We start from the raw sequence: 57,671 nt of genomic DNA on the forward strand, positions 1-57,671 counted from the left end.
ATAACAAAGTGATATTATATTACTACGGTAATATAATATATGACCGAGGTAATATGTTATAATTTGCCCGACAAAAGTCCTCATAAATTATATTTTACTAACCGTAGAGTGAACCGAAACAGGAAGATTAGCAAATACATAATAAGGAGAATACCATGTCAAAGCTATTTGAAAAAACTCAAATCGGAAGCATGAAACTTAAAAACCGTATCGTTATGGGACCTATGGGAACAACAGGGGAGTCAGATGGATCTTATTGTTCGGAAGGTATCCGCTATTTTGAAGAACGTGCAAAAGGCGGGACAGGTCTGATAATTACCGGAGCTAATGTTGTTACTACAAAATATGAGCCTCGTCCCTGTACAGAACTTAGTAATTTTCATCATGTGGAACGACTAAATATGTTAATTGAAAGATGTCACCATCATGGTGCTAAAGTCTGTGTTCAGATTTCACCAGGACTCGGACGTCAACAATTTACAGATCCATTTACACCGCCGTATTCAGCAAGTGAATGTACCGCATTTTGGTTTCCTAATTTGAGATGTAAACCATTTTCAAAAGAAGAGATTCTGGATATTGTAGAAAAGTTGGGTTATTCTGCCAGCCTTGCTAAAATGGCTGGAGCGGATGCAGTAGAATTACACGCTTACGGTGGTTATCTTTTAGATCAATTTCACTCAAAACAATGGAATACTCGTACTGACGAATATGGCGGAGAATTAAGAAATCGTATGAGATTCACTTTGGAATGTATAGCGGCTATTCGTAAAAACGTTGGTCCTAAATTTCCGATATTAGTTAAATTCACACCAGTTCACCGTGTTGAGGGAGGACGTGAATTAGACGAAGGGTTAGAAATGGCTAAAATACTGGAGGAGGCGAATGTTGATGCGCTGCATGTTGATGTCGGCTGTTATGAAGCTTGGCATAAAGCAATCTCTACGGTATATGAAAAAGAAGAACATCAAATGGATGTGGTTGAGGCTATAAAGAAAACCGTTTCTGTCCCTGTGCTTGGCCAAGGTAAAATGTTTGATCCGGAAAAAGCGGAAAGAGCAGTAGCGGAAGGCAAGACGGATTATATAGTATTGGGACATCAGATGTTAGCAGATCCATATTGGGCAGACAAAGTAAAGGCTGGCAATACTATGGATATCGTTCCTTGTATTGGTTGTAATGAGTGCTTACTTGCAGGATTTTCCGGTAAACATTATTACTGTGCTGTTAATCCTTTATGTTATGCGGAGGATGATTACCCTCTTCCCGATGTACATGGCATTAAGAAATCCGTGTTAGTAATTGGAGGTGGCCCTGGAGGAATGTCTGCGGCAATCGCAGCGGCCAGACGTGGTTTTGATGTGGAATTGTGGGAGAAAACATCCCGTTTAGGCGGAAACTTATGGGCAGCAGGTCTTCCTACCTTTAAGCATGACGTACTTAGATTAATTACTTATATGGAACGTCAGGTTTTAAAACTTGGTGTTAACGTAAAACTGAATAAAGAGGCTACCGCAGAAGCAGTATCCGCAGGCAGATATGATAAAGTGGTACTGGCAGCAGGTTCAACTCCTTTTATGCCTCCTATTGAGGGTATAGAAACGGCAGCTCCATCCGGTGATTACTTATTGGGTCATAAAAAACCGGGAAAGAAAGTAGTTGTTATCGGTGGAGGATTAGTGGGCTGTGAAACAGCTGCTTATATGAAAGAAACAGCAAAAGAAGTAACAATTGTTGAAATGCTTAGCGATATTTTAGCAATAGCAGACCATTGCTTAAATAATGATCAGGCATTAAGAACAATGATTAAAGAGAGAAATATTGGTGTTGTAGGCGGTGCCAAAGTTACAAAAATAACTCCAAACCGCGTTACCTATACGAAAGACGGACAGGAATTATCAATTGATTGTGATACCGTAATTATAGCAGCAGGTTATCGCCCAAATAACCAATTAGAAAGTGTGCTTGAAGGTATAGTGGATGATTTAACTGTTGTAGGAGATGCAGAAGCTCCAAGAAAAATCCTGACTGCGGTACATGAAGGATATCATACAATTCGAGTAATGAAATAATTTAATGTTCAAATTCTTAAACTAATTATTAAAAAGGTCAGTCAAAAAGTAATAAGATATCTGGAAATATCTATTTCTTTGGCTGGCCTTTTTGCTAATAAATTAACTAATTATTATTCAATATTTTGCTTATGCATTTAGTTGTAAATATGATAGCAACAATAACTACCCCTGCTATACAGACATATTTCACTATTTTAGTAACATCAATTTTAACAGACACGCCGCTCTCGGCTGGTTCCTGTATACTATTTTTACACATGTATCTTACCTCCTTTGCACTCTTAAGCACCTATTAATAACCAAGTTCTTCACCCACCAGGATGACTTTGATTCGGCCGGGGATTTTGGACTTTCTGGTTATAACGATTTCACAGCAAATGCAATCCTCCGATAAACAATTAGCGCATCTTCCCAGTTCTGCACAGGGAGTATGTAAGCCAAGTCTGACGACATTAGGAGGGGCAGCCATATTGCGGACCCGTTCAATACCAGTGTTAACATCCGTTACAATTTTATTCATACCTGCTATAATTATCACATTTTTGGGACCGGCAATCAGACAGGCTACCCGGTTACCGCCGGCATCGATATTAACTAACTGGCCATCTAATGTAATGGCATTAGAACTCATGAAAAAATAATCGGAAGTTACAATTTTACTGTACATTGCAGTTCTTTCTTCCGGGGTTTTAGCAGATGATCTGTCATATAATATGTAATCCGAAGCCTTTAGTTCCGGAATCAATCCGATTTCTTCGATCGTTTCAGAACCGCCCCAGGAAACAGAACATTCCGGAGTAAGGAATCGTTTCGCCATAATCACAGCATCTTCGGCATTTTCACAGTAATATCCTTCAATTCCCCTTAAATTAAATTTCTCGATTAAGCTGTCAGCAAGATTTTCATAATATTGTTTTTTAGGTGTCATATAACCCCTCCTTAATTATTGCAGATAGGATTTAAGTGTCATAATCGACACTTAAATCCTGAATATCTGAATATAGAATATTAAAAAGTATACCGCGGTTATTTTGCATTATATTTTCTGATAAAACATACTCCTACAGCCCCCGGGCCAGTATATGTTCCAATGGTTACACCGATTTGAAATACGGGATAGGTTATCTTACGTCCGATTAATCCTTCTAACTGGGACTGGACGAAATTGGTATCCTCCAGTGTTGTGGCATTGACAAGGCAGAAGTCATAATCCTCGTATTTTTCTCCGGTTTCCGTAAAATATTCTTCCGTCATATCCAATATCTTCTGAATCGCTTTCTTACGGCCCCTTACATTAGAGTATGGGATTAATTCAGCATCTTTTAACTGAATCATAGGTTTTAAATTCAGCATGGTTCCTGCAAGGGATGTTACCTTTCCAATTCTGCCTCCTTTTGCCAAATATTCCAAAGTATCTACCGTAAACATGATTCTGGCAGTAGGTTTAATCTCATTAATACGGTTTTCAGTTTCTTCCAGGGTATATCCTGCCTCTTTCATATATACAGCCTGCATTAAAACAATTCCCTGTCCGGCAGTGGCCTGGATGGAATCAATAATGGATATCTTTGCATCCGGGTATTTTTCGTTAAGAATCAGCTTTGCATTCACTGCTGATTGATAAGAACCGCTGAATTTTTGTGTTAAGCAGAGGCATAATATATCTTTATTCTCCAGGATAACCGGTTCAAAATAATTGATATAATCCTGAACACTGGGCAGGGATGTCTTGGGAAATACCTTCTGATTCATAAGCACATCGTAGAATTTTTGATTGGTAATTTCTGTATTTTCCTTAAAGTAATTCTCCTGGTCGAAAGTAACATAAAAGGGTACTAAGGTTATATTATGTATGCTAAGCAATTCTTCCGGTGTATCGCAAGATGAGTCGCTGAATATATGATAATCACGCATATTTCTCTCCTTGTAAATATATTTTCTAGTAAACATTATATCGAATTCCATTAAAAATGTACAGCAGAAAATGGGCTGGTGTGTGAAAGGGAGTGATGGAGAGAGCAGCGCATGGAGTATATTTTACAGGTTGGCATAGATGAGAGGTATTTCGTTCAAATAAGACAAATAAACTAATTTATTACAGTAATTTCCCAGTGCATGCCAAGTTTGAATATGATAGATACTTATAGTGAATAAAACAGGAGTAGACACAGCTAAGATTTAAATTAAATAAACCGTAACAATTCAGAAAGCCTGAGTTTATAATTTAATTTCTTCCTAAGAAATTTTGACACTGGCGCACTTCTTATGTTATGATTATTACTGCCACAAAAAAGTACATAATAAAAATAGAAATAACAATGTATTGAGAAATCATCTTCAACAATGTATTGAGAAATCACTTTCTAAATATTGAAGATGCTGTAATTACCAGTGGAAAATAATATTTATAATGTAACTGACCAGGCAGATGAATAGCAGTTTCATTTAAGAAAGTTGGATAGATACATGTCTAAAAGTTTATACATTTCGGAAAAACCCAGTGTGGCACAGGAATTTGCTAAAGCCTTAAAAGATGCTTTTAAGAAGCAGGACGGATATATGGAATCCGATCATTCCATTGTAACCTGGTGTGTAGGACATCTGGTTACAATGAGTTATCCGGAAAGCTACGATCCGGCATTAAAAAGATGGACACTTGAGACGTTGCCATTCCTGCCACGGGAATTTCGATATGAAGTTATACCGGCAGTTAACAAGCAGTTTAACATCGTAAAAACCCTGCTGAACCGCTCTGATGTGGATAAGATTTATGTCTGCACCGACTCCGGAAGAGAAGGAGAATATATCTACCGCCTTGTAGATCAAATGGCAAAAGTTCCTGTTATTAAAGAAAAACGCAGGGTATGGATTGATTCCCAGACGGAAGAAGAGATTTTAAGAGGAATTAAAGAAGCAAAATTACTGACAGAATATGATAATTTATCGGATGCCGCTTATTTGAGAGCAAAAGAGGATTATCTCATGGGTATTAATTTCTCCAGAATCCTTACTTTAAAGTATGGGCAGAACATTACAAACTACCTGGGAAACGGAAAACGGTCGGCCATCTCCGTCGGACGGGTTATGACCTGTGTACTGGGAATGGTAGTAAGAAGAGAGCGGGAGATCAGAGAATTTGTAAAAACTCCGTTTTATCGTGTACTCAATACTTTAGAATCATCGGGGAGAACTTTTGATGGGGAATTCAGGGCAATAGAAGGTTCTAAATATTTTGCTTCCCCCTTATTATATAAAGAAAATGGTTTTAAAGAAAGAAAAGATGCGGAAGGTTTAGTGGAAGTATTGCTGAACCGGGAACCCCGATTAACCGAACGGCAGGAAAACGGTAAAAATAGTTTTGTTGATACTATTTTGCCGGAGGAACAGATTACAGCTGAAATCGTCAGCATGGAAAAGAAAAAAGAAAATAAAAATCCACCGTTGTTATTTAATCTGGCCGAGCTTCAGAATGAGTGTTCCAAATTATTTAAAATCAGTCCCGATGAAACCCTTAAAATAACCCAGGAGTTATATGAAAAGAAACTTGTGACTTACCCCAGAACGGATGCCAGAGTTTTATCAACGGCAGTCAGCAAAGAGATACATAAAAATATCGGGGGGTTACGCGGTTACATACATGGCAAGGATTATGCCTCTGAGATATTAAGCAAAGGTACCTATAAAAATATAGCAAAAACCAGATATGTTAATGATAAACAGATAACGGACCATTATGCAATTATACCTACCGGACAGGGGTTAAATGCATTAAATTCACTCTCAGCTACCAGTTCTAAGGTATATGAGACGATTGTCAGAAGATTCTTAAGTATTTTTTATCCTCCTGCCGTATATCAGAAAATCAATCTGATAACGAAAATGAAAAGTGAATGTTTCTTTTCTTCCTTTAAAATATTAGTGGAAGAGGGATACCTTAAAGTAACGGAGAATTCTTTCAACCGGAAAAAAGCAACCACTGAGGGAAATAATAATTCTGCCAATCAGGATCTGAGAGATAACGGTTCCGGAAACGGCGAAGAGGAAGAATTTGATATGAGCTTTTTTGAGGTGATCAAGAACTTAAAGAAGGGAATGTTACTTCCGGTAAGGTCCATGATTATTAAAGAAGGTGAAACAGCACCGCCGAAACGTTATAATTCCGGTTCCATGATTTTAGCTATGGAAAATGCCGGACAATTAATCGAAGATGAAGAACTTAGAGCCCAAATTAAAGGCAGCGGTATCGGTACCAGTGCGACCCGTGCAGAAATATTAAATAAGTTGGTGAAGATTGATTATCTGAATCTGAATAAGAAAACCCAGATTATAACCCCGGCTCTCTTAGGTGAAATGGTATATGATGTTGTGAATTCATCTATTAAGTCTCTTTTGAATGCGGAATTAACCGCCAGCTGGGAAAAAGGGCTTACTATGGTAGCTGAGGGAACCATTACCAAGGAAGAATATATGGAGAAACTGGAAGGATTCGTCAGCCGTATGACCAACGGTGTAAAGGGATTAAATAACCAATATATTCTGAATAATTGCTTTAATGAAATTGTCGGAAATTATAAGAAGTAAGTAATTATTAGGTATTACAAATTATTACTAGGAAAGAATATAATGCCGCTAATGATTAAATGTGTTAATTTATGTCTTAGTGAATGAATATATCGTATAGTAATATATTACAAACAAACGGTATAATTACAGCAAGACAGAAAAATATAAATATGTAGGCAATAATTGCGTGGATAGGAGTGTTTTATGTACGAAGATATGGAAATTAAAAATAATTATGATTTAACACAGACAATTGCTGCATCCCTTATGGAAAGATTCAAATACCCCTGGGAAGTATTACCGGAGATAGGAAGTTACATACTGGAATTAGGTAAAAAGTTATCTGCCGATGAATATGATAAAGCAGGAGATAACGTTTGGATAGCCAAAACAGCTAAAGTAGCCCCAACCGCATCTATTAACGGACCTGTTATTATTGGGAAAGAAGCTGAAATTCGTCACTGTGCTTTTATAAGGGGCAATGTAATTGTTGGGGAGGGTGCTGTTGTTGGCAATTCTACTGAGCTGAAAAATACCATCCTTTTTAATAAAGTACAGGTACCCCATTATAACTACGTAGGGGATTCCGTTTTAGGTTATAAATCCCATATGGGAGCAGGCTCAATCACTTCTAATGTTAAATCGGATAAAACACTTGTAACCATAAAATACAACAGTGATAAAGTCGAAACCGGATTAAAAAAAGTAGGAGCTTTACTTGGAGATCATGTGGAAATCGGCTGTAACACCGTAATGAATCCGGGAACCGTAATAGGAAGAGGAGCCCATGTCTATCCTTTGTCCATGGTCAGAGGATTTGTACCTTCTAATAGTATCTATAAAAAACAGGGTGAAATAGTTGCAATGAATAAATAATTATTAAGTTAGAAAGTATTTAAATCAAACCAGCCGACCGACCGTTTGGTTTAAGATCAGTAGCTTAACATTAATATTGGAAAAACCAGGAAACGGTCAAGTCGTCTCCTGGTTTTTTTACATATTTAAATTTGTTTAGTGGAATATAATCTATAACCGGTAAATGGATTTGTTTCTGTCGGCTTTAATAGACCTGTGATTTTGAACAAAACATCACCTCACATTTGCCCAGTCACATGCAATCTCCAGAATGTTTACCAGCTCTGACAGACCTTCCTGGTCAACAGAATCAAATCTTGCGATAAATGGACTGTCAATATCCAGTACTCCAACAATTTGTCCATTATAATGAATAGGAATAACTATCTCGGAACGGGAAGCGCTGTCACAGGCGATATGTCCGGGAAATTCATGTACATCTTTCACTAACTGAATTGCATCTTTTTGGACAGCTGTTCCGCAGACTCCTTTTCCGATGGGAATGTGAACACAGGCGGTTTTTCCCTGGAAGGGTCCTAATAAAAGCTCATTGTTATGTAATAAATAAAAACCTACCCAGTTTATATCTGTCAGAGCGCCGTTTAATAGGGCGGAGGTATTACTGAGATTTGGTATTACATAAGGTTCATCCTCTAATAAAGATTTTAACTGTGCTAGGATGAGTTTATAACATTCTTTTTTATCTGTTGGATATATACTGTTTATTTCTTGCATTTTTAATTCTCCTTTTATAAAAAATAACAGGTAAGCATTTGCGAGAGGCTGCTGCAGACTCTTGTTGAAAAAAATAAAGCAGTTACTGCAGCAATCTCTTCTTCTAATCTTAAATTAGTATATCCTAAAAAGACGGATACTTCAACTATCTAAAACTATTCCCCTCCGCCAGACTGGAAACATACTGCCGCATTTCATTTTTAGAACGAACGCCGTGGCAATTATCAATGACCTCCTGTTTTTTCTGATCATCCAGGGAGGAAAAATAATCCATAGCTTCACTATTCTGTGCCAGAGCCATACCGAATCCTAAAGGAATACCATTTCCGTTAACATAATTTTTTTCCATAAATACCTCCATTTCTGTCATAAAAAAGAAATTATTTTGGTTTTGGGAAATAAATTTTATATAGTTACATAAATAGTATGGATAGTTCAAAAAAATTATGAAAACTAAAATATGAATTATTTTTTGCATAAATTCTTTTCATGATGGATAAAATAAACCAAGATATGTAAAAAGGAGATAAGTGTGAAGAAATGCGCCTATACGGCAGCATGACAGGATGGCTGAAAGAAAATATAATAGAAGAAAGGTATGCCACATTAGATTCTTTCAACCAGTGAAACTTGTTTCACATTTTATTGTGTGGCAGTAACGCATCTACCCGTAGATATGTTATATAAGGGTGTAAATTATGAAAAAATATATATGTTCGGTATGTGGTTATATTTATGATCCTGAAGAAGGCGATCCGGATAATGGAGTTGCAGCTGGAACACCGTTTGAAAATGTTCCGGAAGACTGGGTATGCCCGGTATGTGGTGTTGGTAAGGATGAATTTGAGGAATATAACGAATAGAAGATCAAAAATTAGTTTAAAATACCCTGTAAGCTGTGAAGAAAGATTGTAACAGTATACAGGGTATTCCTATTGTATCTGAAATTTCTTCGGAAACTTGCAATAGGGTATTGTAATTCAGATTCTTGGCGACATAAACCACTATTCTTCCTCTAATATTTTATTCAATTATTATTTTCAAAGTATAATTCCTCCACCAGTGAAATAATAGCTTTATTATTTTTCTTTTTCTATCATCATGATAAATATTATGGCTAAAATAATACAGCAAAACCATACGGCCTGTATGCCAAGGTATTTGCTGAACTCCATTCCTGCAATTGCACCAAGGATAAATAAGAAAATTACTGCATAATATTGCAGAAATTTATTTCTGGCTTCTATATCCTTAGTAAGGATATATTGATAAAGCTGTTCCGTACCGGATCGTAAATTTCCGGTACACATGGTTGAAGCGTAGGCTAAATGATTCATTCTTCTAAAACTTTCCACCTGAATCGAACACACAAAAGAAATCAAAATGTTGGCAAGCATATTCAAGCTGCCAAGTGGTAAAAATCCAACAATCAAAAGTACAAATATTTCTGCCAAAACAGTGATCTGACGCCAATGTAGTCTATTATTTTCTTTATAAACTTTCTCTATTATATTCGATAGAATGATACCAAAAATAAATGATAATATGGGAATCAGATAAGAAAGGGCATGTCCGATTTTTCCATCTGCTATGGCAAGGCCCAATAATACAATATTACCGGTTTGTGCATTAGCAAAAACTTTTCCCCTTAATACGTAGGTATATGCATCTAAAAATCCTCCGACCAGGGCTAACAGCAATCCGAGATAAAACGAGTCTGACATATGTTTTTGATTTATATTTTTCATAACAACAGCCTTTCATATGGATAATGTGAGTAGATTATTTAATAATACATGAGATTATGATATAGAAAATTGTATCACAACAGGTATATGAAAGTAATTGACAAAACGATGAGATATTTATCAGTTACCCCTGATTTTTATCCATAGATTATAATAAATTATCAAACCTATTGACCGAATCGGTTAAATATGCTATTTTAGTATTAACCGATTCGGTTAATACTGTTTGTGAGGTGGTCCGGTGGAGAAATTTTTAAGCTTATCCATAGAAAAACAAAATACTATTATTAATGCTGCCTTAACTTGCTTTGGCACTAACGGTTATAAAAAAGCATCAATAAGTGATATTGCAGCTGCTGCCGGTGTTTCAAAAGCTTTGATATTTCATTACTTTGGAACAAAAAAAGCTTTATATTTATATTTAATTCAATCGTGCGGCAATCTACTTATGAAAGAAATTAATGATAAGTTTGATAAAAATGTTACTGATTTTTTTGACAGAATAAAACTTTTAACTAATATTAAAATTTCGGTTATGAAAAAGCATCCGGCAATGCTTAGCTTTTTAAATGGTGTGTATTTTGAAAATGATGATGAAGTAAAAGACGAGATTAAAGCACTTCTGAAAAATGACAAGGGTGAGCACTTGGAAAGCAGAATTACATTTGACGGTATGAATACCTCAAAATTTAAGGAAGGTATTGATCCGGGGCTGATAATGAAAATAATTACATGGCTTACCGAAGGATATATAAGCAAATTGACGGGAAAAACTGAGATTGACTATGATGTCTTATCCAAAGAATTTGAGGAATGTATCAATCTATTTAAAAACAACTTTTATAAGGAAAAATATTTGTAAGGAAAATATTTATAAGGTTATAGTAAGCAGTATGACGGACCAATGAATACCATTTTGATTTGGCTTCAGCGGCCTTAAGGGTCAGATTTATTTTTAAATTGTATCAATTGTATGATTTATGGTTATTTGTTTCACAAATCCTATAGAATGTATAAAACTGGGAGGAGAATAGGTATGGACTCATATGTACTCGGTCTTCAGGAAATCGACAAGACAATGACCCGGCTGGTGGGAGGTAAAGGTGCTAACTTGGGGGAACTATCCGGAATCGGCGGAATAAGGGTACCGGAAGGTTTTTGTGTTACCACGGAAGCCTATAAGAAGCTCGTTGGACAAACACCGGAATTGAATGCTTTGCTGGAGCAGTTATCACTGTTAAAATCAGAGGACAGGGAAAGAATCAGCGAAATTAGCGGGAAGATACGAAATGTCATTGAATGTGCGGAAATTACAAAGGAGATTGATGAAGCGGTTACCCGCAAACTTATAAAACTGGGAGACAAAAATGCTTATGCTGTTCGTTCCAGTGCAACAGCAGAGGATCTGCCAACGGCTTCCTTTGCTGGGCAGCAGGATACGTATTTGAACATTATCGGAAAAGAAGACATATTAAAACACATCAGCAAGTGTTTCGCATCGCTTTTTACGGACCGGGCGGTGATTTACCGAATGCAGTACGGCTTCGACCACAATAAGGTCCATCTGTCGGTGGTCATTCAAAAAATGGTTTTTCCGGAAGCAGCCGGTATTATGTTTACCGCAGACCCCATCACATCGAATAGGAAAGTTGTGTCTATCGATGCCAGTTTCGGTCTGGGTGAAGCATTAGTTTCAGGTTTGGTAGATTCTGATATTTATAAAGTTCGGGAGGGAAAGATTGTCGATAAAAAAATATCAAAGAAAAAACTGGCTATCTATGCATTAAAAGAAGGCGGTACCAAGGAACAGCAGATTGAGCCGGAGAAACAGAATAAACAAACTCTGACGGATGAGCAGATTTTGCAGCTCGAGAAAACAGGCAGAAAGATTGAGGACTATTTTGGGTGCCCTCAGGACATCGAATGGTGCATATATAAAGGAGAATTTTATATTGTACAGAGCCGTCCCATTACTACGTTGTATCCTGTACCGAATATAAATGACGGGAAAAATCATGTCTATATGTCCATGGGACACCAACAGATGATGACAGATGTCATGAAGCCGTTAGGCATATCCTTCTTCCCTGTCTGGCTAAAGAAGATTACAAGCGGTCCCGTAGCCGTGGCCGGAGGAAGGATGTATTTGGATGTATCCTACGAGCTTGCTTCACCGATGGCATCTAAGATTTTTGTAAGCAGTGGTCTCGGTTCGGTAGACATCCTGATACAGAAAGCGCTCACCAATATCCTGAAAAGGAAGGATTATATCAAAACACTGGCCCGGGGAAAGACGTCAATGGGCCTAAGCGGCGGCACGATGGGGCAGGTGGCTTCCGGCTTCATACAAGCGAGAAAAATAGAACAGGAGAATGACGCCGGTCTCTTACACAAAATTTTTGCCAAGCATGAAACACAAGTTCGTGATCTGGAGCAAAGGATAAGCGGTAAAACGGGAACCGACCTGTTTGATTTTATTCTGCAGGATATGGACGAAGCTTATAAATCTATTGTTTTGGACAATTACGGTGTGGGAATTGTCGGCGTCTTTGCTCCCAACTGGATTAAGAAAAATATGAAGAAATGGCTGGATGAAGATGACGTTACTGATATCCTTACTCAATCCCTCGACAACAATGTCACTGCGGAAATGGGGCTTGAACTTTTGGATGTGGCGGATGTTGTCCGGCAGTATCCCGCTGTTATGGATTATTTCCGGCATGCCGGCGATGAAACCTTTTTTGAGGAGCTGGAGAAGCTTCAAGGGGGCAAGGCCGTCGGTGATTCCATACGGGATTACTTAAAAAAATATGGCGTACGCTGCCCGGGAGAAATCGATATTACAAGACCAAGATGGGCCGAAAAACCGACGATGCTGACACCCCTGATTCTTAATAATATCAAGAATTTCCAGCCGGGTTCCCATCAAATTATATTTGAACAAAAACGTTTGGAAGCAGAACGGAAGGAACAAGAGCTGATCAGCCGTTTGCAGCAACTGCCCGGTGGCAGCCAAAAGGCGGAAAAAGCAAGGAAGAAGATCAGTGTTATGCGTAATTTCATCGGTTTCAGGGAGTACCCTATGTATGCAATGATGCAACGTTTTTATGTTTATAAGCAAGCTTTGAAGAAAGAAGCCGCCCTGCTGGTGCAAAAAAGTGTGATTCAGGAACCGGAGGATATCTATTATCTGACCTTTGAGGAACTGCGGGAGGTTATCCGCACAAACCGGCTGGATTACAGTATCATCATAAAACGAAAGGCGGACTGCGAGGTCAATGGAAAATTGACGCCGCCCCGGGTCATGACATCCGATGGTGAGATTATTACCGGCGAGTATAATACCGGCGAAACACCTAAGGGCGCTTTGATTGGAATTGCTGTTTCATCAGGCGTCATTGAAGGCAGGGCGCGTATTGTTTTAAACCTGGAAGATGCCCACATTGAAGAGGGTGATATACTGGTTACAGCCTTTACTGATCCCAGCTGGACGCCGCTGTTCGTATCGGTTAAAGGCCTGGTTACGGAAGTAGGCGGAATGATGACCCATGGCGCTGTTGTTGCAAGGGAATACGGTCTTCCCGCAGTTGTGAGTGTTGAAAATGCCACTAAGCTGATCAAAGACGGACAAAAGATAAGAATAAACGGCACGAAAGGATATGTGGAAATCCTGGAATCGTGAAAATTGTTACTCTTGTAAATGAAGAGTTCGAATATATAAGAGAGGAGATTATTTATGACCAGAGCGTTTACCGAAATACTGATTCTTGTCATCAACGCCCTTAGTGCCGACACGCTGGCCTATATTGCAGGGGTCATCCAAAAAGTGATGAACCATATGGATGAGGCCGCTTTCCAAAATTTAACGAAGCAACTGCATAAGTCTATGCATAGGTCGCTCTATATGATTATAACAGCAGAATTACCAAAAATTGCTTTTATTCCTTATTTTATTATCTTCGGTTTCACCAATTGGTGGTTCACAGCAGGTGCTGTTGTCGCTGTCGCTGCCTCGTTGTTTGTCAGCAAACCTCTCATTTTGCCCACTTATAAAAAGATTTATGATTCTCTTGAAAGCAGCGATGTATCCGGACTGCGGGAATGGCGCCGGAAATTACAGGCCAGGAACAGATTTCGAGCGGTACTTCAGTTTGTATCCGTCATCCTTATGATAATTGGGCTGTACGGAGTATCTTAAAAAAATGAGACAATATGAGAATAAAATAGGTTATTAAAAGGACGTACTTGCTATTGCAGGTACGTCCTTTGCCACGAAAGGAGGTGTTTATGGGGATAGAGACCCTTATCGGTTTAGTATTTGTTTTAAATTGTCCACTTGTTCAATAATTTCTTCTTTTGCAGTGCTGTTAACGCGATTGTTAGACATAATTGGACAACCAATACCAATCCTATCGTTGTGTCTTCCATATTCTAAAGTTACTATCTTTGGAGAGCAAACGCTTAAAACATTTTTTAGTGTTCTATATCCCAACTCATTTATTTTTATATGGCACATTATATCATTATTACGTTCTGCCCAACCATTTATATGAATTTCATACGTATTATCTAAAGGTAATTGATATAAATATTTTTCAAAATTCTCTCCTTTTACTCTCGCAGAACAAAAAGCATGACTTATATCAAGAAGAAATTGGACATTAGTTTCTTTTATAATTGTAGAAATAAAATCAGGCTCAATACAAACACCAAACATATTACTGTCAACATTTTCAAAAGAGAGAAAATCCAAGTTGGGGAATTTTTCTTTTAAGTAATTAATATTTTTAATTATTATATTAAGATTTTGAATTCTGGATAAGGTTTTATCTATACCAGCAAGGTGGAGTGATATTCCTGGGGTTTCTGATATATGCAGTAATTTATTCACGATTTCAACATTCAAATCCTCTATAAACGTCACAGACCCAATATTATGTGGCGAAGGGTTTAATCCATGTAATAAAATAGGTTTTACTTCCTTGATATTTTCAACAAATTCACCAAACTCAGTCAAATCGCTTTTGTTTAACATACCCATCTGAAAAACCAATGATGGGAATTTAAAATAATCAATATCAATTTTACTTTCCCGAACAAGTTCCTCTGTTTCATGATAATAGTTACAAGCAAGCTTAATCATATTATAACCTCTTTATCTCTTTATAATTTTTGAAAGCGAGTAAATTCTATTTTTGTATTTATGGTCATTACACTGCGAAGCCATTCTCGAATGGCTTTACCTATCTTAAACAATAGGAACAATAAGCACAAAAAATAACTGCCCCTTGTTTAGCGGGCTCATTAGGCAGTTAGCTGAACATTGAGGTTAACCGCTTTGTGGGCGGTTACTCCTTTTCTTAACTTAAATATAGCACTTTTATTCATCAAAGTGAAGCGTATTATTCTTAATTTTTACAATACGCTGGTGGCACGTTGGGACATGGCATCAAGAGGATTTAATTGGTAATACATAATAAGACGATAACTGCTTTAAGCCCATATTATAAATTTTGTGTCAGATTTAAGAAATAAATTTCCAGAGATAGAAAGCGTAGTCCGTGAGGGAGAACCTGTTTATTTAACCAAAAACGGTTATGGAGCTATGGTTGTTATGAGCCTTGAGAAATATGCTGAACTAACAGATGATGTAGAAATCAAGTTGGATGAAGCAGATAAAGCCGCAGCTATGGATAAGACTCGATATTCTCATGATGAAGTTTTTTCAAGATTAAGGGAGAGAATCCCGAAAGTATTGAGCCATACCAATCTGCAAAAGACAGAAAACATCCATACTACCGCATATATGTGAAAAACTTAATAATTTACTACGTTATAATTGATAACGATTATGATGAGTCTAAAATAATTAAAGTTCGCCTTGTCCTGTATAGAAAGGGATAAAACAAAACTGGTATAATATTGCAATATGGGAGTAGGCAAAATGCCTGCTCCTTATTTCTAGGTTTCAAACATAGGATAGACAATAATTGGAATTCGATGTATTATTAATTAATATAATCAATCGTTTAAAAGTGGATTGGAAATAATTGATACGAAGGAGACAAGAATGGGAGAAATATGGGTTGCAACAAAGGCATTGATATTATATAACAAACGAGCATTAATAATTCAACGCTCAAATTATTGTGGAGTTGGTGAAAACGAATGGGAATTTGCTGGAGGCGGTTTAAAGTTTGGAGAAGATTTGCTAGATGGTCTTTCTCGTGAAATACTAGAAGAGGTCGGTTTGACTGTTCGGATAGATAGGCTTTTATATGCCATATCCAGATTAGTAAACCCACAACGGCAAATAATTGGATTGACATACCTTTGTTATGCCAACACTGACAAGGTTATTCTTTCAAATGAACATAGAAACTTTTTATGGGCAACACGTGAGCAGCTTGAAAAAATGTTAACTAAACCTATGTTGGATGACCTTACTATTAATTCAGTGTTGGAACAGCTTGACATAATATAATGTTGTTTACTTACCTATAAGCACTTGTGCGTACGATAAGTTTATCTTGTTAAAAAAATATGCCGATAAGGAGTTTCGTCTATGAATACAACCAAACATGTAACAAATAAGGGTCAAGCAACTACCGAAATACCAAATAAATTAATCAACGAAAAATCCCCTTACCTGTTACAGCACGCATACAACCCTGTGAACTGGTACCCCAGGGGTTCAACTGGTGGCAGTCAAGTTACTGCACCCAGATAAACTAATTTAATCTACTGAATTATAATAAGGTGTATAAGCAAAACAATTCAAACAACACGTCAAGAAGTTACTCTACTAATTTTGTAAAACTATATTAATCAACATTTATTTTGAGTCTCCACCTTTTAATATAGAAATAATAGAATTGGTCATATTTACTTATCGCTTACTATGTGATATGCTTTCATTAACAACAAATTGCAAACAAGCGATAATTGTATAAGTATTAGCTTTGAGGCAATCACTACATATTAAACATTTGTAAAATTTGAAAATTGAGTTTATGTTCTAAGCAAAAAAAGAAAGGGGTATAACTTTATGAGAACATATGTTATTCATGCATAGCAGAGGCTATTGCATAATAATTAACTATTAGAATTATGAAATAGCCTTTGCTCAAGCCTAAGATAAATTATTTTTAGGAGGAGCGCAATGAGCTATATAAAAGGCATTGATGTATTGCCACAGGAATTATTAGATTTAATTCAAAACTATGTTGATGGGGAATATATTTATATTCCCAGAAAAGAATGCAACAGAAAGTTTTGGGGGGAAACAACCAGAAGTAAAAGGGGAACTTCAATTAGAAACGCAGACATTTATAAGAAATATAAAGAGGGTGTATCTACAAAAGTTCTTTCTGAAATGTATTATTTATCTCAAAAAAGTATACAGAAAATTATTTTTGAAATGAAAAAAGTCAACGAATAACAAAATGCGTCATTAAGCATAAGCTTAAGTGGCGCATTTTTAATTCTGAAAAATGTTGTAGGTTGAACCATTGAGATGCCTGGTGATATCATATGGATGGAAGTTTAAGAAAGTGGTGAAGCCAATGGTAAAATAGCTAAATGATTCTCTAAATACTCTAAGCATATTATATGACAAAATTATATATTAAAAGGAGGTTCCAAAATGTGTACAAGTTTTGCAGTATACAGTCAAGAAAAAGCTATTTATGGTATGAATTTCGATACTGATGATATTGATTTAAAACTAAAAGTCAGTAGTTATAATGATAGGAACTTATTTTACTTTTCAGGCTTATTAGATAACAAATACAGGGATATCGCTGGTTTTAATAGTGAGGGTCTTTTTATCTGTACTCAAGCAGTAGAATATAGTCCAGGTTTTAAATCAAGTTGTAATGAAAATGATTGGTTTGCTTTTGATATTTTTGATGAGGCGCTAAAGAAAACAAGAAAAACATCTGAATTTTTTGAAATTCTTAATAAAAGAGTAATCTCGTATCCTAGAAATCCGTTATTCCCAGATTTAGGGCTACATACTATTATCGCTGATAAAAGTGGTGATGCATTTATTCTGGAAGAAGGAAATGATACAAATATAGTAAGTCCTATTCATAATGATTTTATTATTATGACTAATTTTCCAAATGGAGATTTTAAGGAAGCAAATTATAATAAAGTATATGGTATAGGTGCTGATAGATATATTTGTGCTTATGAATATATTCATAATAATATTCATAGCTTTGGAATAAATGAAGCCTTTGAAGTTTTAAGTAAAACTAGTCAGGAGGATACTCTGTGTTCAATAGTATATGAACCATTAAAAAATGAAATTTATATTAGTTTTAAAAAAGATTTAAGTAAAAAATGGAAAATTTCTATTATGGAAAAAACAATCCAATCATTGGATGGATTTTTAAGCAATAATAAAATTCAATTTACAAATGAAGAAATATTTGTGAAGGATCTTATTAGCTTGTATGAGTGAAAACCATTTAAATAAAGAAGATCAATTGGTAAGACAGACTTTTTAGGGTATTCAAGTAAGTGTAGGAAATAGCCGTCCATGGCGATTTTTTGAATAACAGGGGCATGGTCAATCGCCTAACAACATTTTCACTCTTCGGGCGTGCTCATGGGTATGCGTGCCAAACCGTCTCAGCGTACGCCGAAAAAGGGAAAGGCTCTGCCGGTCCGGTTCGTCAGCTTCATGCAAACAGGACGTTATAGGACATATCGTGTTGAATTTGTGTTTTTCGTGGCGTAAAATGATAGATAACTCTTTTGAAAACCGTTTTAAGTCAAGTGTCACGGGGACGTATGCTTAATGAGTTTCAAACTTTAATGAGTAATCCTCCATTGACTTGGGAAGAACAAAATGAACTATACAAGATGATAATTGAGTATATAGACTATAAGTATGTTGAGAATAGTTTGACGATTGAGATTAAGTTCAAATAAAAATTAGTGGCTATGTGGCTTACATAGTCACTTTTTGTTTGGGTATAATAAGGTTATATTTTTATTTAAGGAGGTGATGTCCTATGACAACTAGCAAGATACCCAATAGATTAATACATGAAAAAAGTCCTTATCTACTTCAACACGCTTATAATCCAGTTGACTGGTGGCCTTGGTGTGAACAGGCATTTACGAAAGCAAAAGCAGAAGATAAGCCTATTTTCTTATCTATTGGGTATTCCTAACGTTGGTTATAGAAATCTTGTTGCCACTGGTGCCATGTTATGGCACATGAATCTTTTGAAGATGAAGAAGTAGCAGAGTATTTGAATCGTAACTTTGTTGCAATTAAAGTAGATAAAGAAGAACGTCCGGATGTGGACAGTATTTATATGTCTGTCTGCCAGAATATGACCGGCAGCGGCGGGTGGCCGCTTAGCATATTTATGCTGCCGAATCAGAAGCCCTTTTTTGCAGGCACCTATTTTCCCAAGCGTGCAAAGCATCATATGCCGGGCTTACTGGATTTACTTAAGGCAGTTCAGGAAAAATGGGAAAATAACAGGGAAGACTTAATGAAAGCCAGTGAAGAGATAACGGATTCCTTAAAGCAGGAACTTAAACAGAAAGTAAGTGATAATCCGATAACAAAAGAATTGATAACGGATGCCGCTTACCATCTAATCCGTTATTTTGATAAGCAATATGGTGGATTTGGCAGGGCTCCTAAATTCCCCACACCCCATAACCTGATGTTTTTATTAAGAGTTGCCTATCATGAAAAAAACATGGAAGCCTTAAAAGTAGTAGAAAAAACACTGGACTCCATGTATCAGGGAGGAATTTTTGATCATATCGGATATGGATTTTCCAGATATTCAACGGATTCCATGTGGCTGGTACCTCACTTTGAAAAAATGCTATATGATAACGCTCTTTTAATTCTTACCTATTTCGAGGCTTATCAAATCACAAAAAAGGAGCATTACAGGCAGATAGCGGAAAAAACAATGGAGTACGTTTTAAGGGAGCTTACTTGTGAAGACGGTGGTTTTTATTGTGCTCAGGATGCGGACAGTGATGGTATTGAGGGGAAATATTATGTATTTACACCGGATGAAATCATAGATTTATTAGGTATAGAGGATGGAAATTATTTTAATGAGTATTTTGGTATAACGAAACAGGGCAACTTTGAGGGCAGCAGTATACCAAATCGGATACATGCTGTAAAACCTAAGGAAAAGAATCAAATTTCATCAAATAGTCCAATTGATTTTCCGGAGGAAGACAGAATATTGAAACTTAGAAAAACTGTCTTTAAGTATCGGTCTGGTAGAACAAAACTTCACAAAGATGATAAAATTCTCACGTCCTGGAATGGTATCATGATTGCGGCATTTGCCAAAGCTTATCAGATAACACAGGACGAGGGGTATTTACAAGCTGCAAAAAAAGCAGATCAATTTTTACAGGACCATTTATGTAAAGGAGATCAATTGTTTGTTCATTACCGCGATGGTATTGCCAGCGGAGAGGGACATATAGACGATTATTCCTTTTATAGTTTTGCCTTAACTGCTCTTTATGAAGCCACATTGGAGATTTCGTATTTAGAACGGGCAATCCGTTATACCACTGTATTGATCAAGAAATTTTTTGATTCCGTAAACGGCGGGTTTTATCTATATGCAGATGATGCGGAAGTTTTAATCCATCGTCCGAAAGAAATTTATGACGGGGCGATTCCATCCGGTAATTCGGTAGCAGCTTATGTATTATTAAAACTTGCCGCTTATACAGGTAATACGGAATTAATGGAGACTGCAGAAGCACAGATTAATTTCCTGGCAGGTGGAATTGCCGATTATCCCAGTGCCTACTGCTTTTCCTTAATGGCTATCATGCAGTTTGTTTATCCTGCCAGGGAATTAATATGTACCTTGCCAGATGCAGCCCATATTAATGAGGTAAGAAATATTTTTGCCAAACATTTTCTTCCCGATGTTACGGTTTTAGTTTTAACAAAACAAAATCAGGATCAGCTCGTAAGAATTGCGGAATATACAAAAGATTATGAGGTAAGTGATACCCCTGCTATTATCTGTGTGAAAACGGAACTTGTAAGACTCCGGTCCATGACAGTAAGGAATTGGAAAATCTACTGATTAATTAAATTTATTTCATAATAAGATTAAATTGGGCTTTTGTCGGGCGAATCATAATAAAATAGCAATAATTGGTTTATAATAAACACAGCCGTAGTGTTAAAAGCAGCTCCTTCATCCTGATTGTTGTGAAGAGAAGCTTTTGATGCTGTGGCTTTGTTATTTATGTAAACCATAAGGGAGTAACACTAGTATTTTTCGGAAGGAAACTTTTGACATGGAGGGTTTCATTTTATATAATAATGGAAGAAATTAAAGGGGAATAAAGGCTATGATTTTAAATAGAGAATTTTATCAAAGAGATGCAGTTGCAGTTGCTAAGGACCTTTTAGGCAAGGTTCTTGTTCATGAAACAAATGAGGGGATAACAAAAGGTCTCATTGTGGAGACGGAAGCCTATATGGGAACCAAAGATGCCGCTGCCCACTCCTATAAAAGTAATCCCTCCGGCAGAACCAATGTACAATATAAAGAAGGGGGATATGCTTACATTTATCTGATTTACGGTATGTATTACTGCATGAATATAGTAACAAATGAAATTAATATTCCTGAAGTGGTACTTCTGCGGGCATTAGAACCAGTTGATGGGATTGAATTAATGAAAAAGCGCCGTGGAACAGATAAAATGATAAACTTATGCAGCGGACCAGGAAAGCTTTGTGCAGCTATGGGAATTAATAAGGACAATTACGGCATGGATTTATGCAGTAATCAGTTGTATCTGGAGGAAGCTGCGGTTAAAAATCCAATTGAAGTCGTTGCTTCAAAAAGGATTAATATAGATTATGCCGGAGAAGCTAAGGATTATTTATGGAGGTTTACAATTAAAGATAATAAGTTCGTTTCGGTTAAAGTCAAATAAAAGCACCCATAAACTGGCATTACATTTTTGAGAATTTTTTTTAAAAACTATAGACTAATTTGTATTTTTATGAGAAAATAAGTGCGAGTGCGATGTTAAAATAATAACATACCGCTGACAAGTAATTATTTATGTACATTGAAAGGAGTCTAGACATGATTTATTCACATGAAGTAGAAACGATGTGTCCAGTTGCGCAGGGCGTAAACCATGGAGCAGCACCTATCCCGGAAGAAGCAAAATGGGTACAAGCAAAAGAAGTAAAGGATATTTCCGGTTTAACACATGGTGTTGGCTGGTGTGCACCGCAGCAAGGTGCTTGTAAATTAACATTAAATGTAAAAGATGGTATTATCCAAGAAGCATTGGTTGAAACAATCGGATGTTCCGGTATGACTCACTCTGCAGCTATGGCAGCAGAAATTCTTCCTGGAAGAACCGTTTTAGAAGCTTTAAATACAGACTTAGTTTGTGATGCTATCAATACAGCTATGAGAGAACTTTTCTTACAGATCGCATATGGTAGAACACAAAGTGCTTTTTCCGAAGAAGGCTTACCGATTGGTGCAGGTCTTGAAGATTTAGGAAAAGGTTTAAGAAGCCAGGTTGGTACAATGTACGGTACATTAAAGAAAGGTCCTCGTTATCTTGAAATGGCAGAGGGTTATGTAACCGGTCTTGCACTTGATGAAGAAGATTTAATCATTGGTTATCAGTATGTTAACCTTGGAAAAATGACTGACTTTATCAAAAAGGGTGATGACCCGGCTACTGCTTATGAGAAATCTAAGGGACAATACGGCCGTGTTGCTGATGCTGTTAAGATCATTGACCCTAGAAAAGAATAATAGAGGAGGATACATAAAATGGCTTTATTTGAATCATATGAAAGAAGAATAGACAAAATTAATGCAGTATTAAACAGCTATGGAATTGCTTCCATTGAAGAAGCTGAAAAGATTACAAAGTCAGCCGGACTTGATGTTTATAATCAAGTTAAAGGCATTCAGAATATTTGTTTTGAAAATGCATGTTGGGCTTATTTAGTAGGAGCTGCAATTGCAATTAAAAAAGACTGCAGAAAAGCTGCTGATGCCGCTGCTGCAATCGGAGAAGGCCTTCAGGCTTTCTGTATTCCCGGTTCTGTTGCTGACCAAAGAAAAGTTGGTTTAGGACATGGTAACTTAGGAAAGATGTTATTAGAAGAAGAAACAAAATGTTTCGCATTCTTAGCAGGTCACGAATCTTTCGCCGCTGCTGAAGGTGCTATCGGTATCGCTTTATCCGCTAACAAAGTTAGAAAAGAGCCATTAAGAGTAATCTTAAATGGTCTTGGTAAAGATGCTGCCCAGATCATCTCCAGAATCAATGGATTTACTTTCGTTGAAACTCAGATGGATTATTATACAGGAGAAGTTAAGGAAGTATTCCGTAAATCTTACTCCAAAGGTGACAGAGCAAAGGTTAACTGCTATGGCGCTAACGATGTAACAGAAGGTGTAGCTATCATGCATAGAGAAGGTGTTGACGTTTCCATCACCGGTAACTCCACCAATCCTACCAGATTCCAGCATCCGGTTGCAGGTACTTATAAAAAAGAATGTGTAGAACAAGGCAAGAAGTATTTCTCCGTAGCATCCGGTGGTGGTACAGGTAGAACACTTCATCCTGATAACATGGCAGCAGGTCCTGCTTCTTACGGTATGACCGATACTATGGGCAGAATGCACTCCGACGCTCAGTTTGCCGGATCATCTTCCGTTCCAGCTCACGTTGAAATGATGGGTCTTATTGGTATGGGTAACAATCCTATGGTCGGCGCTACCGTGGCTGTTGCAGTTGCGATCCAAGAGGCAGCTGACGCAGGGAAGTTCTAATTGTCCCTTTCAAATTAAATCTGGCCTGTTTCGATTTAAGACTGGTCGTGAATAAAGAAGTTTGTAGAAAAGCATGAAGAAAATGCATGGGTTTTACCCCTGCATTCTTACGTGCTTTTTCTTTTTTACATAAGAATACGATTGCAAGCTGTATATATAAAAAAACCCCATGCATTTGGTGGGCGCATAGGGTACATTTTGGGATGTTATACTGGGTATATAACTTACAGTATTCTAACATAATTTACCAGTAAAGGCAATGACAAATTTAACCAAAAAAATAGTGAGTTTATAAGAAAATATATAAACTTTATCAAAAATATGACAACTTAATCAAAAATACATAATAACTTTACAAAAATTAATTAAGAATTTTAAAAATATAGTAACTTATGAAATGAACATAAATAAATATCATTTAATTTGTCGTAATAATAAGGTATAACCTTTTTATTATTGATTCTGATCATATCTTCTTGCCTGCCCGGTATCATCAATTAAATAAATTTCCGAAAATAATTCCTTGGATTCTAAATCATCATAGATGACTCTTTGACCTGTTAGTAACCTATATGTGACATCCACACCTAATTCACCCATTTTAAATGGCTGTTGTGCGATGGTACCCTGCATCCGGCCTTCTTTGATAGCAGTTATGGCTGCCGGATCTCCGTCAAATCCTATAACCATAATCTGCCCCATTTTTCCTGCTTCCTCAACAGCCTGGGCTGCACCCAAAGCCATTCGGTCATTTTCAGCAAATACCACAGCTAAATCATTGCCATATGAATCTAAAATTCCTTTCATTGCTTCATAAGCCTGAGTTGTTTCGGAATTTGCTGTTACTTCTGCAACGACCTGATACCCGTTTTGAGTCATTATATCTTTAAAGCCTTCCCCTCGGCGTCGGGCGTGAATAGAAGTTTCCTCCACTTTAATAATAGCAGCATTCCTGCTTGGTAACGAACGTTCTCTAATTAATTCTAAGGCATACTCACCTGCTAAGGATCCTCCGGCAAAATTATCGGAAATGATAAATGCATCCACATCGGTTCCGCCGGTCCCAATGTCCACGACAACAACCGGGATTCCGGCTTCCCTTGCAGAATCAAAAATAACCGGCATTGCCTCCGGGTTAAACGGAGAGATAACAAGTGCATTAATGCCCTGGGCAATTAAATTATTAACCCCTGTTATCATTTCGACTGTGCTGCTTTTCTGGTCATGTGTTATTACCTTAATACCCAGCTCCTCTGCTTTGGCCAGAACCCCGTTCTGCATTGCATGAAAGAATTCATAGGAGCTGTTATATACGGACCAGCCAATCGTAAATTGATTTGTACTTACGGTAGACCGAACTGGCATTACTGTAGCCGCAGGATTTAAAGTTTGTCTGTTTTCAGTGTTTCTTGCATAGGATACAAAATATAACACCAATAGCAGAAATAAGATATATGATAAAAGATTCACAACCATTTTCATAAAAAAACTCCATTCAAATATTATATTAAAAAGATAATTACCGGTTCGGTAGTTTGCTATAAATTAAAATATGCGTTAATTTATACATGTATGATAATATCTTTGAAAATATGAATACATCTGTAAATTTTAATAGAGATTCATAATTTTTGACTACTTTCTGTTTGGGTTATTACATATTCCCCTATTGTTTAGTAAAGTATGAAATTCTAATAATATACATAAATTAACAAAATAATAAGAAACAATAATAAATAAGTACAAAAACAATAAAAAACAATTGACAATTAAATTGAAACATGATAAAATTAAAACAACTTAAAGAAAAGTATTTTTTATATTATGCAATAAACAGAGGGCAAATAACAAAATGCACGATGCGATGACGCAGATTATAAAAAATACTTTTTTTGTGCTATAAAGTGGTAATTTTTGTAACTTATTTTTTCAGGAAAAGGAGATTATTATGAAAAACTACAAAAAAATTTTGGCACTACTCCTTGCAGTCGTAATGATAGTATCACTTGCAGGATGTAACGGTAAAAGTACTTCCACTAAGGGAAGCAACGATGTTAAAACTGCTGATGAGGGGGCAGGCACAACAAAAGAAGCTGATACTGAGAAAGAAACGGGAGAACTGGTTACCGGAAGTACGAAAGGAGTATCGCCGGATAATGCTCTGGTGATCGCAGTGGAAACAAGCATCAGTTCCTTAGATCCCCACAATCTAAGTGATACCTTATCGATTTCTGCATCAAGAGCCATGTATGAGAATTTAGTTATGTTTGATGCGGATATGAACATTGTCGGACAATTGGCAGAAAGCTATGAAATTTCAGAAGATTCCCTTACATATACGTTCCATTTACGAAAAGGCGTTAAATTCCATGACGGTACGGATTTTAATGCAGCAGCTGTAAAAGCAAATTTTGACCGTATCATGAATAAAGATAATAACCTGCGTACAAGAAGCCGTTTTGTCTTAACGGAGGGTGACGTAGAGACAGACCGCATTGAAAGTATTGAAATACCGGATGATTATACGGTAGTGTTTCAATTATCGGCACCTTACAGTCCATTTATTAATAAACTAACTTTGGTTCCTGTAATCAGTCCGGCAGCAATAGAAAAATACGGCAATGACGGCTTGATAACCAATCCGGTTGGAACCGGCCCATATATTTTTAAAGAATGGGTGGAAGGTGACCATATGACGGCAACGAAAAATCAGGATTATTGGGGAACCAAACCGGGTGTTGATTCCGTAACGATTAAAGAAGTACCGGAAGCCGGTTCCCGTACGGCTATGCTCCAGACCGGCGAGGCAGATTTTATTTATCCTATGCCATCGGATCAGATTTCAGCAGCGGAAACGACCGGAGATATTACTGTTAATGCTACGACTTCCACAATTATGAGGTATGTAACATTAAATACCAATTTAAAAGAGTTAAGTGATGTTAAAGTACGTCAGGCTATGAATTATGCCATCGACCGTAACGCTTATGTTCAGCTTATGTATGCAGGTTACGGTGCACCGGCCACTTCCGTTATGGCTCCCTCTATTTCCTATTACAGTGAACAGCCAGTCTATGAATATAATCTGGATAAAGCAAAATCCTTACTGGCGGAAGCAGGTTATCCGGACGGATTTAAATTAACCCTTTGGGGAGATAACTCAACCCAGGAAGTCAAAGGTATGACCTTTATTAAACAGCAATTAGAGCAAATCGGAATTGAAGTGGAAGTAGTTCCAATGGAACCTGCAACTGTTTCAGATAAAATATATGTACCGTTAGAGGATGCTAAAATCAATATGTGGTATGTAAACTGGTCCCCTTCCTCCTGCGATGCCGACGGTGCGATGCGTGCTTTATTCTACAGCAAGATGTGCCCTCCAACCAGTGCAAATACGGCATATTATAACAATCCTGAAGTAGATAAGTTATTAGACCAGGGGATTTCATCCGCTGATCCAAAAGAATTAACCGATATTTATGCTAAAGCACAATCTGCCATTTGGAATGACGCACCTTGGTTATTCTTGGGTAATGATCAGAATATCTTTGCAAATAAGACCTATCTTTCCGGTGTAAGCGTAGCACCTGACGGAGCAATTAACTTTGCAAATGCAACCTTGGCTCAGTAAAAAGTAAACGAACAGTGGTGTTCCTTAAGAAAACTGTCATCTGCATCTGAATAAGATGGAATGAGACAGTTTTCTTCGTAAAAAGAACATCCGTTATAAAGTGGAGGAAAGTTCATGGGACGCTATTTCATTAAAAGGGTGCTGGGCGCGATACCGTTATTATTAGCTATTTCCTTTCTCATATTTATGTTTATACATTTAATCCCCGGAGATCCGGTAAGGCTTATTGTAGGGTATGAGGCCACACAGGATGAAGTAGAAGTGGTGCGGGATGCGCTTGGCTTAAATAAACCATTGCTGGTACAATACATAGACTACATGAAAGGATTATTTACCGGAGATTTAGGAAATTCCATTAAAAGCGGAATGTCGGTGGCAGAATTAATCGGACCTCGTTTTAAACCCACAATCACACTTACCATATGTGCCATGATATGGGCTGTTTTAATCGGTGTGCTCATTGGTATTCTGTCTGCGGTAAAGCGCGGCAAACTCTTGGATTATATTGGTATGGTTACGGCTATTTCCGGAATTTCCATACCCAGTTTCTGGTTAGGCCTTGTGTTAATCCAGATATTTTCCGTAAAACTTGGATGGCTGCCCACCGGAGGCCTTGATAGCTGGAAAGGATATATTCTGCCGTCTTTCACCATGGGAGCAGGCATTATGGCAATTTTAGCCCGGTTTACCAGGTCATCCATGTTAGAATCACTAAGGGAAGATTATGTAAGGACGGCCAGGGCAAAGGGATTACGGGAAATCCTTGTAATCGGAAGACATGCTTTTAAGAACTCTTTAATTCAGGTAGTTACCGTTGCAGGTTTACAAATCGGCGGATTGCTGGCAGGTTCCGTATTAATCGAAACCGTATTTTCCATTCCGGGTCTAGGAAGATTATTGGTTGATTCCATAGGTTACCGGGACTACAAAGTAGTGCAGGCTTTACTGTTATTTTTTGCGGTAGAATATATTTTTGTAAATCTGGTGGTTGATTTATTGTATGGTGTGCTCAACCCTAAAATACGTTATGATTAGGAGGTTCACTATGTCTGATAGTAAGAAAATAAAACCAAATACTAGCTTTGGGGAAGATGATATACTGCCAAAGCCGAAGAGCAAGATGAAAGAATTTATAAAGAAATTTAAAAAAAGAAAAACAGCGGTAGCTTCCTTAATTTTTATCCTGCTTCTTGCCGTAGCCGCTATGTTAGCACCTTTTATTGTGCCATATGATCCGGCCGCCGCTGATTACAATAATTTACTTAAGGCTCCCAGTGCCGGTCACTGGTGGGGAACGGATGAATTCGGACGTGATATCTTCAGCCGTCTTCTTATGGGAGCTCGTTTATCCTTATCCGTTGCATTAAGTGCAGTTGGAATCGGTGCTTTAATCGGGATTGTATTAGGATTATTAGCAGGATTTTATAATGGTATTATAGAAGCGGTTGTTATGCGCGGATCGGATATATTGTTTTCTTTTCCGGATATCTTACTGGCCATTGCTATTGTAGCCGTTATCGGACCGGGAGTTATTAATGTGGTAATTGCAGTAGCTGTCTTTACCGTTCCCTCCTTTGCCAGAATTATGAGAAGTGCCACATTAAGTGTAAAGGAAGCTCTCTATGTGGAAGTGGCCAGATCCGTCGGCTGTAAAAACGGACGAATCCTGTGGGTACATATTTTTCCGGGTACGATCCAGTCCATGATCGTAAACTTTACCATGCGTATCGGAACCGCTATTTTAGCGGCAGCCTCTTTAAGTTTTCTGGGCTTTGGCGCCAATGTCACCGAACCGGATTGGGGAGCTATGCTGTCACAGGGACGCAATTACTTGAATACGGCTCCCCATATTGTTTTGTTCCCGGGTATTTTGATATTTCTAACCGTCCTTGCATTTAATCTGTTGGGTGACGGATTAAGGGATACTTTGGATCCGAAAATGTATTAGGAGGAGTAAAAATGTCAGATGAGTTATTGAAAGTAAAAAATCTCCGTACGGAATTTAAACGTGATAAGACCATGGTAACAGCAGTAAATAACGTTTCTTTTACCATACGGAAAGGAGAAATTCTGGGCCTTGTGGGAGAATCCGGGTGCGGTAAATCCGTAACCTCTCTTTCCATCATGGGTTTGTTAATCGATACCCCAGGTAAAGTGACGGGCGGAGAGATTTTGTTGGAAGGCAGAGATTTATTGAAAAGCAGTGACAGTGAGATGCGTAAAATCAGAGGCAGTAAAATGAGTATGATATTCCAGGAACCGATGAGTTCCTTAAATCCCTCCATGAGAGTAGAAACCCAGCTGATCGAAGCAATCCGCCTGCATAAGCCTCTAAACCGTAAAGAAGCAAGATTATACAGTCTTGACATGTTAAAATCTGTTGGGATTCCTGATCCGGAGACTACATTAAGAAGCTATCCTCATCAATTATCGGGAGGTATGAGCCAGAGAGTGGTTATCGCCATGGCTATGTCCTGTGATCCAAAGCTATTAATTGCAGATGAACCCACAACGGCTTTAGATGTAACAATTCAGGCACAGATTCTTGACTTGATGCTCAGGATCAGAAAAGAGAAAAATACAGGAATTCTATTAATTACCCATGATTTAGGCGTTGTAGCGGAAATGTGTTCCAGAGTTATAGTAATGTATGCCGGGCGGATTGTGGAGGAAGCACCGGTGAAAGAACTATATGCAAATCCGAGACATCCTTATACAAAAGGGTTAATTGCATCGGTTCCCAAATTAGGTTCTAAGGTAAATACACTGCCCTCCATACCCGGAAATGTTCCGGATCTTTCCGTTATGCCAAAAGGATGCAAATTCGCACCCCGGTGTCAATCTGTTATGGACATTTGCAGAAAAAGTGAACCAGAGCTTAAAGCTATTGGCGGGGATATCACACAAAAATGCCGTTGTTTTTTACTAAATACACAGAATAAGGAGGAATCAAATTGATGAGTACTCCCTTGGTATCCGTTAAAAATGTAACAAAAACCTTCCAGGTATCAAAAGGTTTTTTTGCTAAGAAAAAATATGTTCACGCCGTTAATGATATAACTTTTACTATTATGCAGGGTGAAACCTTTTCCCTGGTAGGGGAATCCGGTTGCGGTAAATCCACCACAGGCCGGTTGCTTGATCGTTTGTTAACACCGGACCAGGGCGAAATCTGGTTTAATGGGAATGAAATATCGAAAATAAGTGAAAATGAAATGCGTCCTTTACGTAGAGATGTGCAGATGATTTTTCAGGACCCGTACGGATCCTTAAATCCCAGAATGCGAATCGGTGATTTAATAGCGGAACCATTATTGATTCATACTAACTTAAGTGCCGGTGAAAGACTTAAAAAAGTACAGGAACTTCTTGAAATTGTAGGGTTAAATGCCATGTATTATGAACGTTATCCCCACGAATTTTCCGGAGGACAAAGGCAGCGTATCGGTATTGCAAGAGCACTTACCGTCCGGCCCAAATTAGTGATAGCGGATGAACCGGTATCCGCTTTGGATGTATCCATTCAGGCGCAAATATTAAATCTTTTAAATGATCTGCAAAGGAATTTTAATCTTACTTACCTGTTTATTTCCCATGATTTAAGTGTGGTAGAGATGATATCGGACCGCATCGGGGTTATGTATCTGGGAACCATAGTAGAAACCGCATCCAAAGAAGAATTATATGAAAATCCAAGACATCCTTATACCAAAGCATTGTTATCCGCTGTACCTTTTCCGGACCCTGCCAGGGAGAAGAAACGTATCCTCTTACCCGGAGATCTGCCCAGCCCTGTAAATCCTCCCTCAGGCTGTTTGTTTCATACCCGTTGTCCTCACTGTACGGAATTTTGCAAGAGCCAGAAACCCGAAGTGAAGCTGGTTGGTGATAACCATGCGGTAAAATGCCATTATCCAGATTTGTATGAGATGAAATAAAGTTGAAATTAGAGCAAAAATGTAAATAGACTATAATATATGGCTGTAACACTTTGATCACAGAGGTAGTTATCGATACAAAAAAGTAATTTAAATATGTGTAAAAAAGTGGTAACATGTTATTATATGTCGTATTTGATGAAACGGATAAAATTAAGATATAAAGGTATATTTCTACGGTTACTGGGAAATGGATGTAATACTGTTTAGAAGTGGTTTAAAAGTTAAGTATAGAAAGAAAGTTGAGGCAGGTAAATGTTTACAGAGGAAAGATTAGATGCAATCCTACAATGTCTTCGTCAGGACGGAAAAGTCCGGGTTAAGAATTTAAGCGAACAATTTCAGGTAACGGAGGATTGTATCCGTAAAGATTTAAAAGTGCTGGAGAATGCAGGAAAGTTAAAAAGAACTTACGGAGGTGCAATTTTATCACAGGACTACCCGCTGGAGAGAGATGTAATTGACAGAAGAACCTATAACGAAGATAAAAAGATAATCATAGCAAAAAAAGCAGCCGAATTAATTAAGGATCATGAAACTATTTTTTTGGATATTTCCACAACTAATATAAAACTTGCTGAGATTCTTGTCGAAGCCAGAAAACGGCTGGTAGTGGTAAGTAATATGATAGATATTTTACAGATACTTGCTAAAAGTTCTACGATAACGCCAATCGGTACAGGGGGAACCATGTACCGGACGGTAAATGGTTTTATGGGTGCTGCTACGATTGAGGTAATTAAGCAATACAGTTTTGACCGGGCATTTATCGGAAGCTGTGGGGTGGATATGGTGGACTTATCCATTACAACCTTGGGAGTAGAAGATGGTCTGACAAAAAAGGCTGCATTACAAAGCAGCAGACATAAGTATATTGTCATGGAACGGGATAAATTTTATTTTAATGATTCTTATAAATTTGCACACTTTGATGATATAAACGGGATTATTACTGATGAAAATCCGGATCAATCCACTATGAACTTATTGGATTCTGCCGGTATAACTTTGTATTAGCGAAAATCCAGGTTAGTATTTAGAATAAATGAGAAAAAAGGGGTTTTTATGATTCGGATTGGTTGTGGCAATTCAGAAAATTATAAAGTAAATTTTTATTTTAAAGATGAATCAGATTTAAAAGAATTATCTGTTAATATAAGAGAAATATTTGGGGGAGAGTATCTTCAGTCGGTCTTTTTGGCAAAAGAGAATGGAACCATGTCATTGCTTATGGGACTTGGAACAGAAATTACCGACAGGCTCCAAATAAAAGAGTTATCCGCAAAAGCAGTTAAACAATTGAAATTATATAAGATTAAATCTTTTTCAATGGATATTGAAAAAATCATATCCGCTTATGGTATAGATTGCATTCGGGATATTACAGAGGGGCTTATGTTAGGGTGTTACGAACAAATTAAATTCCCTGAACATAAATGGGAGGAATTTGAAATCACTTTAACAGGAATTATAGAAAAAGAAACGGAAGCTGCCGAGTTTTTATTAAATGAAACTATTCCAGTAATCGAAGGTGTCCGGTTTGCAAGAGATATGGTTAATCTTCCGGGCAATCGGTTAAGACCTGCCGAATTTGCCAAAGAAATTAAAATTTTCCTTAATCATACTGGAGTTCAAGTGGAATTGTTTGATTTTGCAAAAATAAAGGAAATGGGCATGGGCGGATTAGCAGCAGTCGGTGAAAGCAGTGAATACCCGCCTTGTTTTTTGATATTACGTTATTTGGCAGACCCGAATAATAAAGAAATTACAGCATTAGTAGGGAAAGGCGTAACCTGTGACACCGGGGGATATTGCTTGAAACCGGCTGCTTCCATGCTTGGTATAAAAGGTGATATGGCAGGCGGTGCAGCTGTTACAGGTGCTATTTATGCCTTGGCCAGAAATAAAGTTAAAACAAATGTAATCGGTTTGATTCCAATTTGTGAGAACAGGATTTCTCCGGGAAGTCTGCTCCCAGGCGACGTAATTACTTCCTATTCCGGTAAAACCATTGAAGTAATTAATACGGATGCGGAGGGCAGGCTTATACTGGCTGATACCATTGCTTATGCGGCAGCGAATGAAAAGGTTACCAGAGTGCTTGATATTGCCACATTAACCGGAGCTGTGGTGAATATGTTGGGCTTCAGCGTGGCTGGTGTTGTTACGGATAGCCAGGAATTCTTTGAAGAATTCCGTTCGGCTTATAAAAGATCCGGTGAACGTTACTGGAGACTTCCGGTTTATCCGGAGCATGAAAAAATGATAAAAAGTAAAATTGCAGATATAAAAAATGTGGGTGAAAAATATTGCGGTACAATTACAGCAGGCCTATTCATTAAGGCATTTGCTAACGGGTTGCCATGGCTGCATATAGATATTGCCGGAACAGCATGGGTTGATTCACCCATTTTTGAATACCAGTCACAGGGTGCTACCGGTGCAGGAGTAACGTCCATTTATTACCTTTGCAATACAAATCGGTCAGGTGATCGAAAGGAGAAATAAAGAATGGTTAATTATACTCTGGAAGCATGTGTGGATTCGGTAGAATCTGCCCTTGGAGCCAGTAAAGGCGGAGCCAACAGGCTGGAATTATGCAGTAATTTAATTATAGGCGGAACGACGCCAAGTAAATGGTTATTAAGAGAAATACAAAAGTATACCGATATCAAAATCAATGTATTAATACGCCCCAGATTTGGCGATTTCTGTTATTCGGAATATGAGTTTAATATTATTAAAGAAGAAGTTCAAATGTTCAAAGAGTTAGGGGCAAATGGTGTTGCATTAGGAATTTTAAAACCGGATGGAACCTTGAATCTAAACCAGATGGAGATCTTAATCGGTTTATCCGGAAATATGGAAGTAACCCTGCATAGGGCATTTGACGTCTGTGTCAATCCCTATGATGCCCTGGAGCAGGCAAAGCGGCTTGGAATCCGCTCCATTCTTACATCTGGCCAGAAAAATACCTGTATGGAGGGAAGCAGCCTGATTAAAGAACTGATTGAAAAAAGTCAGGGCGAGATAGAAATTTTAGTGTGCGGCGGAGTGGATGCTTCGGTTATTAAAAAGATAGGTCCCAGCACAGGGGCAAAAGCGTTTCATATGTCCGGAAAAGTAAGTGCGGAAAGTATTATGGATTTTCGTAAAGAGGGAGTATGTATGGGACTTCCCTCCATTGATGAATATATCATTTGGAAAACAGATGAAAGAAAGATTCACGAGGCACGACTGGTTTTGGAAGATATATAATTGGAGTGGTGGATTTATGTTTTCAGAGAAAAGTATAAGAAGAATAGAAAATAAATTTTATCAATTGGTTCAGGAACTGCCATTTTTGCAGGAGGAAGTTGTAACCAGATTTAAGAATTACGAGAATGAAACTGTATTCGCTTTGAAATATTTGTATGCAGCCATGCCTTATAGTGACATAGCCAATAACTCTTTTGATACTTTTTTAGATTATGCCGAACATGGGATAAAAATATGGAGAAATGGACTATACAGCAACAAAATACCGGAAGATATATTCTTGAATTATGTCTTATACCACCGTGTTAATGAGGAAGAAATTTTACCCTGCCGTTCCTTTTTCTATGACAAATTAAAAGAACGAATTCGATATCTTACTATGAAAGAGGCTGTTTTGGAGGTTAACTACTGGTGTGCCGAGGAAGTAACTTATCAATCTACGGATGAAAGAACCAGAGCGCCAATTTCAGTATTTAACTGCGGATATGGCAGGTGCGGTGAGGAATCCACCTTTTGTGTCAGTGCTCTTCGCAGTATTGGTATTCCGGCCAGGCAGGTCTATGCACCCAGATGGTCTCACTGTGATGACAATCATGCCTGGGTAGAAGCATGGTGTGATGGCAGCTGGTATTTTATCGGTGCCTGCGAACCGGAAGAAATCTTAAACAAAGGCTGGTTTACCAATGCATCATCCAGGGCTATGCTGATTCATTCCAGATGGTTTGATTTTATAGAACAGGAAGATGAGGTCATCGGTAAAGAGGGAATGGTAACCTTACTAAATCAGTCGGAAAGATACGCACCGGTTCAGTCTGTAATGGTAAAAGTGACAGATGAAAAAGGAAAGCCGGTTAAGGGTGCTAAGGTTGAATTTCAAATTTTGAATTATTCCGAATTAACAGCCCTGGCCTCTCTTTGGACAGATAAAGCTGGTATTGTTAAACTTAAATTAGGACTGGGCAGCATCTTAATTCACGTAAGTAAGAATGATGTTTATAAAGAAGTTTTAATTAATACCAGAACCCAGGCAGAAGCTGCCGTTACCTTAAAGAAAGAAGTTTTAAAGGAAAACCGCTGGGAAGCATTTGATTTAATTGCTCCCACCGACAGCCCTGTTAATACCCATAAGCCTTCACTTGAACAAAAAGCTGCGGGAGTTATAAAGTTTCGTAAGGCTTCAGAAAAAAGAGTTAATAAAGTAAATAATCTTAAAAATAAAGAAATAGATAAATTTATAGATTATGACAATAATACAAGAGACTTACGAAAAAAAATGTTAGAGGACTTGACGGCAAAAGATATTACGGACTTAAAAGCTGAAATACTTGAAGAACATTTTCTGGCTGCCTTACCTTTTATAGACCGATATGATGAGAAAGTATTTATAAAATACCTGCTAAATCCAAGGATAAAAAATGAACCCATAACCAATTACCGCATTTATATCAATGGATACTTTTCTTTTGAGGAAAAAGAAGCTTATCGGAAACAGCCAACGCTTATCTGGGAGTGGATCAATAAGAAGATACAAAGCCGGCCGGAAAAGGAACATCCCAATGTGGTAACCTCACCGTCCGGTTGTCTAAAGTCAGGTTTTGGTTGTGAATTATCAAAAAATATATTATTTGTTGCAATTGCAAGAACAATTGGTATACCGGCCAGATTAAATCCCGAGGACAGTACCATGGAATATTGGGATAAGAGCCAATTTATTCCGGTTATAGATAATGGGGGAAAGTCATCCAATCTGTTACTGTTATGCAAAGATGAGAACATAACCTGGACCTATTATCAGAATTTTACCATTGCTAAGTATAATAAGGGGAGTTATACTACCCTGAAATTGGAGGGGGAAAATTTTTATAACGGACAATTAGGGCTTTCCCTGAAACCGGGAAGATACCGGATCATAACATCAAACCGCCTGCCAAACGGTAATATATGCGCCAATCAGTATATTTTTACACTTAAACCGGGAGCTGAGGAAAAAGCAGAACTAATCTTACGGAAAGCAAATCTTTCCGATATGCTTGGGAACATTATCATAAGTGATTTTCTGCTAACAAAGGAATCAGGAGAAACGGTGATGGGAAGTGAATTAACCAGTCATAAAAGACGGATTCTTATCTGGCTGGAAGATAATAAGGAACCTACGGAGCATATTTTAAATGAGCTGTTGGAGAGGTTTCGTGATTTTAATTCCTATGGGGATAGTTTGGTTTTTATCATCCGTAACAAAAGGTCTTTAGAAGTTCCTACCATAACGAAAGCCATAAATGTATTTCCTAAGGCAGAAATTTTATATGATGACTTTAACGAAAATATTCAGGTATTAGGAAGAAGATTATATGTTGACCCGGATAAACTGCCGCTTATCGCTGTTACGAATAAAGAATTAAACGTGATTTATGCAACCAGCGGTTATAACGTAGGAACCGGAGATTTGCTATTAAGATTTTTAAAGGAAGTATGAAACTGGGCAGAAAACATGCCTGCGGATTATATATGGTATCCTTCCCCTATGGAATACAAAAATAGAATGAAAAAAATTATTATAAATTTAATTTATGATAAGGAAATACATAATTATATCAGTTTTACGGAAACTAATACTGAGGTGATCATGTATGGACAAATCGAAAGCAGAAAAAAGACAGCAAAAAAAGGAAAATGAAAAGTTTAACAGCATTACCAATAAGGTTAAAGTAGAAAATCAGAACCAGACCCGTAATGTTGTTGATGAAGGCATCGGGCCGATTAACCAAAAAAGATAAAAGATGGCATCCTGTGGAAATATTTGTTCCAGGGATGCTGTTTTTATTATATAGGATGGATGAAAACAACTCCCGGCTTTTATTCTTTCCGCTATTGCTATCATTATTGTATCCCTTATAACAAAAGAACCATCAGTTGAAATCCAAAAAGAATTTGATATAGCAAAATCCTATAGGGATTAATCAATGAAAAACGTATCATGAACATTTTATAATAATTTAGGCTATTTGCTAATATAATTGCTGTAATAAATAAGTAAATGTTTCCAACCCATTGAATATTATGGTATAATAAACAAAATAATAGGTAATTGCGAAACTTACATATTGTATCTATATACCATGCAATTAATACAATTTCAGAGCTGAATTTTGCCCATAGGGCAACGGAAGCTCTGAAATTCCAATTGTATGGTATATTCAGAAAACGATATAGTTTCGCAATTGCCTAAAATAAAATAATGTTGAAAGGAAAATAGAATATCCTATGGGAATAAATCAATTTGGAGCTTTAAATTTTATGTTCACAATATTTCCGATTATATTTTTTCTCATGTCAATTTTGATAATTGGAATAACCGTATATAATATAAGCCGAAGAGTAAAACAGAATACCAGAAATAATAATTCTCCGGTTTTGACGGTGGAAGCGACCGTAACATCGAAAAGAACCGATGTTACCAGTCATCATCACAGTAATGTTTCGGACAATTCCATGGATCACTATAGTTCTTCAACCTGGTATTATACTACTTTTCAGGTGGAGAGCGGCGACCGTATGGAGCTTCAGGTAACTGGAACTGAGTATGGACTGCTTGCGGAAGGAGATGTCGGAAAACTGACTTTTCAAGGTACCAGATACTTAGGGTTCGTGAGAAAATAACCATAAATAACAAAAAAAATAAAACCAGTCAAAAACAACATTTCTCACAGAAAATGTTGTTTTTTTATAGATAAAAAGAAATAAAGCGCAACCGTTTGCTCATAAAATGGTTTATTTAGTCAATAAAAGCAACCATCTTTGTCATAAAACTAATAAAAATATAGTAAAAATGCTATATTAATATGCATTGACAACATAAAATGCAGATGATATGATATATAAGAACAACCGATTGCACAGAGTAAAGGGGGTACGAAATGGACGATGGCGATAAAATAAGAGCATCGAAAAATATTACGATTGGAGATATAGCTGAAGAATTGGGGTTATCAAAATCGACTATATCCAGAGCAATATCCGGTAAAGGCAGAATCAGTGAAGCAACCATGTTAAAAGTAAAAGAGTATATCAGGGTACATAATTATAAGCCCAACGTTATTGCAAAGGGTTTAGCCCAGAGTAAAACTTATAATATCGGAGTCATCCTGCCTGCTGATGCGAATCTTATTGAAATACCTTTTTTCCAAAGTTGTTTAATGGGCATTTGTGAGGAAACTGCAATACAGGATTACGATGTTGTGGTTACCACAGTTAAGGAAGATGATATTACTTTTCTAAAAAGGCTGATACATAATCAGAAGGTAGATGGTGTCATTTTAACAAGATCCCTGGTGAATGACGCTCCGGCTAAGTATCTGAAAGAGAACGATATACCCTTTGTGGTGATCGGGTCCTGCGAAGATAATGATATTGTTCAGATAGACAATAACCATCTGGAAGGCTGCCGTGAACTGACATCAATATTACTGATGTCCGGAAATCATTCATTGGCCTTATTGGCAGGAAACCAGAATCATATCGTAAACCGGAACCGATATGCAGGTTTTGTTAAAGCGTTTCATGATTCGAAGCTTAGTATGGATAACAGCATGGTATTCTTGGATATGAATAATAACGTATTAATAGACCGTGCGGTAAATCAGATTATGGAACGGCATATAGACTGTATTGTATGTTCCGATGACTTAATATGTTCCAGAGTACTGGCTAAGTTAAATGAAGACAATTATTCAGTTCCGGAAGATATAAAAGTTGCTTCTTTTTACAATAATGCACATTTGGAAAGTTATAACCCCCTGTCACATCACTTAGTATAAATCCGAAAGAATTAGGAATAAATGCAGCAAAGAAATTAATTGATATTATTTCCGGAGTTACAGGAATTCCAAAAACCTGGGTTAACTATGAGATCGTGTTAAAGAGGTCAACGAAGTAAAAATTTGTTTTCTGCTTTTTGACGGTAATTAAAAACTATATAATGTTTAGGAGGAGATCTATGAAGAAATTACTTTCTTACTTACTGGTCTTAGTTATGGTAACTGCTTTAACAGCCTGCAGTTCCGGTAAGGGCGCTAAAGAAACCGAAACAGCCGGTAATGCAGGCTCCACTAAAGATGAAAAGACAGCGGATACAGATGTCACCGCTTCCGGAGATAATAATACACTTACAGTTTGGTGCTGGGACCCTGCGTTTAATATTTATGCTATGCAGGAGGCAGAAAAAGTTTATCAAAAGACAAAACCGGATTTTAAATTAAATATTATTGAAACTCCCTGGGATGATGTTCAAACCAAGTTAACTACTGCTGCATCCTCAGGTGACTTATCGACCTTACCTGATATTTTTTTGATGCAGGATAATGCTTTCCAGAAAAACTATGCTAATTTCCCGGAAGTTTTTACGGATTTAACAGGGAAAGGGATTGCCTTTGACTCCTTTGCTCCGGCTAAAGTTGCTTATTCTGTTATAGATGGGAAAAATTATGGTGTTCCATTTGATAATGGTACCGGTATCAATTGTTTGAGAACGGATGTACTTGAACAGGCCGGATATACGATAGATGATTTTAAAGATATCACATGGGATAAATATACGGAACTTGGCAAGGACATACTTGCTAAAACAAAGAAACCTTTATTATCCGTTCAGGCAGGAAGCCCGGATTTAATTACGGAAATGCTTCAATCCTGCGGGCAGAGTTTATTTAAGGAAGACGGTTCCCCTAATATAGTTGGTAACCAGGCATTAATAGAAGCAATTAATGTATATACCACATTAGTAAAAGAGGGAATTTTAATTGAAGTCAATGACTGGGATCAATATATCGGTACATTTACCAATGGTACTGTAGCCGGTACAATCAACGGATGCTGGATTCTTGCTTCTATTCAGACAGCAGCCGACCAATCCGGCAAATGGGCTTTAACCAGCGTACCAAAATTAAATGATATTCCGGGTGCAACCAATTATACCAATAATGGTGGTTCCAGCTGGGCTATTTCTTCCAATTGCAAGAAAACAGACCTGGCAGTGGATTTCTTATCCAAAACCTTTGCAGGAAGCGTAGAGCTTTACGAAACCATACTTCCGTCCTCCGGTGCTCTGGCAACTTATCTTCCTGCCGGTGACAGTGATGTGTATGCCACGCCTTCCGAATTTTTCGGCGGACAGAAAATATATACGGATATTACAGAATTTGCAGGAAAAGTTCCAAGTAATAATACCGGTGTTTATTATTATGAAGCAAGAGACGCAGTAGGTACCGCAATTACCAATGTAGTAAACGGTGCTGACCTGGAATCTGAACTTAAGAATGCGGAAGATACCGTTAAATTCCAGATGGGACAATAAAATAAGGTGCTGCTGTAAAACTTAAGGAAAGGTGCCTGCAGGTTTAATCGGTATAGTATTATTTTGTTGAAATCTGCCACAAGTTCTTACAGCAGCCTCTTTTCTATGGAAATACTGGTTTATAGTTGAAGGAGGAGGCTTAATTTATGGACAACGGGAAGAAAAAGATAGGTTTGACCAAAAGAAGAAATTTGGTTGGCTGGATTTTTCTGATACCGGCAGTTTTATTGATTTGCTGGATGAGCTTTTTCCCAATGATAAGGGCACTGTTATTATCGTTTCGTACCGGTGTCGGTGTACATATGAAGCTTGCAGGTATGTATAATTACATAAGAATGCTGCAGGATAAGGTTTTTATCCAGGCATTATTTAATAACTTTTTCTATTTGATTATTCAGGTACCAATTATGCTGTTACTGGCACTTGGCCTGGCATCCATGTTAAATAACAAAGACTTAAAGTTCAAGAGTTTGTTTCGGACAGCGATTTTTCTACCCTGTGCAACTTCCTTGGTATCGTATGCTATTATCTTCCGGGCGTTGTTTGCTTTGGACGGTTTTATTAATACGATGCTGTTAAAGTTCGGAATCATTGATATTCCTATAAACTGGCTGGCGAATGCTGGTACTGCCAGAGCAGTTATTATTCTGGCATTAATCTGGAGATGGACCGGTTATAATATGGTGTTTTACCTTGCAGGACTTCAGAATATTGAATATAACATATATGAAGCCGCAAAGATAGATGGAGCCAGCCCATTTCAGCAATTCGGAAAAATAACTATTCCTTTGTTAAAACCTATGATACTGTTAACTGCCATTATGTCAACCAACGGAACCTTACAGTTATTTGATGAATCCGTAAACTTAACCAACGGAGGTCCGGCTAATTCCACAATTACCATGTCCCATTATATATATAAAATATCATTTGAATATTCACCTAATTTCGGATATGCAACAGCAATGTCTTTTTTAGTACTTATTTTAGTAGCGGTATTAGCTTTTATCCAAATGAAAGTAGGTGATAAGAGATGAGAAAGGTAAAAAGCTTTTTAAATTATTTCGTTTTAACGGTTGTATCCATTCTCTCGGTATTTCCCCTATATTGGATGGCCGTATCAGCCACGAATAAAAGTGTGGATGTAATCGGAGGCAAATTAATACCCGGGAACTATCTTTTAGAAAATTGGAAAAACCTGTTACAGGCACAGGACGTTGGAAGTGCACTGATTAATTCCTTTCGGAATTCCATAATTCTGACCCTGGTTAGTTTAATGATATGTTCCATAGCCGGTTATGGTTTTGAAATTTACCACGACAAGGCAAAAGATACGGTAATGTCCATATTACTCCTTGCCATGATGGTACCTTTCGTTGCTACGTTGATTCCGCTATTTCAGATGTTTTCCAAGATGGGTTTATTAAACAGTACGATAGGTTTCATACTTCCTACGATCTCTACTCCGTTTTTAATTATGTTGTTCCGCCAGAGTGCAAGATCCTTTCCTCATGATATCATCGAAGCAGCCAGAATAGATGGGCTTGGTGAACTGAAAATATTTCTACAGATGTTCATACCCACTATGCGCTCTACTTATGCGGCAGCCATGACCATTGTATTTATGAATGCCTGGAATAGTTATTTATGGCCAAAAGTAATTATGCTTTCCAATGAAAAAATAACAATGCCAATGATGGTGGCTAATATGCTGACCGGATATGTCATTGATTATGGCATGGTAATGTTAGGAGTATTGGTATGTACCATCCCTACTGTTATTGTTTTTTTCCTGCTCCAGAAGAGTTTTGCAGAAGGTATTACAGGAGCAGTAAAATAAAATATAGGTAATCACAAAACATAGATAATTGCGAAACTCACATATTGTATCTATATGCCATACAATTAATACAATTTCAGAGCTGAATTTTGCCAGGAGGGCAACTAAAGCTATGGAATTCGTATCAATTGTATGGTATATTCAAAAAACTATATAGTTTCGCAATTGCCTAAATTACAAAACAAAGTGATAGGAGACTAATAGGAAAATGACAGATTTTAGTTTTAACCCGAGATATTTAACTAAGGATAAGAAACCGTGGTTTCCGATTATGGGAGAAATGCATTATTCCAGATATCCTAAAAAATATTGGAGGGATTCCTTGTATAAGATGAAAGCCGGTGGTGTGGATATTGTTTCTACTTATGCCATATGGATTCATCATGAAGAAATTGAAGGGGTGTATGATTTTGAGGGTGATAAAGATTTAAGGACTTTTGCAAAAACCTGCAAAGAATGCGGACTATATATGATACTCCGCGTTGGACCATGGATTCATGGGGAAGTGCGAAACGGCGGATTCCCCGATTGGATATTAAAGAAAGGTTTTGAACCAAGAACCAATGACCCAGCTTATTTCCAAGAAGTAAGAAAATATTATTCCAAAATATATGAACAGGTGGAAGGCCTTCTATTAAAAGATGGAGGGTCAATCATCGGACTGCAGATTGAAAATGAATATGGTCATTGCGGCGGCTTAGACGGAGAAGCAGGGGAATTACACATGTCCACCCTGCATCAGATGGTAAAGGAGATTGGATTCGATGTACCTCTTTATACTGCCACGGGATGGGGCGGAGCAGTTACCGGCGGACTTCTTCCGGTTATGGGCGGTTACCCTGAAGCACCCTGGGATCAGAGACTGACGGAAATTGAACCAAGCGGGAATTATATCTTTACCCATGAGAGAAACGATCATAATATAGGCAGTGATTATGGGTTTGGTACGGGGATTACTTATGACCTGGATAAATTCCCTTACCTTACGGCAGAACTTGGCGGTGGTATGCAGGTTACCCATCACAGACGGCCGGTGGCCTATGCATCGGATATCGGCGCGATATCCCTGGTAAAATTAGGAAGCGGGGTTAATTTATTAGGTTATTATATGTATCACGGCGGTACGAATCCCAAGGGTAATTTAACCACATTGCAGGAGACCAGAGCCACGGGTTATCCCAATGATCTTCCAGAGTTTAATTATGACTTCAGGGCTCCCATCGGGGAATACGGCCAGATAACGGAAACATTCAAAGAACTTAAGCTCTTTGCCATGTTTATTAGGGATTTCGGGAGTGAATTGTGTGAGATGAATGCGGATATACCGAAGAGTAATCCATTATATCCGGGTAATTTCACAGATCTAAGAACTTCCGTACGCCATAATGGCAGAAGCGGTTATATCTTTGTAAACAACTACCAGAGAAGATATCCGGTGAAAAATCACACCGGCGTTAACTTAAAGGTAGATTTAGAAAATGAAAGTCTTCATTTTCCATCCATTGATATTAAGGATAAGGATTATTTTTTCTTTCCTTTTAATATGAAAATCGGGAATGCCGTACTAAAAACAGCACTGGCAACCCCGCTTTGTATCCTGGATAATGAGACAAAGGTCTATATTTACTATAGTAACCACCATCCGCAATATAATATTACCGGAGATTTAGGTGATAATAAAATAGTTACCATAAGCAGGGAAGATGCCAAGAATGCCTGGAAAGTTAACCTGGATAAGGAATATCTGATTATAAGTAATTCTGCGGTTATAAAGACAGAGAAAGAAATCGAAATAATCGGAAGAGGAGACGCAGTAATAAAAGTATACCCTGCATTTACTCCGGTAAATTATCAAACTACTTACCCGGCAAACTACCTGACAGAATGCCTTATCCGGAATGGGTTTGAGTACATTGGAAGGGATGGGGATTTTACCGTATATAAGAAGAAAATAAAACACTTGGACGTGAATGTCAGATATGAGTGTGTGGCCGACTTATCAGATAAGAAAGTCTATGAAATTAATTTGGACTATGCGGGTCAAAATTTAGCGGATTGTTATTTACAAATATCTTATGCGGGGATAGCGCCCGATTATATCGGGATGAGGAATGTATTGCCGACCAATTCTATTATGGGAAAACATGGGAAATTGGACTGAAGCGTTTTGATTTTCCCGATAAATTACGGCTTGAAGTGTATCCTCTAGAAGAAGAGGCACCGGTTTTCCTGGAGAAATGGCCTGTTATGGAAAACGGTAAAGCCTGCAGGGTTTCCGGTATAAAAGCGGAAATTGAATATGTAACAACAGTTAAATAATTTATATTAGGATTGGAGTGTCAAAAACCATAATATAAATTGGCTTTTGGCCTTTTAGGTCTATAACTGCTGAAAAATTTAAATCTATCATAATTGAAAGAATAGATTTTAGATTTTGCAGCAGTTTCTTTTTTTGCTGAAATATGACACTATTTTCAGTAATTTACATATTATTGTAGATAGGATATCTTATAAAAATACACAATCTTGTATTTTCTTTATTTCCTCTTTTCATTTGCCGAATTTCTTGCTATGATATAAAAAAGTTAAAACAGAAGCAAATATAAGGAGAATTCCATGAAGATACAGGAATATTTAAAACAACATAAATTAATTATTGACGGTGCTATGGGGACTTATTTTGCAAGACTTGAAAATAATGAAAATGCAGTTTCAGAATATGCTAACCTGGCTGATCCCGCAAAAATACTCAAAATCCACCGAAATTATATTGATGCAGGGGCTGTAATGATTCGGACTAATTCCTTTGCAGCCAATCAGCAGGTATTAAATATCAGACCAGCACAACAGGCAGAGCTAATCACTGCATCTTATCTCCTTGCCAAACAGGCGGTTGCAGAGTCGGGGAGAGAAGTTTATATAGCCTGTGATATTGGGCCGATTCCGGAATACAGCGGAAGAACAGAAGAAGATTTATTTGAGGAATATAAGCTGATATGCGATACTTTCCTAAAAGAAAAACCTGAGATCATATTATTTGAAACCTTTTCTGATTTTAATTATATCAAGAAATTAGTTCCTTATATAAAAGAAAAGGCACCGGAGACATTTATAATAACGAATTTTTTAATCAATAAAAATGGTTATACAACGAAAGGTATCAGTGCCAGAACATTATTAGAAGAAATAGCAGGAACAAAGGAAATAGATGCAGGCGGTTTTAACTGCGGCATTGGTTCCGGACATATGTACCATATCTTAAAAAAACTGAATTTCCCAGCGAATAAATTTATTGTTGCAGCTCCAAATGCTGGTTATCCGGAGCAATTTCAGAACCGCATGATATTTATGGATAATGAAGTTTATTTTGAAGAAAACATGCAGAGAATTATAGAGCTTGGTGTAGATATCATTGGTGGCTGCTGCGGCACAACACCGGGTTATATAAAAAAAATAACAGAGAAGATAGACTTACAGGAAAGTAATAGGGGAATCCGTATCAACCTATCTGTAAAAACTGAAAAACTGACTGAACTGCGTTCTAACGATTTCTTTCGGTTACTGGAATCCGGTAAAAAGGTAATTGCAGTTGAACTGGATCCGCCTTTTGATGCAAAAGATGATCAGATTATAACCTGCGCTCATAAATTAAGGGAAGCAGGTGTTGATATGATTACCATGGCTGATTCTCCCATGGGAAGAAGCCGTGTGGATTCTATTCTGATGAGTATAAAGCTTATGAGGGAAACAGGTATGTCTGTAATGCCTCATGTATGCTGCAGGGATAAAAATATGATTGCAATGCGTTCCGGACTTTTGGGAGCATATGCCAATGGAATAAGAAATGTATTAATTGTAACCGGTGATCCCATACCCAGCGAAAACCGGCAGTCCACTACGGGTGTTTTTGATTATAATTCCATTCAATTAATGGAGTATGTTAAAGAAATGAATCGGGAACATTTTAGTGAAGAACCCATATATTATGGCGGTGCCTTAAATTACGGCAGAGGTCCGCTTGAGAAAATAATTGAGAGAATGGAGAAGAAAATAGAAGCAGGCGCCAGGTATTTTCTTACTCAGCCTATTTTTACCGATGAAGATATAGAAAGGGTTAAATATATTAAGAGTAAAATAAACACCAAAATACTATGTGGTATTATGCCATTAGTCAGTTACAGGAATGCCAATTTTATTAAAAATGAAATTTCAGGTATTCATGTTCCGGATTGGGTTATAGAACGCTATACTCCTGAGATGACAAGGGAAGAAGCAGAATGGACCGGAGCCAAAATCGCCGGTGAAATTATTGAAAGATTAAATCCTTTTGCGGATGGATATTATTTTATGCTTCCTTTCAACCGGGTCAGCCTTATGGATAAGATAAAAATAAATTAAAATACGGAGGTAGTAAATTTAACGATAGGGGAAGTGATAGTTTGTTAGCCAGTGTTAAGAGAATAGTAGTGGAAGAAAATCGTAGAATGATTGCTGTCAGTGATATACATGGGAACCTGCCTGGTCTGAAAAAGCTTCTTAACAAAGTGAGCTTCAGTAAGGATGATTACTTATTTATTGTAGGTGATATGATTGAAAAAGGTCCCCAAAGCTTAAATACCCTTAGATTTATTATGGAACTGTGCAAAACTCACAATGTATTTCCGGTTAAAGGGAATTGCGATTCCGTTGCCGTGGAAATATATCATGACAAAGTGCATAAAGAATTATTAAATTATATGTTACGGAGAAAAAAATGTCTTCTCAATGAAATGTGTGAAACTCTATCCATCAAAGTATCCAGGAAATCGGATATGAAAAAGATAAAGGAAGCACTTAGCCAGAATTTCAGTGAGGAATTAAACTGGATAGCAAGTTTGCCTGATATCATCGATACTCAGAAATTTACGTTTGTCCATGCGGGTTTGACTTCGAAAGAACTGGATAAGCAAAAGGCAGAAAAGGTGCAAAGTACCGATGCATTTCTAAATCAGGGAGTATACCTGGATAAATATTGTATTGTAGGCCATTGGCCTGTGGTTTTATATTCGGAAGCGATACCGGACTGTAATCCGATTATTGATAAAAAACATAAAATAATCAGTATTGACGGAGGAAATGTAGTCAAAAGAAACGGACAGCTTAATGCTTTTATTATTCCGCATATACATTCCGAAGAATTTTCCTATCTTTCTTTTGATGATATAAGAAAAGGTATTATTATAAGTTTGAAAGAGGGGAATAACAACTTTTGGAAAAGCCCCATATCAAAAGAAAATCAAATTCCAGATTTACAGGAAAAGCAAAATTCCATGCTGATTCACTGGATAGATAATAAGATTAATGTATTAGAAAAAGAAGAAGAATTTTCTTACTGTGAACATAATTCCACAAAATACCGGATGTGGATTTTAAATAAATACATTTACAAAGAAAAAGATGGTTATTACTGTGAAGACTCTACGGATTATCAATTACCCGTAAAGACAGGGGAAATGGTTTCCGTCATAGAAATAACGAAGAAAGGTTACCTGATTAAACAAAATGGTATTACCGGTTGGGTTTGTGGTAATATAAAATTATTGTAAGTAAATAAATAAAGTACCAATAGGAAGTGAGGTCAAACTATGACTAAAAAAGAATTTGCTGATTTAATTAGTAAAAAAATCGTCCTCCTTGACGGGGCAATGGGAAGTAATATGCAAAAAAGCGGGATGCCCTCCGGAGTTTGCCCGGAAAAGTGGATTCTGGAACACGGCAATGTCTTAGTAAACCTGCAGAAAGCTTATATTGAAGCAGGTTCGGATATCCTGTATGCACCTACGTTTACCAGTAACCGGATTAAACTTAAGGAATATGGCCTGGCAGGCGAAATTGAACGAATCAACCGGGAATTGGTTAAATTATCCAAACAGGCGGTAAGAGATGCTCGACTTAAGGGTAACAAAAGGAAAATTTATATTGCCGGAGACCTGACCATGACAGGGGAACAGTTATCTCCTATTGGTACATTGGATTTTGAAGAGTTAGTGGATGTTTATAAAGAACAGATTTCATATCTAATAAAGGAAGGTGTGGATTTATTCGTCATAGAAACCATGATGAGCCTGCAGGAATGCAGAGCAGCAGTATTGGCAGTTAAAGAAACCTGTGAATTGCCCATTATGGTTACCTTAACGTTTAATGACAATATGCACACCTTCTACGGAACCGATCCGGTAACTGCAATAGTAGTTCTGCAGAATATGGGTGTGGATGCGGTAGGTGTTAACTGTTCTACAGGCCCTGAAAAAATGTGTCAGGTAGTAGCAGCCATGAAAGAATATGCAAACGTCCCTATTATTGCCAAACCCAATGCCGGTCTGCCGGTTTTGATTGAAAATGAAACCGTATTCAGTCTGGGACCGGAGGATTTTGCAGCTCAGGCTAAAAAATTAGTGGATGCCGGGGCCAGCCTGGTGGGAGGCTGCTGTGGTACAACCCCGGAACATATAAAACTTTTAAAAGAAGAGATTGATACGAAAAAGCCCCATATCATAAACCAAATAAAAAGACGGACCTTAACAACGGAACGTAAGACACTTGATATTGATTTAGACGGACGTTTCATGATAATCGGTGAGCGAATTAATCCTACAGGTAAAAAGGCTCTGCAGGCTGAGTTAAGGAACGGAGAATTGGATACCGTTCTTGGCATGGCGGAAGAACAGGTGGAAAATGGTGCGGACATCTTAGATATTAATATGGGTATGAACGGTATAAACGAGAAAGAGATGATGGTGAATGTGGTAAGAGAGGTGACCATGGCCGCGGATGTACCTCTTAGCATTGACTCCAGTCATATTCGTGTAATCGAAGCAGCACTTCGTATTTATCCCGGCAGGGCATTAATTAATTCCATATCCTTAGAAAAAGAAAAATTTGAGAAGCTAATTCCAATAGCAAAAAAGTACGGAGCAATGTTTATTCTTCTTCCATTATCCGATAAAGGACTGCCTAAGGATATTAACGAAAAAAAAGAAATAATTCAGACCATATTAAAAGAAGCAAAACGGCAAGGACTAACGGAAGAAGATATTATTGTGGACGGTCTTGTGAATACGGTTGGAGCCAATAAAGATGCTGCCATCCAGACACTAGAGACGATACATTATTGTAAAGAGGAGTTAGGGCTGGCTACGGTAGTAGGTTTATCCAACATTTCTTTCGGATTGCCTGAAAGACAGTTTATTAACAGTACTTTTTTAGCTTTTGCTATACAGACAGGACTAACCATGGCGATTGCCAATCCTTCTCAGGACTTATTGGTTAATACGGCATTTGCAGCCGATTTGTTAAAAGGAAAAGAAGAGGCAGATATCCGGTATATTAACAGGGTTACGAAAAATCCCGTCGTAATCAAAAGCGTAAATGATCAGGGCAGGAAATCGGTATCAGAAGCTCCTGCCGATGTAGCGAATCAATTCACTTATACTGATAAAAATTCAGACAGTGAAAAAGAAATATCCGGTCACGGTACCTGCTGTAATCTAGCAGATAATAAAGCACAGGTTGAAACACAGGAATCCAACCAGACTAATCAGGCTGTATATGAAGGAGTAATAAAGGGAAACAAAAGAAATATGGTACAGTTGGTTACCCAGTCTTTGGAAGAGGGCAATAACCCCTCCTTTATATTGGATAACTTATTGATTCCGGCTATTAATGAAGTAGGGCAGTTGTTTGATAAACAGATTTATTTTCTGCCTCAGTTAATCTCTTCTGCGGAAGCTATGAAATCGGCGATAGACTTTTTAGAGCCAAAGCTTAAGAAAGACGGTAATGAGAAAAAATTAGGCACGATAGTAATCGCAACCGTGGCAGGAGACGTACATGATATCGGCAAGAATTTAGTAGTTCTAATGTTAAAAAATTATGGTTTTCAGGTTGTTGATCTTGGTAAGGATGTTCCATCCGATAAGATAATCAATACTGCTATGGAAACGAAAGCAGATATAATCGCTCTGTCTGCTTTAATGACAACAACCATGCTGGAAATGAAAGAAGTGATACGGCTTAGAAATGAATCCGGTTTAAGTGCAAAAGTCATCATCGGAGGTGCTGTAATTACTCAAAGTTATGCAGATGAAATCGGTGCCGACGGTTATGCTAAGGATGCGGGTGAAACGGTTGTATTAGCAAAGAAATTATTGGGAATCTTATAATAAAAAATACGGGTTTCGTTAAAAAGTCTGTCTAAGTTCATTAGGCAGGCTTTTTTTCTGATAGGATTGGGGTGTCAAAATCCAATTTTAACCTGCTTGTTATGTAATAGGTTATGACATTCATAAAATTTTTATAAATAAAAACTTACAAAATACTTAAGTTTTTTTTATGCATCTTGACATATTAAAAAAAAAACTTATAATGATTGTTAACCTACTCAACTATTAAACAGGTTAATTAATTTGTTTTTTGAAAGGAGCTAGCTGTAAATAAAGTTCATACTCATAACACAAAAGATATGCTAAAGTACAAAAGTTATGTATAAGGAGGTTATAATGGAAAAAAATATTACTCATGAATTCATAATGGTTATGAATAAATTACGTAAATTGACACATAAACATCATTCTAAGGATATGGTGCATCAGGGTGAGTTTATGATGTTAGGTGCCATTCATGGCTGTATGGAAGAAAATAGAGCAAATCAAAAAAATGATCCGGGGGTTAAAGTAAGTGAATTAAGTGATAAGATTCATTCTACAAAACCGGCTACATCCAAAATGTTAAATGCTTTAGAAGAAAAAGGGTATATAGAGAGAATCTCAGATAAAAAAGACAGGAGAGTAGTTTATATCCGGCTGTCTGCGGCCGGTGAAAAGATAATAAAAGAATCTCTTCACAGAATGCATATTTTTGCAGAATGCACTATAAAGAGAATGGGCGAAGAAGATGCAAAAGACTTTATCCGTCTCCTCAATAAATTCTATGATGCAGTGTATGAGGAAATGAAAGATATGAAAAGAGATAAAGAGGATTGCGAAAAAGAATAAGAACATAAGAATGAGATAGATTGGAAAGGAGTTAGCATGCTTAAAATTGCAAAATTACTGAAAACATCAATAGGACCAATTATTATAGTTGTTGCATTATTAGCATTACAGGCATTTTGTGACTTATCCCTGCCTGCTTATACATCCGATATTGTGGATATCGGCATACAACAGGGAGGTATAAAAAATGCGGTGCCGACTGTAATCCGTGAAAGTGAGATGAATAACCTTTTATTCACTATGGATGCGGACAGCAAGAAAACGGTTGAGGCTTCCTATGATTTAATATCAAAGGATACCGTATCTGATCAGGAATATCAGAACTATCTGAACAAATATCCGGTATTAGCAGACGAAGCTTTATATAAATTAAATAAAGATTATGATATAGAGAAGGATTTAAGCAGTATAATGTCAAGAGCGTTTTTATTGGTAAGCACCTTAAACAGTGATTCTGAGCAGGTGAAAGCATTAAAACAGCAGCTCAGTGCACAACTTCCGGCTGAAATGGCTGATTTTGGTTTAATGGAAATGCTTACAAAAATGCCCGAGGAACAATCCAAACAAATTCTTTCCTCCATTGATGAAAAGATATCTGCCATGCCGGAAACCATAATAAACCAGGGTGCCATCTCTGCAGTAAAGGCAGAATATAAAGCTATTGGAATTGATACCGGCAAATTACAGACTAATTATATTTTCCTTGCCGGTGCTAAGATGCTTGGTTTGGCTTTACTGGCTATGATATCAACCATATTGGTAGGCTTTTTGGCTTCCAGGATTGCTGCGGGTTTAGGCAGGGATTTAAGAGGCAGAGTATTTAAGAAAGTTGTCAGTTTTTCCAATACTGAATTTGATAAATTTTCTACCGCTTCCCTCATAACCAGAAGTACGAATGATATTCAGCAAATTCAAATGACCTTAGTGTTTTTGATCCGAATTGTAATTTATTCACCCATATTAGCTATCGGCGGTATTATAAAAGTTTTAAATACCAACGTTTCCATGACGTGGATCATTGCATTAGCAGTTTTTCTGATTTTATGCCTGGTTGGAACATTGTTTGCAGTCGCTATGCCAAAATTTAAATTAATGCAGAAATTAATTGACAGATTGAATTTGGTAACCCGTGAAATTTTAACCGGATTGTCAGTAATCCGAGCATTTAATAAAGAAAAACTGGAAGAAAAAAGATTTGACCTTGCCAATCAGGATTTAACAAAAACCAGTTTATTCGTAAACCGTGTTATGACTTTTATGATGCCGATTATGATGTTTATTATGAATGGTATTACCGTGTTAATTATCTGGAACGGTGGTAAAGGAATCGATCAGGGAACGATGCAGGTTGGTGATCTAATGGCATTTATCCAATACACCATGCAGATTATCATGTCGTTCTTAATGCTTTCCATGATCTCCATCATGCTGCCAAGATCATCTGTATCAGCATCCCGTATTATGGAAGTAATAGATACGGATTTAACGATACACGATCCGGCTAAAGCGGAGCAGTTTGTATCGGATAAAAAAGGATATGTAGAATTTGATCATGTGTCTTTCCGTTATCCCAAAGCAGAGGATGATGTTTTATCCGATATAACTTTTACTGCGAAACCCGGTGAGACTACGGCTATTATAGGTAGTACAGGAAGTGGTAAATCAACATTAGTACAACTGATTCCAAGATTTTTTGATGTGACGGAAGGCAGCGTCAAAGTTGACGGTACAGATATCAGACAGGTTAACCAGCATCAATTAAGAGATAAATTAGGTTACGTACCGCAAAAAGGTGTTCTTTTTTCAGGAACGATTGATTCCAATTTAAGATATGGCAAACAGGATGCTACGGTGGACGAAATTAACCGTTCGGCCAGAATAGCACAGGCTCTTGATTTTATTGAAGAGAAACCGGAAAAATATGAAACTGCAATTTCACAGGGCGGAGGAAATGTATCCGGAGGTCAGAAACAGAGATTATCCATTGCAAGAGCCATTGCCAAAGACCCTGAAATCTATATATTTGACGACAGCTTTTCGGCCTTGGATTATAAAACAGATGTTGCACTTAGAAAAGCATTAAAAACTGAAATCAGTAACAGTACGGTAATTATCGTCGCACAAAGAATCAGTACAATAATACATGCAGATCAGATACTGGTATTAGACGAAGGAAAAATAGTTGGTAAAGGGACTCATAAAGAATTACTGAAAGACTGTGAAGTTTATAAACAGATCGCTTCATCCCAGTTGTCAAAGGAGGAATTAGCATATGAGTAATGAAAATAATAAAAATCCGGACAAAAAAGGTTCCATGGGCCGCGGACCCATGGGAGGCGGACCCATGGGTGCTGCAGGTGAGAAAGCAAAGGATTTTAAAGGATCCATTAAGAAACTGGCAATATTTATGAGCCGTTATAAAATAGGGTTTTTATTTGTGGTTATATTTGCTATCGGCAGTACAATATTTGGTATCGTTGGCCCTAAAATACTTGGTAACGTAACGACGGATTTATTTGAAGGTTTAATGAATAAAATTAATGGAACTGGTGGTATTAATTTTAACAGTATCGGAAGAACTCTTATAATTTTATTAAGTTTGTATGTAATCAGTATGTTGTTTTCATTTATACAGGGATTTATCATGACTGGTATATCCCAGAAAGTAACATATCAGTTCAGAAAAGAAATTTCTGAAAAAATTAACCGTATGCCAATGAATTATTTTGAGACCAAGACTCATGGTGAAGTACTTTCCAGGGTAACCAATGATGTGGATACATTAAGTCAGAGTTTAAATCAGAGTATTACACAAATCATTACATCAGTTACCATGATAATCGGTATTTTGTATATGATGTTGACCATTAGTTTGACCATGACTTTGGTTGCCGTTCTTACGCTGCCTTTATCAGCAGGGCTTATCGGTTTTATTATTAAAAAATCACAGATATACTTTATGCAGCAGCAGGAATATTTAGGTCATGTAAACGGTCAGGTGGAAGAAGTTTATGGCGGTCACAATATAGTTAAAGCTTTTAATGGCGAAAAAAAGGTAATTGAAGATTTTGATAAAGCAAATAATACACTTTATCATTCCGCCTGGAAGTCCCAGTTCCTCTCCGGAATGATGCATCCTATTATGGCTTTTGTCGGTAATATCGGTTATGTGGCAGTTGCCATACTTGGTGGATATCTGGTAGTAAAAGACCGGATTAAAGTTGGTGATATTCAATCTTTTATCCAATATGTAAGAAGTTTTAACCAGCCGATTGCACAGATTGCGCAGGTTTCAGCCCAAATACAGCAGACGGCTGCTGCTGCGGAACGTGTTTTTGAATTTTTGGAAGAAGAAGAGGAAGATCAGGTAGCTGTAAATCCGGTACAGACGGAGAATATAAGCAGCAATGTTGAATTCAAACATGTTAAATTCGGTTATAATCCGGATAAGATTATTATAAAAGATTTTTCCGCACAGATTAAACCGGGTCAGAAAATTGCCATCGTAGGTCCTACCGGTGCCGGTAAAACCACAATGGTTAAGCTATTAATGCGTTTTTATGATGTGAATGAGGGAGAAATTTTAATTGCTGGCCACAATATCAAAAATTTTAACCGTGGTGAATTAAGACAGCTGTTTGGTATGGTTTTACAGGATACCTGGTTATTTAACGGTACAATAATGGAAAATATCCGTTACGGTAAAAGCGATGCTACGGATGAAGAAGTCATAGCAGCTGCGAAAGCCGCACATGCCCATCATTTTATATCCACTCTACCGGATGGCTATAATATGGTTTTAAATGAAGAAGCAAGCAATGTATCCCAAGGTCAGAAGCAGTTATTAACCATAGCCAGAGCTATTTTGGCAGATCCTAAGATTCTGATATTGGATGAAGCGACCAGTTCCGTTGATACCAGAACTGAAGTAAGAATCCAGAAAGCAATGGATAACCTTATGAAAGGCAGAACCAGTTTTGTTATTGCACACAGGCTCTCAACCATTCGTGATGCAGATTTGATTCTGGTTATGAAAGACGGTGATATTGTAGAACAGGGTAATCATGAAGAACTCCTTGAAAAAGATGGATTTTATGCAAGCCTTTATAATTCCCAATTTGAACAGACAGCTTAATAAGTATCGGTACTTAGGTTGTGGCAGAATCACTTATCTGCCACGACCTTATGTACCGCTATGTGGCAACCGAGTGAAAACGTGTCTTTTGTTGGATAATAATCACACGCTATTTTGATACCCTAAAATGTGATAAACATCTCTAACCGGAAGAAACATGCTTTGCAAGTTTCTTCGGTTCGCGTGCGCGTTCGAATTATTGCAAGCAAGCTTGCTAATTCTCACTTTGCTTTCGCGGAAATGAAAAAGGGCGCCGCATTTAGTGCGGCAGCGCCATTTTTTACTATAATGTAATTAAACTATTAAGGGGAGAGTAGGAAGGCTGTTAAATTTTTATATCACTAAAAATTCAACCTTAAAGCAGCAGATAAAATGCCAGACTTATGATACCTGATCCTAACATTACATAGATGGGATTCATTTTATATTTTTTTAAAATAAACAGGCTGATTCCAAATAAAATAACAGATAACACATTAACATCAGCAGGATTTAAGGTGATTCCTTCATCACCCCAGAATGTCAGGGATAAGATGGACAATCCGGCAGAAGCAATCAGTGCGGTAACAGCAGGATGTAACCCTTTTAATATTCCCTGTACCAGATAAATATTTTTATATTTCTTATATAAAACTGCCAAAAATACAACAATTATAGTGGATGGCAGCACACATCCGAGGGTAGCCATAAATGCTCCGAATAGACCGCCTACCCGCATTCCGACAAACGTGGAAGCATTAATAGCTATCGGTCCCGGAGTCATACCTGAAATGGTTATTAAATCCGTATATTCACTCATAGTCAGCCATTTGTTTATATCTACAACCTGATTCTGTATTAAAGGTAAAGAGGCATAACCTCCGCCAATACTAAATAACCCTATCTGAAAAAAACTGATTAATAATTTTATATATAACAATCTTTATACTCCGTTCTTTTGCTTATTTTTCTTTATCTTTCTGTGATATAAAACCGACAGAGCACCGATTGCCCCGCAGGTAAGAATGATGTATATAACATTAATATTAAAAAAGTAAGCCGCAAAAAATGCTGCAAACATGACAATAACAGATATTATCTCTTTTTCTTTCAGTATACTGCTTCCCATAGATAGTATTACATCTGTAATAACAGCGGCAATTCCAGCCTGCATCCCCTTTAATATGGCATTGATGTAAAGGTTATCACGGAATGCAATATAAAAGGAAGATATTATTGATAAGATTATAAAGGGAGGTAAAACGGTGCCTAAGACAGTTGTGAGAACACCGGGAAGGCCTGCCATACGATATCCCATCAGGATGGAGGCATTTACAGCTATGGGTCCGGGAGATGATTGAGCTATTGCAGTTAAATCTAACATTTCCTTTTCTTCTAGCCACTTCAGCTCCTCTACAAATTTTTTCCTCATTAAAGGTACGATTACGTAACCGCCTCCAAAGGTAAATGCACTCAAAGTAAAAGTTGAGAAAAATAGTTTACGGTAAATGAACCATTTTTTATCCATATATATACCTAAAATACCCCAGAGGATATTGCCACAAAAAAAGTCATTGGTAACTTTTTGGCATACCTTTCTTCGTTATTTTAAAACAGAAACGTTTCAATTATTTTTATTATTCCCTATCCCATATAAATTTTACATCTTGTTAACCGATA

Annotated in this window: 47 protein-coding genes and 1 pseudogene; 38 read left to right on the top strand and 10 right to left on the bottom strand. The window is 37.4% G+C overall.

Going from position 1 to position 57,671, the window contains the following annotated elements; genetic code table 11:
- Window positions 1-155: 155 nt before the first annotated feature.
- A complete protein-coding gene (locus Ana3638_RS11270; RefSeq protein ID WP_161838112.1) occupies window positions 156-2,072 on the top strand; it encodes an NAD(P)/FAD-dependent oxidoreductase in 1,917 nt (638 codons plus the stop codon).
- Window positions 2,073-2,178: 106 nt separating this feature from the next.
- On the opposite strand, the gene Ana3638_RS11275 is transcribed toward Ana3638_RS11270, so the two are convergent.
- From Ana3638_RS11275 to Ana3638_RS11285, 3 genes are all read right to left on the bottom strand, one after another.
- Window positions 2,179-2,334, bottom strand: coding sequence for a hypothetical protein (locus Ana3638_RS11275; protein ID WP_161838113.1), 156 nt, complete (start codon window positions 2,332-2,334; stop codon window positions 2,179-2,181).
- Between the two features lie 33 nt (window positions 2,335-2,367).
- Window positions 2,368-3,003, bottom strand: coding sequence for a lactate utilization protein (locus tag Ana3638_RS11280; protein WP_161838114.1), 636 nt, complete (start codon window positions 3,001-3,003; stop codon window positions 2,368-2,370).
- A 98-nt stretch (window positions 3,004-3,101) separates the two neighbouring features.
- Window positions 3,102-3,989, bottom strand: a complete 888-nt coding sequence (locus Ana3638_RS11285; protein WP_161838115.1) for a DegV family protein — start codon at window positions 3,987-3,989, stop codon at window positions 3,102-3,104.
- A 552-nt stretch (window positions 3,990-4,541) separates the two neighbouring features.
- Between Ana3638_RS11285 and Ana3638_RS11290 the strand changes: the two genes are divergently transcribed.
- Window positions 4,542-6,656, top strand: a complete 2,115-nt coding sequence (locus Ana3638_RS11290; protein WP_161838116.1) for a DNA topoisomerase — start codon at window positions 4,542-4,544, stop codon at window positions 6,654-6,656.
- 186 nt (window positions 6,657-6,842) lie between these two features.
- Window positions 6,843-7,514, top strand: a complete 672-nt coding sequence (locus tag Ana3638_RS11295) for an acyltransferase (protein ID WP_161838117.1) — start codon at window positions 6,843-6,845, stop codon at window positions 7,512-7,514.
- 213 nt (window positions 7,515-7,727) lie between these two features.
- Here the strand turns inward: Ana3638_RS11295 and Ana3638_RS11300 are convergent, their stop codons facing one another.
- Window positions 7,728-8,228, bottom strand: coding sequence for a GAF domain-containing protein (locus Ana3638_RS11300; RefSeq protein ID WP_161838118.1), 501 nt, complete (start codon window positions 8,226-8,228; stop codon window positions 7,728-7,730).
- Window positions 8,229-8,373: 145 nt separating this feature from the next.
- Entirely contained in the window at window positions 8,374-8,577 is a 204-nt protein-coding gene (locus tag Ana3638_RS11305) for a hypothetical protein (RefSeq protein ID WP_161838119.1), read from the bottom strand.
- A 349-nt stretch (window positions 8,578-8,926) separates the two neighbouring features.
- On the opposite strand from Ana3638_RS11305, the gene rd reads away from it, so the two are divergent.
- Window positions 8,927-9,091 (top strand): rubredoxin, encoded by a 165-nt coding sequence (rd, locus tag Ana3638_RS11310; protein ID WP_161838120.1) that lies wholly within the window; start codon window positions 8,927-8,929, stop codon window positions 9,089-9,091.
- Window positions 9,092-9,307: 216 nt separating this feature from the next.
- On the opposite strand, the gene Ana3638_RS11315 is transcribed toward rd, so the two are convergent.
- Window positions 9,308-9,976 (bottom strand): YoaK family protein, encoded by a 669-nt coding sequence (locus tag Ana3638_RS11315; RefSeq protein WP_161838121.1) that lies wholly within the window; start codon window positions 9,974-9,976, stop codon window positions 9,308-9,310.
- 241 nt (window positions 9,977-10,217) lie between these two features.
- On the opposite strand from Ana3638_RS11315, the gene Ana3638_RS11320 reads away from it, so the two are divergent.
- From Ana3638_RS11320 to Ana3638_RS11330, 3 genes are all read left to right on the top strand, one after another.
- Window positions 10,218-10,838 carry a TetR/AcrR family transcriptional regulator gene (locus Ana3638_RS11320; protein WP_161838122.1) on the top strand — a complete coding sequence of 207 codons (621 nt, stop codon included), beginning with the start codon at window positions 10,218-10,220 and terminating at the stop codon, window positions 10,836-10,838.
- 174 nt (window positions 10,839-11,012) lie between these two features.
- Window positions 11,013-13,658, top strand: coding sequence for a phosphoenolpyruvate synthase (gene ppsA / locus Ana3638_RS11325; RefSeq protein WP_161838123.1), 2,646 nt, complete (start codon window positions 11,013-11,015; stop codon window positions 13,656-13,658).
- A gap of 54 nt (window positions 13,659-13,712) precedes the next feature.
- A complete protein-coding gene (locus Ana3638_RS11330) occupies window positions 13,713-14,174 on the top strand; it encodes a hypothetical protein (RefSeq protein ID WP_161838124.1) in 462 nt (153 codons plus the stop codon).
- A 105-nt stretch (window positions 14,175-14,279) separates the two neighbouring features.
- On the opposite strand, the gene Ana3638_RS11335 is transcribed toward Ana3638_RS11330, so the two are convergent.
- Window positions 14,280-15,119 carry a multinuclear nonheme iron-dependent oxidase gene (locus Ana3638_RS11335; protein WP_161838125.1) on the bottom strand — a complete coding sequence of 280 codons (840 nt, stop codon included), beginning with the start codon at window positions 15,117-15,119 and terminating at the stop codon, window positions 14,280-14,282.
- A gap of 360 nt (window positions 15,120-15,479) precedes the next feature.
- Here Ana3638_RS11335 and Ana3638_RS11340 point away from each other — a divergent pair, with 360 nt between their 5' ends.
- From Ana3638_RS11340 to Ana3638_RS11385, 9 genes and pseudogenes are all read left to right on the top strand, one after another.
- Entirely contained in the window at window positions 15,480-15,788 is a 309-nt protein-coding gene (locus tag Ana3638_RS11340; RefSeq protein WP_161840528.1) for a type II toxin-antitoxin system prevent-host-death family antitoxin, read from the top strand.
- A 258-nt stretch (window positions 15,789-16,046) separates the two neighbouring features.
- Window positions 16,047-16,460, top strand: coding sequence for an NUDIX domain-containing protein (locus Ana3638_RS11345; protein ID WP_161838126.1), 414 nt, complete (start codon window positions 16,047-16,049; stop codon window positions 16,458-16,460).
- Between the two features lie 81 nt (window positions 16,461-16,541).
- Window positions 16,542-16,706, top strand: a complete 165-nt coding sequence (locus Ana3638_RS26770; RefSeq protein WP_161838127.1) for a DUF255 domain-containing protein — start codon at window positions 16,542-16,544, stop codon at window positions 16,704-16,706.
- A 432-nt stretch (window positions 16,707-17,138) separates the two neighbouring features.
- On the top strand, window positions 17,139-17,417 hold the full coding sequence (locus tag Ana3638_RS11355) for a CD3324 family protein (RefSeq protein WP_161838128.1): 279 nt from the start codon (window positions 17,139-17,141) through the stop codon (window positions 17,415-17,417).
- 204 nt (window positions 17,418-17,621) lie between these two features.
- Window positions 17,622-18,446 (top strand): linear amide C-N hydrolase, encoded by an 825-nt coding sequence (locus Ana3638_RS11360; protein ID WP_161838129.1) that lies wholly within the window; start codon window positions 17,622-17,624, stop codon window positions 18,444-18,446.
- Between the two features lie 556 nt (window positions 18,447-19,002).
- Window positions 19,003-21,087: pseudogene (locus Ana3638_RS11370) on the top strand (thioredoxin domain-containing protein).
- 271 nt (window positions 21,088-21,358) lie between these two features.
- Complete coding sequence (locus Ana3638_RS11375; protein WP_161838130.1) at window positions 21,359-21,952, top strand: DNA-3-methyladenine glycosylase; 594 nt, start codon at window positions 21,359-21,361, stop codon at window positions 21,950-21,952.
- A 155-nt stretch (window positions 21,953-22,107) separates the two neighbouring features.
- Entirely contained in the window at window positions 22,108-22,800 is a 693-nt protein-coding gene (locus tag Ana3638_RS11380) for an iron-sulfur cluster assembly scaffold protein (protein WP_161838131.1), read from the top strand.
- An 18-nt stretch (window positions 22,801-22,818) separates the two neighbouring features.
- Window positions 22,819-23,829, top strand: coding sequence for a GGGtGRT protein (locus tag Ana3638_RS11385; protein WP_161838132.1), 1,011 nt, complete (start codon window positions 22,819-22,821; stop codon window positions 23,827-23,829).
- 453 nt (window positions 23,830-24,282) lie between these two features.
- Here Ana3638_RS11385 and Ana3638_RS11390 read toward each other — a convergent pair whose 3' ends face one another.
- Window positions 24,283-25,311 (bottom strand): substrate-binding domain-containing protein, encoded by a 1,029-nt coding sequence (locus Ana3638_RS11390; RefSeq protein ID WP_161838133.1) that lies wholly within the window; start codon window positions 25,309-25,311, stop codon window positions 24,283-24,285.
- A gap of 466 nt (window positions 25,312-25,777) precedes the next feature.
- On the opposite strand from Ana3638_RS11390, the gene Ana3638_RS11395 reads away from it, so the two are divergent.
- From Ana3638_RS11395 to Ana3638_RS11495, 22 genes are all read left to right on the top strand, one after another.
- Window positions 25,778-27,460, top strand: coding sequence for a glutathione ABC transporter substrate-binding protein (locus tag Ana3638_RS11395; RefSeq protein WP_161838134.1), 1,683 nt, complete (start codon window positions 25,778-25,780; stop codon window positions 27,458-27,460).
- A 114-nt stretch (window positions 27,461-27,574) separates the two neighbouring features.
- Window positions 27,575-28,495: an ABC transporter permease gene (locus Ana3638_RS11400; protein ID WP_161838135.1), complete on the top strand. Its 921-nt coding sequence runs from the start codon at window positions 27,575-27,577 to the stop codon at window positions 28,493-28,495.
- A 10-nt stretch (window positions 28,496-28,505) separates the two neighbouring features.
- Window positions 28,506-29,408 carry an ABC transporter permease gene (locus Ana3638_RS11405; protein WP_161838136.1) on the top strand — a complete coding sequence of 301 codons (903 nt, stop codon included), beginning with the start codon at window positions 28,506-28,508 and terminating at the stop codon, window positions 29,406-29,408.
- 11 nt (window positions 29,409-29,419) lie between these two features.
- The gene (locus Ana3638_RS11410) at window positions 29,420-30,418 is read left to right on the top strand and encodes an ABC transporter ATP-binding protein (protein ID WP_161838137.1); all 999 of its coding nucleotides are present in this window, start codon (window positions 29,420-29,422) and stop codon (window positions 30,416-30,418) included.
- Entirely contained in the window at window positions 30,418-31,398 is a 981-nt protein-coding gene (locus Ana3638_RS11415; protein ID WP_161838138.1) for an ABC transporter ATP-binding protein, read from the top strand. The genes Ana3638_RS11410 and Ana3638_RS11415 overlap by 1 nt, the downstream gene beginning before the upstream one ends.
- A 255-nt stretch (window positions 31,399-31,653) precedes the next feature.
- Window positions 31,654-32,415 (top strand): DeoR/GlpR family DNA-binding transcription regulator, encoded by a 762-nt coding sequence (locus tag Ana3638_RS11420; RefSeq protein ID WP_161838139.1) that lies wholly within the window; start codon window positions 31,654-31,656, stop codon window positions 32,413-32,415.
- 48 nt (window positions 32,416-32,463) lie between these two features.
- Window positions 32,464-33,906, top strand: a complete 1,443-nt coding sequence (locus Ana3638_RS11425) for a leucyl aminopeptidase (RefSeq protein WP_161838140.1) — start codon at window positions 32,464-32,466, stop codon at window positions 33,904-33,906.
- Window positions 33,907-33,909: 3 nt separating this feature from the next.
- Window positions 33,910-34,656 (top strand): copper homeostasis protein CutC, encoded by a 747-nt coding sequence (locus Ana3638_RS11430; RefSeq protein WP_161838141.1) that lies wholly within the window; start codon window positions 33,910-33,912, stop codon window positions 34,654-34,656.
- A 16-nt stretch (window positions 34,657-34,672) separates the two neighbouring features.
- Window positions 34,673-37,129, top strand: a complete 2,457-nt coding sequence (locus Ana3638_RS11435) for a transglutaminase domain-containing protein (protein WP_161838142.1) — start codon at window positions 34,673-34,675, stop codon at window positions 37,127-37,129.
- A gap of 154 nt (window positions 37,130-37,283) precedes the next feature.
- A complete protein-coding gene (locus tag Ana3638_RS24690; protein ID WP_202621603.1) occupies window positions 37,284-37,430 on the top strand; it encodes a hypothetical protein in 147 nt (48 codons plus the stop codon).
- Window positions 37,431-37,950: 520 nt separating this feature from the next.
- Window positions 37,951-38,313 (top strand): DUF2500 domain-containing protein, encoded by a 363-nt coding sequence (locus Ana3638_RS11440; protein ID WP_161838143.1) that lies wholly within the window; start codon window positions 37,951-37,953, stop codon window positions 38,311-38,313.
- 257 nt (window positions 38,314-38,570) lie between these two features.
- Window positions 38,571-39,470 (top strand): LacI family DNA-binding transcriptional regulator, encoded by a 900-nt coding sequence (locus tag Ana3638_RS11445; RefSeq protein WP_161838144.1) that lies wholly within the window; start codon window positions 38,571-38,573, stop codon window positions 39,468-39,470.
- A gap of 179 nt (window positions 39,471-39,649) precedes the next feature.
- Window positions 39,650-41,005: an ABC transporter substrate-binding protein gene (locus tag Ana3638_RS11450; RefSeq protein ID WP_246241012.1), complete on the top strand. Its 1,356-nt coding sequence runs from the start codon at window positions 39,650-39,652 to the stop codon at window positions 41,003-41,005.
- Between the two features lie 146 nt (window positions 41,006-41,151).
- Complete coding sequence (locus tag Ana3638_RS11455) at window positions 41,152-42,042, top strand: carbohydrate ABC transporter permease (RefSeq protein ID WP_161838145.1); 891 nt, start codon at window positions 41,152-41,154, stop codon at window positions 42,040-42,042.
- Window positions 42,039-42,845 (top strand): carbohydrate ABC transporter permease, encoded by an 807-nt coding sequence (locus tag Ana3638_RS11460; protein WP_161838146.1) that lies wholly within the window; start codon window positions 42,039-42,041, stop codon window positions 42,843-42,845. The genes Ana3638_RS11455 and Ana3638_RS11460 overlap by 4 nt, the downstream gene beginning before the upstream one ends.
- Window positions 42,846-43,053: 208 nt before the next feature.
- Complete coding sequence (locus Ana3638_RS11465; protein ID WP_246241014.1) at window positions 43,054-45,006, top strand: beta-galactosidase; 1,953 nt, start codon at window positions 43,054-43,056, stop codon at window positions 45,004-45,006.
- A 455-nt stretch (window positions 45,007-45,461) separates the two neighbouring features.
- Window positions 45,462-47,243 (top strand): bifunctional homocysteine S-methyltransferase/methylenetetrahydrofolate reductase, encoded by a 1,782-nt coding sequence (locus Ana3638_RS11470; RefSeq protein WP_161838147.1) that lies wholly within the window; start codon window positions 45,462-45,464, stop codon window positions 47,241-47,243.
- Window positions 47,244-47,284: 41 nt separating this feature from the next.
- Entirely contained in the window at window positions 47,285-48,430 is a 1,146-nt protein-coding gene (locus Ana3638_RS11475; protein WP_161838148.1) for a metallophosphoesterase, read from the top strand.
- 39 nt (window positions 48,431-48,469) lie between these two features.
- Window positions 48,470-51,046: a homocysteine S-methyltransferase family protein gene (locus tag Ana3638_RS11480; RefSeq protein ID WP_161838149.1), complete on the top strand. Its 2,577-nt coding sequence runs from the start codon at window positions 48,470-48,472 to the stop codon at window positions 51,044-51,046.
- A 336-nt stretch (window positions 51,047-51,382) separates the two neighbouring features.
- Entirely contained in the window at window positions 51,383-51,877 is a 495-nt protein-coding gene (locus tag Ana3638_RS11485; RefSeq protein WP_161838150.1) for a MarR family winged helix-turn-helix transcriptional regulator, read from the top strand.
- A gap of 36 nt (window positions 51,878-51,913) precedes the next feature.
- Complete coding sequence (locus Ana3638_RS11490; RefSeq protein WP_161838151.1) at window positions 51,914-54,157, top strand: ABC transporter ATP-binding protein; 2,244 nt, start codon at window positions 51,914-51,916, stop codon at window positions 54,155-54,157.
- Window positions 54,150-56,012, top strand: a complete 1,863-nt coding sequence (locus Ana3638_RS11495) for an ABC transporter ATP-binding protein (RefSeq protein ID WP_330587989.1) — start codon at window positions 54,150-54,152, stop codon at window positions 56,010-56,012. The genes Ana3638_RS11490 and Ana3638_RS11495 overlap by 8 nt, the downstream gene beginning before the upstream one ends.
- Window positions 56,013-56,367: 355 nt before the next feature.
- Here Ana3638_RS11495 and Ana3638_RS11500 read toward each other — a convergent pair whose 3' ends face one another.
- Both Ana3638_RS11500 and Ana3638_RS11505 read right to left on the bottom strand, forming a co-directional pair.
- Window positions 56,368-56,931: a chromate transporter gene (locus tag Ana3638_RS11500; RefSeq protein WP_161838152.1), complete on the bottom strand. Its 564-nt coding sequence runs from the start codon at window positions 56,929-56,931 to the stop codon at window positions 56,368-56,370.
- 3 nt (window positions 56,932-56,934) lie between these two features.
- The gene (locus Ana3638_RS11505; RefSeq protein ID WP_161838153.1) at window positions 56,935-57,519 is read right to left on the bottom strand and encodes a chromate transporter; all 585 of its coding nucleotides are present in this window, start codon (window positions 57,517-57,519) and stop codon (window positions 56,935-56,937) included.
- Window positions 57,520-57,671 lie beyond the last annotated feature (152 nt).

The sequence above is a fragment of the Anaerocolumna sedimenticola genome, assembly GCF_009931695.1.
GTDB lineage: Bacteria > Bacillota > Clostridia > Lachnospirales > Lachnospiraceae > Anaerocolumna > Anaerocolumna sedimenticola.

Coding starts and splice junctions, on each gene's coding strand:
- Ana3638_RS11415 (WP_161838138.1), top strand. CDS start 30,418: ATGAGTACTCCCTTGGTATCCGTTAAAAATGTAACAAAAACCTTCCAG.
- Ana3638_RS11270 (WP_161838112.1), top strand. CDS start 156: ATGTCAAAGCTATTTGAAAAAACTCAAATCGGAAGCATGAAACTTAAA.
- Ana3638_RS11430 (WP_161838141.1), top strand. CDS start 33,910: ATGGTTAATTATACTCTGGAAGCATGTGTGGATTCGGTAGAATCTGCC.
- Ana3638_RS11385 (WP_161838132.1), top strand. CDS start 22,819: ATGGCTTTATTTGAATCATATGAAAGAAGAATAGACAAAATTAATGCA.
- Ana3638_RS11505 (WP_161838153.1), bottom strand. CDS start 57,519: ATGGATAAAAAATGGTTCATTTACCGTAAACTATTTTTCTCAACTTTT.
- Ana3638_RS11330 (WP_161838124.1), top strand. CDS start 13,713: ATGACCAGAGCGTTTACCGAAATACTGATTCTTGTCATCAACGCCCTT.
- Ana3638_RS11300 (WP_161838118.1), bottom strand. CDS start 8,228: ATGCAAGAAATAAACAGTATATATCCAACAGATAAAAAAGAATGTTAT.
- Ana3638_RS11345 (WP_161838126.1), top strand. CDS start 16,047: ATGGGAGAAATATGGGTTGCAACAAAGGCATTGATATTATATAACAAA.
- Ana3638_RS24690 (WP_202621603.1), top strand. CDS start 37,284: ATGGACAAATCGAAAGCAGAAAAAAGACAGCAAAAAAAGGAAAATGAA.
- Ana3638_RS11445 (WP_161838144.1), top strand. CDS start 38,571: ATGGACGATGGCGATAAAATAAGAGCATCGAAAAATATTACGATTGGA.
- Ana3638_RS11335 (WP_161838125.1), bottom strand. CDS start 15,119: ATGATTAAGCTTGCTTGTAACTATTATCATGAAACAGAGGAACTTGTT.
- Ana3638_RS11290 (WP_161838116.1), top strand. CDS start 4,542: ATGTCTAAAAGTTTATACATTTCGGAAAAACCCAGTGTGGCACAGGAA.
- Ana3638_RS11275 (WP_161838113.1), bottom strand. CDS start 2,334: ATGTGTAAAAATAGTATACAGGAACCAGCCGAGAGCGGCGTGTCTGTT.
- Ana3638_RS11315 (WP_161838121.1), bottom strand. CDS start 9,976: ATGAAAAATATAAATCAAAAACATATGTCAGACTCGTTTTATCTCGGA.
- Ana3638_RS11470 (WP_161838147.1), top strand. CDS start 45,462: ATGAAGATACAGGAATATTTAAAACAACATAAATTAATTATTGACGGT.
- Ana3638_RS11435 (WP_161838142.1), top strand. CDS start 34,673: ATGTTTTCAGAGAAAAGTATAAGAAGAATAGAAAATAAATTTTATCAA.
- Ana3638_RS11495 (WP_330587989.1), top strand. CDS start 54,150: ATGAGTAATGAAAATAATAAAAATCCGGACAAAAAAGGTTCCATGGGC.
- Ana3638_RS11390 (WP_161838133.1), bottom strand. CDS start 25,311: ATGAAAATGGTTGTGAATCTTTTATCATATATCTTATTTCTGCTATTG.
- Ana3638_RS11410 (WP_161838137.1), top strand. CDS start 29,420: ATGTCAGATGAGTTATTGAAAGTAAAAAATCTCCGTACGGAATTTAAA.
- Ana3638_RS11400 (WP_161838135.1), top strand. CDS start 27,575: ATGGGACGCTATTTCATTAAAAGGGTGCTGGGCGCGATACCGTTATTA.
- Ana3638_RS11380 (WP_161838131.1), top strand. CDS start 22,108: ATGATTTATTCACATGAAGTAGAAACGATGTGTCCAGTTGCGCAGGGC.
- Ana3638_RS11465 (WP_246241014.1), top strand. CDS start 43,054: ATGACAGATTTTAGTTTTAACCCGAGATATTTAACTAAGGATAAGAAA.
- Ana3638_RS11395 (WP_161838134.1), top strand. CDS start 25,778: ATGAAAAACTACAAAAAAATTTTGGCACTACTCCTTGCAGTCGTAATG.
- Ana3638_RS11490 (WP_161838151.1), top strand. CDS start 51,914: ATGCTTAAAATTGCAAAATTACTGAAAACATCAATAGGACCAATTATT.
- Ana3638_RS11375 (WP_161838130.1), top strand. CDS start 21,359: ATGATTTTAAATAGAGAATTTTATCAAAGAGATGCAGTTGCAGTTGCT.
- Ana3638_RS11405 (WP_161838136.1), top strand. CDS start 28,506: ATGTCTGATAGTAAGAAAATAAAACCAAATACTAGCTTTGGGGAAGAT.
- Ana3638_RS11485 (WP_161838150.1), top strand. CDS start 51,383: ATGGAAAAAAATATTACTCATGAATTCATAATGGTTATGAATAAATTA.
- ppsA (WP_161838123.1), top strand. CDS start 11,013: ATGGACTCATATGTACTCGGTCTTCAGGAAATCGACAAGACAATGACC.
- Ana3638_RS11360 (WP_161838129.1), top strand. CDS start 17,622: ATGTGTACAAGTTTTGCAGTATACAGTCAAGAAAAAGCTATTTATGGT.
- Ana3638_RS11285 (WP_161838115.1), bottom strand. CDS start 3,989: ATGCGTGATTATCATATATTCAGCGACTCATCTTGCGATACACCGGAA.
- Ana3638_RS11425 (WP_161838140.1), top strand. CDS start 32,464: ATGATTCGGATTGGTTGTGGCAATTCAGAAAATTATAAAGTAAATTTT.
- Ana3638_RS11460 (WP_161838146.1), top strand. CDS start 42,039: ATGAGAAAGGTAAAAAGCTTTTTAAATTATTTCGTTTTAACGGTTGTA.
- Ana3638_RS11280 (WP_161838114.1), bottom strand. CDS start 3,003: ATGACACCTAAAAAACAATATTATGAAAATCTTGCTGACAGCTTAATC.
- Ana3638_RS11440 (WP_161838143.1), top strand. CDS start 37,951: ATGTTCACAATATTTCCGATTATATTTTTTCTCATGTCAATTTTGATA.
- Ana3638_RS11420 (WP_161838139.1), top strand. CDS start 31,654: ATGTTTACAGAGGAAAGATTAGATGCAATCCTACAATGTCTTCGTCAG.
- rd (WP_161838120.1), top strand. CDS start 8,927: ATGAAAAAATATATATGTTCGGTATGTGGTTATATTTATGATCCTGAA.
- Ana3638_RS11480 (WP_161838149.1), top strand. CDS start 48,470: ATGACTAAAAAAGAATTTGCTGATTTAATTAGTAAAAAAATCGTCCTC.
- Ana3638_RS11355 (WP_161838128.1), top strand. CDS start 17,139: ATGAGCTATATAAAAGGCATTGATGTATTGCCACAGGAATTATTAGAT.
- Ana3638_RS26770 (WP_161838127.1), top strand. CDS start 16,542: ATGAATACAACCAAACATGTAACAAATAAGGGTCAAGCAACTACCGAA.
- Ana3638_RS11455 (WP_161838145.1), top strand. CDS start 41,152: ATGGACAACGGGAAGAAAAAGATAGGTTTGACCAAAAGAAGAAATTTG.
- Ana3638_RS11450 (WP_246241012.1), top strand. CDS start 39,650: ATGAAGAAATTACTTTCTTACTTACTGGTCTTAGTTATGGTAACTGCT.
- Ana3638_RS11305 (WP_161838119.1), bottom strand. CDS start 8,577: ATGGAAAAAAATTATGTTAACGGAAATGGTATTCCTTTAGGATTCGGT.
- Ana3638_RS11295 (WP_161838117.1), top strand. CDS start 6,843: ATGTACGAAGATATGGAAATTAAAAATAATTATGATTTAACACAGACA.